54 protein-coding genes, 2 tRNA genes and 3 rRNA genes (1 of these 59 running past the window's edge) are annotated in these 57,671 nt (G+C 32.6%); 16 read left to right on the top strand and 43 right to left on the bottom strand.

From position 1 onward, the window contains the following. Positions 1-984: 984 nt before the first annotated feature. From rrf to KAR67_RS00025, 5 genes are all read right to left on the bottom strand, one after another. Positions 985-1,101 (bottom strand): 5S ribosomal RNA (gene rrf, locus KAR67_RS00005). A gap of 334 nt (positions 1,102-1,435) precedes the next feature. Next, positions 1,436-4,491, bottom strand: a 23S ribosomal RNA gene (locus tag KAR67_RS00010). Between the two features lie 608 nt (positions 4,492-5,099). Further along, positions 5,100-5,176: transfer RNA gene (locus KAR67_RS00015), tRNA-Ile, on the bottom strand. A gap of 8 nt (positions 5,177-5,184) precedes the next feature. Continuing rightward, a tRNA-Ala gene (locus KAR67_RS00020) sits at positions 5,185-5,260 on the bottom strand. A gap of 100 nt (positions 5,261-5,360) precedes the next feature. After that, a 16S ribosomal RNA gene (locus KAR67_RS00025) occupies positions 5,361-6,873 on the bottom strand. The 16S, 23S and 5S rRNA genes sit together here with 2 tRNA genes alongside, the layout of an rRNA operon. 540 nt (positions 6,874-7,413) lie before the next feature. On the opposite strand from KAR67_RS00025, the gene KAR67_RS00030 reads away from it, so the two are divergent. The 3 genes from KAR67_RS00030 to mog all read left to right on the top strand — a co-directional run bounded on the left by KAR67_RS00030 (position 7,414) and on the right by mog (position 10,095). Beyond that, complete coding sequence (locus tag KAR67_RS00030) at positions 7,414-8,184, top strand: basic amino acid ABC transporter substrate-binding protein (RefSeq protein ID WP_131235522.1); 771 nt, start codon at positions 7,414-7,416, stop codon at positions 8,182-8,184. A 366-nt stretch (positions 8,185-8,550) separates the two neighbouring features. After that, positions 8,551-9,534: a magnesium/cobalt transporter CorA gene (gene corA, locus KAR67_RS00035; RefSeq protein ID WP_162284548.1), complete on the top strand. Its 984-nt coding sequence runs from the start codon at positions 8,551-8,553 to the stop codon at positions 9,532-9,534. 18 nt (positions 9,535-9,552) lie between these two features. Beyond that, positions 9,553-10,095, top strand: a complete 543-nt coding sequence (mog, locus tag KAR67_RS00040; RefSeq protein ID WP_162284549.1) for a molybdopterin adenylyltransferase — start codon at positions 9,553-9,555, stop codon at positions 10,093-10,095. On the opposite strand, the gene KAR67_RS00045 is transcribed toward mog, so the two are convergent. Beyond that, positions 10,092-10,277 carry a hypothetical protein gene (locus KAR67_RS00045; RefSeq protein WP_002793299.1) on the bottom strand — a complete coding sequence of 62 codons (186 nt, stop codon included), beginning with the start codon at positions 10,275-10,277 and terminating at the stop codon, positions 10,092-10,094. The two genes, mog and KAR67_RS00045, sit on opposite strands and share 4 nt — an antisense overlap. Positions 10,278-10,407: 130 nt before the next feature. Here KAR67_RS00045 and KAR67_RS00050 point away from each other — a divergent pair, with 130 nt between their 5' ends. From KAR67_RS00050 to KAR67_RS00070, 5 genes are read left to right on the top strand one after another with little or no spacing between them, the layout of a single operon-like run. Continuing rightward, a complete protein-coding gene (locus KAR67_RS00050) occupies positions 10,408-11,595 on the top strand; it encodes a M48 family metallopeptidase (RefSeq protein WP_002796863.1) in 1,188 nt (395 codons plus the stop codon). After that, positions 11,592-12,392, top strand: a complete 801-nt coding sequence (locus tag KAR67_RS00055) for a HemK/PrmC family methyltransferase (protein WP_002781824.1) — start codon at positions 11,592-11,594, stop codon at positions 12,390-12,392. The genes KAR67_RS00050 and KAR67_RS00055 overlap by 4 nt, the downstream gene beginning before the upstream one ends. A gap of 41 nt (positions 12,393-12,433) precedes the next feature. Continuing rightward, positions 12,434-12,907 (top strand): DUF4149 domain-containing protein, encoded by a 474-nt coding sequence (locus KAR67_RS00060; protein WP_002787413.1) that lies wholly within the window; start codon positions 12,434-12,436, stop codon positions 12,905-12,907. Positions 12,908-12,940: 33 nt separating this feature from the next. After that, positions 12,941-13,690: a flagellin C gene (gene flaC, locus KAR67_RS00065; protein ID WP_002781826.1), complete on the top strand. Its 750-nt coding sequence runs from the start codon at positions 12,941-12,943 to the stop codon at positions 13,688-13,690. A gap of 36 nt (positions 13,691-13,726) precedes the next feature. Continuing rightward, on the top strand, positions 13,727-14,359 hold the full coding sequence (locus tag KAR67_RS00070; protein ID WP_131235524.1) for a YggS family pyridoxal phosphate-dependent enzyme: 633 nt from the start codon (positions 13,727-13,729) through the stop codon (positions 14,357-14,359). 16 nt (positions 14,360-14,375) lie between these two features. On the opposite strand, the gene dnaE is transcribed toward KAR67_RS00070, so the two are convergent. The 19 genes from dnaE to KAR67_RS00165 all read right to left on the bottom strand — a co-directional run bounded on the left by dnaE (position 14,376) and on the right by KAR67_RS00165 (position 31,189). Next, entirely contained in the window at positions 14,376-17,978 is a 3,603-nt protein-coding gene (gene dnaE, locus KAR67_RS00075) for a DNA polymerase III subunit alpha (RefSeq protein ID WP_002784209.1), read from the bottom strand. 199 nt (positions 17,979-18,177) lie between these two features. Then, positions 18,178-18,507: a Spx/MgsR family RNA polymerase-binding regulatory protein gene (locus KAR67_RS00080; RefSeq protein ID WP_002776527.1), complete on the bottom strand. Its 330-nt coding sequence runs from the start codon at positions 18,505-18,507 to the stop codon at positions 18,178-18,180. Next, positions 18,504-19,847, bottom strand: coding sequence for a 3-deoxy-7-phosphoheptulonate synthase class II (locus KAR67_RS00085; RefSeq protein WP_002776512.1), 1,344 nt, complete (start codon positions 19,845-19,847; stop codon positions 18,504-18,506). Before KAR67_RS00085 ends, KAR67_RS00080 begins: the two co-directional genes overlap by 4 nt. Before the next feature lie 23 nt (positions 19,848-19,870). Beyond that, the gene (gene uraH, locus KAR67_RS00090; RefSeq protein ID WP_002776509.1) at positions 19,871-20,284 is read right to left on the bottom strand and encodes a hydroxyisourate hydrolase; all 414 of its coding nucleotides are present in this window, start codon (positions 20,282-20,284) and stop codon (positions 19,871-19,873) included. 151 nt (positions 20,285-20,435) lie between these two features. Continuing rightward, positions 20,436-20,792, bottom strand: a complete 357-nt coding sequence (gene rplS, locus KAR67_RS00095; RefSeq protein WP_002776507.1) for a 50S ribosomal protein L19 — start codon at positions 20,790-20,792, stop codon at positions 20,436-20,438. Between the two features lie 10 nt (positions 20,793-20,802). After that, the gene (gene trmD / locus KAR67_RS00100; protein ID WP_002776505.1) at positions 20,803-21,507 is read right to left on the bottom strand and encodes a tRNA (guanosine(37)-N1)-methyltransferase TrmD; all 705 of its coding nucleotides are present in this window, start codon (positions 21,505-21,507) and stop codon (positions 20,803-20,805) included. Continuing rightward, on the bottom strand, positions 21,504-22,043 hold the full coding sequence (rimM, locus tag KAR67_RS00105) for a ribosome maturation factor RimM (RefSeq protein WP_002776503.1): 540 nt from the start codon (positions 22,041-22,043) through the stop codon (positions 21,504-21,506). The genes trmD and rimM overlap by 4 nt, the downstream gene beginning before the upstream one ends. Next, positions 22,036-22,278, bottom strand: a complete 243-nt coding sequence (locus tag KAR67_RS00110; RefSeq protein WP_002776501.1) for a KH domain-containing protein — start codon at positions 22,276-22,278, stop codon at positions 22,036-22,038. Before KAR67_RS00110 ends, rimM begins: the two co-directional genes overlap by 8 nt. Before the next feature lie 5 nt (positions 22,279-22,283). Next, complete coding sequence (gene rpsP, locus KAR67_RS00115) at positions 22,284-22,511, bottom strand: 30S ribosomal protein S16 (protein ID WP_002776499.1); 228 nt, start codon at positions 22,509-22,511, stop codon at positions 22,284-22,286. Between the two features lie 67 nt (positions 22,512-22,578). Then, positions 22,579-23,916, bottom strand: coding sequence for a signal recognition particle protein (gene ffh / locus KAR67_RS00120; RefSeq protein WP_002842816.1), 1,338 nt, complete (start codon positions 23,914-23,916; stop codon positions 22,579-22,581). 67 nt (positions 23,917-23,983) lie between these two features. Then, entirely contained in the window at positions 23,984-24,736 is a 753-nt protein-coding gene (locus tag KAR67_RS00125) for an RluA family pseudouridine synthase (protein ID WP_002781565.1), read from the bottom strand. Continuing rightward, positions 24,717-25,874, bottom strand: coding sequence for a lipid IV(A) 3-deoxy-D-manno-octulosonic acid transferase (gene waaA, locus KAR67_RS00130; RefSeq protein ID WP_002781567.1), 1,158 nt, complete (start codon positions 25,872-25,874; stop codon positions 24,717-24,719). Before waaA ends, KAR67_RS00125 begins: the two co-directional genes overlap by 20 nt. Beyond that, entirely contained in the window at positions 25,871-26,587 is a 717-nt protein-coding gene (locus tag KAR67_RS00135) for a zinc ribbon domain-containing protein (protein ID WP_002776489.1), read from the bottom strand. Before KAR67_RS00135 ends, waaA begins: the two co-directional genes overlap by 4 nt. Positions 26,588-26,596: 9 nt before the next feature. Continuing rightward, complete coding sequence (locus KAR67_RS00140; protein ID WP_131235526.1) at positions 26,597-27,322, bottom strand: Nif3-like dinuclear metal center hexameric protein; 726 nt, start codon at positions 27,320-27,322, stop codon at positions 26,597-26,599. Continuing rightward, entirely contained in the window at positions 27,309-28,172 is an 864-nt protein-coding gene (glyQ, locus tag KAR67_RS00145) for a glycine--tRNA ligase subunit alpha (protein WP_002776485.1), read from the bottom strand. The genes KAR67_RS00140 and glyQ overlap by 14 nt, the downstream gene beginning before the upstream one ends. A 1-nt stretch (position 28,173) precedes the next feature. Further along, positions 28,174-28,728, bottom strand: coding sequence for a DUF3972 domain-containing protein (locus KAR67_RS00150; RefSeq protein WP_002776483.1), 555 nt, complete (start codon positions 28,726-28,728; stop codon positions 28,174-28,176). 12 nt (positions 28,729-28,740) lie between these two features. Beyond that, positions 28,741-29,235: a 5-(carboxyamino)imidazole ribonucleotide mutase gene (gene purE, locus KAR67_RS00155; protein WP_002784218.1), complete on the bottom strand. Its 495-nt coding sequence runs from the start codon at positions 29,233-29,235 to the stop codon at positions 28,741-28,743. Beyond that, on the bottom strand, positions 29,232-30,488 hold the full coding sequence (locus tag KAR67_RS00160; protein WP_002776479.1) for a peptidase U32 family protein: 1,257 nt from the start codon (positions 30,486-30,488) through the stop codon (positions 29,232-29,234). The genes purE and KAR67_RS00160 overlap by 4 nt, the downstream gene beginning before the upstream one ends. Next, positions 30,485-31,189: a chemotaxis protein gene (locus KAR67_RS00165; protein WP_002776477.1), complete on the bottom strand. Its 705-nt coding sequence runs from the start codon at positions 31,187-31,189 to the stop codon at positions 30,485-30,487. The genes KAR67_RS00160 and KAR67_RS00165 overlap by 4 nt, the downstream gene beginning before the upstream one ends. 198 nt (positions 31,190-31,387) lie before the next feature. On the opposite strand from KAR67_RS00165, the gene glnA reads away from it, so the two are divergent. Beyond that, positions 31,388-32,818, top strand: a complete 1,431-nt coding sequence (glnA, locus tag KAR67_RS00170; RefSeq protein ID WP_002776475.1) for a type I glutamate--ammonia ligase — start codon at positions 31,388-31,390, stop codon at positions 32,816-32,818. A 243-nt stretch (positions 32,819-33,061) separates the two neighbouring features. Here the strand turns inward: glnA and flgG are convergent, their stop codons facing one another. The 5 genes from flgG to KAR67_RS00195 form a co-directional block, all read right to left on the bottom strand. Continuing rightward, the gene (flgG, locus tag KAR67_RS00175; protein WP_002776471.1) at positions 33,062-33,853 is read right to left on the bottom strand and encodes a flagellar basal-body rod protein FlgG; all 792 of its coding nucleotides are present in this window, start codon (positions 33,851-33,853) and stop codon (positions 33,062-33,064) included. A 30-nt stretch (positions 33,854-33,883) separates the two neighbouring features. Continuing rightward, positions 33,884-34,696, bottom strand: coding sequence for a flagellar hook-basal body protein (locus KAR67_RS00180; protein ID WP_002776464.1), 813 nt, complete (start codon positions 34,694-34,696; stop codon positions 33,884-33,886). 322 nt (positions 34,697-35,018) lie between these two features. Continuing rightward, positions 35,019-36,131 carry a cell division protein FtsZ gene (gene ftsZ / locus KAR67_RS00185; RefSeq protein ID WP_002781577.1) on the bottom strand — a complete coding sequence of 371 codons (1,113 nt, stop codon included), beginning with the start codon at positions 36,129-36,131 and terminating at the stop codon, positions 35,019-35,021. Positions 36,132-36,147: 16 nt separating this feature from the next. Beyond that, complete coding sequence (gene ftsA, locus KAR67_RS00190) at positions 36,148-37,536, bottom strand: cell division protein FtsA (protein ID WP_072212064.1); 1,389 nt, start codon at positions 37,534-37,536, stop codon at positions 36,148-36,150. Then, complete coding sequence (locus KAR67_RS00195; RefSeq protein ID WP_131235527.1) at positions 37,533-39,020, bottom strand: peptidylprolyl isomerase; 1,488 nt, start codon at positions 39,018-39,020, stop codon at positions 37,533-37,535. The genes ftsA and KAR67_RS00195 overlap by 4 nt, the downstream gene beginning before the upstream one ends. Positions 39,021-39,172: 152 nt before the next feature. Here KAR67_RS00195 and rsmH point away from each other — a divergent pair, with 152 nt between their 5' ends. Further along, positions 39,173-40,108: a 16S rRNA (cytosine(1402)-N(4))-methyltransferase RsmH gene (gene rsmH / locus KAR67_RS00200; protein WP_002781583.1), complete on the top strand. Its 936-nt coding sequence runs from the start codon at positions 39,173-39,175 to the stop codon at positions 40,106-40,108. After that, on the top strand, positions 40,108-40,995 hold the full coding sequence (locus tag KAR67_RS00205) for a hypothetical protein (protein WP_002789913.1): 888 nt from the start codon (positions 40,108-40,110) through the stop codon (positions 40,993-40,995). Before rsmH ends, KAR67_RS00205 begins: the two co-directional genes overlap by 1 nt. Here KAR67_RS00205 and KAR67_RS00210 read toward each other — a convergent pair. The 3 genes from KAR67_RS00210 to pta form a co-directional block, all read right to left on the bottom strand. After that, positions 40,983-41,474, bottom strand: coding sequence for a hypothetical protein (locus tag KAR67_RS00210; protein WP_002776453.1), 492 nt, complete (start codon positions 41,472-41,474; stop codon positions 40,983-40,985). The genes KAR67_RS00205 and KAR67_RS00210 overlap by 13 nt on opposite strands. 73 nt (positions 41,475-41,547) lie before the next feature. Beyond that, positions 41,548-42,738 carry an acetate kinase gene (locus KAR67_RS00215; RefSeq protein WP_002781587.1) on the bottom strand — a complete coding sequence of 397 codons (1,191 nt, stop codon included), beginning with the start codon at positions 42,736-42,738 and terminating at the stop codon, positions 41,548-41,550. 13 nt (positions 42,739-42,751) lie between these two features. Further along, positions 42,752-44,257, bottom strand: a complete 1,506-nt coding sequence (gene pta, locus KAR67_RS00220) for a phosphate acetyltransferase (protein ID WP_072214017.1) — start codon at positions 44,255-44,257, stop codon at positions 42,752-42,754. 101 nt (positions 44,258-44,358) lie between these two features. Between pta and flgH the strand changes: the two genes are divergently transcribed. Next, positions 44,359-45,057: a flagellar basal body L-ring protein FlgH gene (gene flgH / locus KAR67_RS00225; protein ID WP_002823649.1), complete on the top strand. Its 699-nt coding sequence runs from the start codon at positions 44,359-44,361 to the stop codon at positions 45,055-45,057. An 83-nt stretch (positions 45,058-45,140) separates the two neighbouring features. On the opposite strand, the gene ispG is transcribed toward flgH, so the two are convergent. Genes ispG through KAR67_RS00250 form a run of 5 tightly spaced genes read right to left on the bottom strand, consistent with a single transcriptional unit; the run spans position 45,141 to position 49,017 of the window. Continuing rightward, on the bottom strand, positions 45,141-46,214 hold the full coding sequence (gene ispG / locus KAR67_RS00230; protein ID WP_002776443.1) for a flavodoxin-dependent (E)-4-hydroxy-3-methylbut-2-enyl-diphosphate synthase: 1,074 nt from the start codon (positions 46,212-46,214) through the stop codon (positions 45,141-45,143). A gap of 59 nt (positions 46,215-46,273) precedes the next feature. Further along, positions 46,274-48,112 carry a primosomal protein N' gene (locus KAR67_RS00235; protein ID WP_002838282.1) on the bottom strand — a complete coding sequence of 613 codons (1,839 nt, stop codon included), beginning with the start codon at positions 48,110-48,112 and terminating at the stop codon, positions 46,274-46,276. After that, a complete protein-coding gene (locus tag KAR67_RS00240) occupies positions 48,109-48,555 on the bottom strand; it encodes a type II secretion system protein (RefSeq protein WP_052786221.1) in 447 nt (148 codons plus the stop codon). The genes KAR67_RS00235 and KAR67_RS00240 overlap by 4 nt, the downstream gene beginning before the upstream one ends. Beyond that, positions 48,552-48,797, bottom strand: a complete 246-nt coding sequence (locus KAR67_RS00245; protein WP_002776428.1) for a hypothetical protein — start codon at positions 48,795-48,797, stop codon at positions 48,552-48,554. Before KAR67_RS00245 ends, KAR67_RS00240 begins: the two co-directional genes overlap by 4 nt. Beyond that, the gene (locus KAR67_RS00250) at positions 48,787-49,017 is read right to left on the bottom strand and encodes a hypothetical protein (RefSeq protein ID WP_002776426.1); all 231 of its coding nucleotides are present in this window, start codon (positions 49,015-49,017) and stop codon (positions 48,787-48,789) included. The genes KAR67_RS00245 and KAR67_RS00250 overlap by 11 nt, the downstream gene beginning before the upstream one ends. Positions 49,018-49,170: 153 nt before the next feature. Between KAR67_RS00250 and uvrB the strand changes: the two genes are divergently transcribed. Next, the gene (uvrB, locus tag KAR67_RS00255) at positions 49,171-51,144 is read left to right on the top strand and encodes an excinuclease ABC subunit UvrB (RefSeq protein WP_131235528.1); all 1,974 of its coding nucleotides are present in this window, start codon (positions 49,171-49,173) and stop codon (positions 51,142-51,144) included. Positions 51,145-51,178: 34 nt separating this feature from the next. Here the strand turns inward: uvrB and KAR67_RS00260 are convergent, their stop codons facing one another. The 5 genes from KAR67_RS00260 to KAR67_RS00280 all read right to left on the bottom strand — a co-directional run bounded on the left by KAR67_RS00260 (position 51,179) and on the right by KAR67_RS00280 (position 55,411). Beyond that, on the bottom strand, positions 51,179-52,603 hold the full coding sequence (locus KAR67_RS00260; protein WP_002776421.1) for an anaerobic C4-dicarboxylate transporter: 1,425 nt from the start codon (positions 52,601-52,603) through the stop codon (positions 51,179-51,181). Between the two features lie 187 nt (positions 52,604-52,790). Beyond that, entirely contained in the window at positions 52,791-54,041 is a 1,251-nt protein-coding gene (locus KAR67_RS00265) for an RNA polymerase factor sigma-54 (protein WP_002781614.1), read from the bottom strand. Next, positions 54,041-54,769 (bottom strand): LPS export ABC transporter ATP-binding protein, encoded by a 729-nt coding sequence (lptB, locus tag KAR67_RS00270; RefSeq protein WP_002776419.1) that lies wholly within the window; start codon positions 54,767-54,769, stop codon positions 54,041-54,043. Before lptB ends, KAR67_RS00265 begins: the two co-directional genes overlap by 1 nt. Next, on the bottom strand, positions 54,762-55,169 hold the full coding sequence (tsaE, locus tag KAR67_RS00275) for a tRNA (adenosine(37)-N6)-threonylcarbamoyltransferase complex ATPase subunit type 1 TsaE (protein WP_002776418.1): 408 nt from the start codon (positions 55,167-55,169) through the stop codon (positions 54,762-54,764). The genes lptB and tsaE overlap by 8 nt, the downstream gene beginning before the upstream one ends. Beyond that, positions 55,166-55,411 carry an RNA-binding S4 domain-containing protein gene (locus KAR67_RS00280; protein WP_002776417.1) on the bottom strand — a complete coding sequence of 82 codons (246 nt, stop codon included), beginning with the start codon at positions 55,409-55,411 and terminating at the stop codon, positions 55,166-55,168. The genes tsaE and KAR67_RS00280 overlap by 4 nt, the downstream gene beginning before the upstream one ends. 139 nt (positions 55,412-55,550) lie before the next feature. Between KAR67_RS00280 and KAR67_RS00285 the strand changes: the two genes are divergently transcribed. The 3 genes in view from KAR67_RS00285 to hslV are tightly spaced (at most 15 nt apart) and all read left to right on the top strand, a layout consistent with a single transcriptional unit that may run on beyond the window. Further along, the gene (locus KAR67_RS00285) at positions 55,551-56,771 is read left to right on the top strand and encodes an argininosuccinate synthase (protein WP_002806695.1); all 1,221 of its coding nucleotides are present in this window, start codon (positions 55,551-55,553) and stop codon (positions 56,769-56,771) included. A gap of 15 nt (positions 56,772-56,786) precedes the next feature. Next, on the top strand, positions 56,787-57,230 hold the full coding sequence (gene rplI, locus KAR67_RS00290) for a 50S ribosomal protein L9 (RefSeq protein WP_002784246.1): 444 nt from the start codon (positions 56,787-56,789) through the stop codon (positions 57,228-57,230). Further along, positions 57,230-57,671 carry the 5' portion of an ATP-dependent protease subunit HslV gene (gene hslV / locus KAR67_RS00295; protein ID WP_002776411.1) on the top strand. Its footprint extends 101 nt past the window's final position, so 442 of the gene's 543 nt are visible here — the first part of the coding sequence; its start codon is at positions 57,230-57,232; the stop codon falls past the right edge of the window. The genes rplI and hslV overlap by 1 nt, the downstream gene beginning before the upstream one ends.

Raw genomic sequence — 57,671 nt, forward strand, 5'->3', positions numbered from 1 at the left:
CTAATCCCACCCAAACCCAAACAAGCCATAAATTACACACACTTTTTTACAAACATCAATTAAATAGCAAGACTATCGATGATAAAATTTATCTCAAGTATAACATTCATTCTCGCCAACAAGAATAAACAATCATAGTCTATCCACCCTAACCCAACATTAACCCCTAACCCAACCAAGAAGTGTATACCTCCCAACCATAAAACCTCAATAAACACTATAAAATAAACTTGAGTGATTAAAAATCCAACCCAATTATTGAACAAACCCAAGCTACATAATAAAATATAAACTAGACATATAAAGAACAATTGACACATAAAAATAGATTGAATAAATAAACCTATACAAGTAAACATAAAGATTAATTATTGATACAAAAGATTTAATAAATAAAAAGAATAATTGAGATATAAAAACATATAAACTAAACAACTCAAACAACCATTAAATCAACCCAAACTAATAAACAACCATAGCTTAAGCTGACAACCCAACCAATCAATTTAAATATAAAACTACAAATTAAATCAACCCAAGCTAATTAAACTTCAAACTAATTAATCAAACAAACCAATGAATATAACCTATAACTGATTAAATTAAATAAATTAATAAACTAATCAAGCAATGACTAATAAAGTATTTAAAACCAACAAAAGCATAAATCAATTAAACTAATGATTGAATATAAAAATAATAAGTTGTAGATAAGTAAAAGCATTATACAAAGCATTCTAAGCTGATTAAATACAATTAGAACAAAAGCATAAATCAATCCAAGCCAATTAAACATAAACATAAAAGAACAATGAATACAAAAACATATTTAATTAGCATAAAAACAAATTCAATCAATAAAAAAATAATTAATACAATAATAGATTTAATAAACATAAAAAAATAATTAAATATAAAAACAACGATTGATATATAAAAACTAAGATTTTAAATCTATAAGAATAAGATAAAGTAGAATTAACAAGTCCGCAATGAGCTACTTTCCCCCTGCCAGTAAGGCGTAGTATCATCACCCACGATGTGCTTAGCTTCTTGGTTCGGGATGGAGCAAGGCGTTTCCACATCTGTATGATCACGGACATTGTTATTTAAATATTCTTTGAAAGATTTAACTTAAGAATAAAGCTTTTATTTTTTATTCTATTGTTTTATTTTTTTGCTTTTCTTCTATTCTTTTTTATTTTTCTTTTTTTGTTTTTTAATTTTTACTTTTATCTTTTAAATCTTATCTTTCATCTTATCAATGAATCAAATCTTTACTCTCTTTGATAAGTTTTTATTTTAGAATACTTAAAAAACAATGTTAAGAGCAAGTTCTAATACAAACTCTACTTGAAAGATTTCTATTAAACTCTAAATATTATCTATATTCAAAGTCTTCTTAAAAACCTTAACAAGGAAGTGATGCTTTATTAAAGATAAGCCAAACGCTCTATTAGTACTGGTCAGCTAAAGGACTTTCATCCATTACACACCCAGCCTATCAAACTAGTAGTCTTCTAGAGAGCTTAGAGAAGATTCATCTTAGAGTTGGCTTCACGCTTAGATGCTTTCAGCGTTTATCCTTTCCAAACTTAGCTACGCTGCGATGCTCTTGGCAGAACAACAGCTACACCAGTGGTTTGTTCAACCCGGTCCTCTCGTACTAGGGTCAAATCTCTTCAATCTTCTTACGCCCACGGCAGATAGGGACCGAACTGTCTCACGACGTTCTGAACCCAGCTCGCGTACCGCTTTAAATGGCGAACAGCCATACCCTTGGGACCTGCTCCAGCCCCAGGATGCGATGAGCCGACATCGAGGTGCCAAACCTCCCCGTCGATGTGAGCTCTTGGGGGAGATCAGCCTGTTATCCCCGGGGTACCTTTTATCCTTTGAGCGATGGCCCTTCCACACAGAACCACCGGATCACTAAGACCGACTTTCGTCTCTGCTTGACTTGTATGTCTTGCAGTTAAGCTGGCTTATACCTTTATACTCTACGAACGATTTCCAACCGTTCTGAGCCAACCTTTGTAAGCCTCCGTTATTATTTGGGAGGCGACCGCCCCAGTCAAACTACCCACCAGACATTGTCCCACTTGAGGATAACTCAAGCTGGTTAGCTACCCAAATAAGAAAGAGTGGTATCTCAACAATGGCTCATATACAACTGGCGTCATATACTCAAAGCCTCCCACCTATCCTGCACATTCTTATCCAAATAGCAGTGTCAAGCTGTAGTAAAGGTCCACGGGGTCTTTCCGTCTTGCCGCGGGTAGGAGGAATTTTCACCTCCACTACAATTTCACTGGATCCCTCTTTGAGACAGCTCCCATCTCGTTACGCCATTCATGCAGGTCGGTATTTAACCGACAAGGAATTTCGCTACCTTAGGACCGTTATAGTTACGGCCGCCGTTTACTCGGGCTTCGATCAAGAGCTTCGCTAATGCTAACCCCATCAATTAACCTTCGAGCACCGGGCAGGCGTCACACCCTATACATCCTCTTACGAGTTAGCAGAGTGCTGTGTTTTTGGTAAACAGTCGGGAGGGACTCTTTGTTGTAAGTTTCTTCGCTTTCGGAGTAAATCCTAATACGAAGCGAACCACACCTTATACCGAAGATACGGTGCTATTTTGCAGAGTTCCTTAAAGAGAGTTCTTCCACGCGCCTTAGAATACTCATCCCACCCACCTGTGTCGGTTTACGGTACGGGCAACATTAGCTAAACTTAGAAACTTTTCTTGGCTCGACGGCATCAGGGGTTCTTCTATCCATCCGAAGACTTCAAAAAGCCTTTCAGTTCTCGGAGTATTGTTATACGGATTTGCCTGTATAACCTCCTACGACCTTAGACTAGCACTTCCATCCGCTAGCCCCCTTAGCCCTAAGCGTCCTTCCATCGCACACTAATGTTGGTATTGGAATATTAACCAATTTGCCATCGTCTACCCCTTTCGGACTCGACTTAGGACCCGACTAACCCTACGATGACGAGCATCGCGTAGGAAACCTTGGGTTTACGGCGTTAATGATTCTCACATTAATTATCGCTACTCATGCCTGCATGCTCACTTCTATTCGCTCCAGCACTCCTTACCGGTATACCTTCGACGCAAATAGAACGCTCTCCTACCACTTGCACACAACTTAAACTACTTAACTTTAGTCTAAGAATATTTTTACTGATTTTACTAAGTTTTATTTCTATCTTTACTCTATAAAAATCAGTAAAAATATAACTAAACATATAACTTAGTTTCTCATATTCTAAACTTAAATAATCTAAGTTGTGCGCAAGTCTACAGCTTCGGTACTTACTTTAGCCCCGTTATATTTTCCGCGCAAAATCACTAGACCAGTGAGCTATTACGCTTTCTTTAAAGGATGGCTGCTTCTAAGCCAACCTCCTGGTTGTTTAAGTAACTTCACATCGTTTTCCACTTAAGTAAGATTTAGGGACCTTAGCTGGTAGTCTGGGTTGTTTCCCTCTTGACGACGGATTTTATCACTCGCCGCCTGACTGCTGTGATTACATATAAGGTATTCGGAGTTTGATAGGGTTTGGTACATTGGTGTATGCCCTAGCCCATTCAGTGCTCTACCCCCTTATATTACGACACAACGCTATACCTAAATATATTTCGGAGAGAACCAGCTATCACGAAGTTTGATTGGCCTTTCACCCCTATCCACAAGTCATCCCGGGGCTTTTCAACGCCTATGGGTTCAGTCCTCCACTAGTTCTTACACTAGCTTCAACTTGCTCATGGATAGATCACTTCGTTTCGGGTCTGCAGCATCTGACTAAGCGCCCTATTCAGACTCGCTTTCGCTACGGCTTCGCGTTTGCTTAACCTTGCCAGACACCACAACTCGCAGGCTCATTATGCAAAAGGCAGTCCATCACCCTGTATTGCTACATAGGGCTCTGAATGATTGTAAGCAAATGGTTTCAGGTTCTATTTCACTCTGATCACCTCAGTTCTTTTCACCTTTCCCTCACGGTACTTGTGCACTATCGATCTGGTATTAGTATTTAGGGTTGGATCGTGGTCGACCCAGCTTCAGACAGGATTTCTCGTGTCCCGCCCTACTCAGGATACTGCTAGCTAAGGTTTGTTTTTCGCATACGGGACTATCACCCTCTATGGCTATACTTTCCAGAATGTTCTGCTAAACTCACCTCTTGCACATTGCAGTCCTACAACCCCCAGTGCAAGCACTGGGTTTGCCCTCTTGCGCTTTCGCTCGCCGCTACTGACGCAATCTCTATTGATTTCTTTTCCTGAGGGTACTAAGATGTTTCAATTCCCCTCGTTCGCTCCTATATAGGTAATGTATATCTCTATACATTGGGTTGCCCCATTCGGAAATCTACGGATCAAAGCTTCTTGACAGCTCCCCGTAGCTTATCGCAGTCTAGTACGTCCTTCATCGCCTTTACCAGTCAAGGCATCCACCATTCGCTCTTAGTAGCTTACCTTTTTTACCTTCTTTAGCGTCAAGGCAAAGCCTTGACTAAGAAGCAAGCTAAAGACCTACCCCGCCAACCTAAAAGATATTAGGCTGATAAAGTAAGTTAAAGACTAATAGTCTTTCTTGCTTCTTCTGCTAAGAATATGCATAAAAGTTAGATATAATCTAACTTCTACCTTTTATTATTGATTCTAAAACGCATCACTTCCTTGTTAAAGTTTTTACGATAAGACTTCATTATCTTAAGACGGAAAGCATTCAAACACTTAATATAAATACTAAAAATATCTAAACTAAGTCGTGAGTTTGAAACTTATCTTTAATTTAAAATTTTAGATCTAATATTCTCTTTATTATAAAAAATAAAGATAGTTAAAAGATATAAATAAAACCAAAGAAAAGATAATTGAGTTTTATCCTTTAACAAGTCCTGTAAAATTGTTTTTATTAAAACTTGCTTGTGACTCTTAACAATGATAATTATAAAGAACATTTAGGTTTAAAACCTAAAGGAAGTATATGGTATATAAAGTATATTTATAAATATATACTTGCTTTAGATTTTAAAGCTTGATTTCAAATCTTGTTTTTATCTTTTTAAGATTGATACTTCTATGGTGGGCCTAACAAGACTTGAACTTGTGACCTCACCCTTATCAGGGGTGCACTCTAACCAGCTGAGCTATAGGCCCTTAATAAATGGTGGAGAATAGCGGGATCGAACCGCTGACCTCCTGCGTGCAAAGCAGGCGCTCTCCCAGCTGAGCTAATTCCCCATAAACAATTAGCTTTATCATCAATCTTTGAAATCTAAACAAGAATCAATTGAGTTTATAATGAAGTAATAGTTGTGAGACTTATTACTTTGTACTCTAGAAAGGAGGTGATCCAACCGCAGGTTCTCCTACGGTTACCTTGTTACGACTTCACCCCAGTCGCTGATTCCACTGTGGACGGTAACTAGTTTAGTATTCCGGCTTCGAGTGAAATCAACTCCCATGGTGTGACGGGCGGTGAGTACAAGACCCGGGAACGTATTCACCGTAGCATGGCTGATCTACGATTACTAGCGATTCCGGCTTCATGCTCTCGAGTTGCAGAGAACAATCCGAACTGGGACATATTTTATAGATTTGCTCCACCTCGCGGTATTGCGTCTCATTGTATATGCCATTGTAGCACGTGTGTCGCCCTGGGCATAAGGGCCATGATGACTTGACGTCGTCCACACCTTCCTCCTCCTTACGAAGGCAGTCTATTTAGAGTGCTCGGCCGAACCGTTAGCAACTAAATACGTGGGTTGCGCTCGTTGCGGGACTTAACCCAACATCTCACGACACGAGCTGACGACAGCCGTGCAGCACCTGTCTCTAAGTTCTAGCAAGCTAGCACCCTCTTATCTCTAAAAGGTTCTTAGGATATCAAGCCCAGGTAAGGTTCTTCGCGTATCTTCGAATTAAACCACATGCTCCACCGCTTGTGCGGGTCCCCGTCTATTCCTTTGAGTTTTAATCTTGCGACCGTACTCCCCAGGCGGTACACTTAATGCGTTAGCTGCATTACTGAGATGACTAGCACCCCAACAACTAGTGTACATCGTTTAGGGCGTGGACTACCAGGGTATCTAATCCTGTTTGCTCCCCACGCTTTCGCGCCTTAGCGTCAGTTGAGTTCCAGCAGATCGCCTTCGCAATGGGTATTCTTGGTGATATCTACGGATTTTACCCCTACACCACCAATTCCATCTGCCTCTCCCTCACTCTAGACTATCAGTTTCCCAAGCAGTTTAATGGTTAAGCCATTAGATTTCACAAGAGACTTGATAATCCGCCTACGCGCCCTTTACGCCCAGTGATTCCGAGTAACGCTTGCACCCTCCGTATTACCGCGGCTGCTGGCACGGAGTTAGCCGGTGCTTATTCCTTAGGTACCGTCAGAATTCTTCCCTAAGAAAAGGAGTTTACGCTCCGAAAAGTGTCATCCTCCACGCGGCGTTGCTGCGTCAGGGTTTCCCCCATTGCGCAATATTCCCTACTGCTGCCTCCCGTAGGAGTCTGGACCGTGTCTCAGTTCCAGTGTGACTGATCATCCTCTCAGACCAGTTAAGCGTCATAGCCTTGGTAAGCCATTACCTTACCAACTAGCTGATACTATATAGTCTCATCCTACACCGAAAAACTTTCCCTACTCAACTTGTGTTAAGCAGGAGTATAGAGTATTAGCAGTCGTTTCCAACTGTTGTCCTCTTGTGTAGGGCAGATTAACTATACCTTACTCACCCGTGCGCCACTAATCCACTTCTAGCAAGCTAGAAGCTTCATCGTTCGACTTGCATGTATTAGGCACGCCGCCAGCGTTCACTCTGAGCCAGGATCAAACTCTCCATAAAAATTATAGATAGTTTAATCTTTTTCTTCAAAGAAAAAGTAATGAAGATTAAAAAGAAAAACTTTTAATCTTTAAATATTTAGATTGAATAGATTTTACATAATTACTTATGCCTAAATCCTTCTGGCTCAATCGATCACTTATTTAGATTTCAAAGATTGACTAATAAGATTTGAAATAACAATATTAATTTTAAAGAACAAAAACAAAAAATCATTTATTATATGTAAATAAAGTTTAGTAATAATAAAGTTTTATAAACTTAGATTGCTTTAGCTAGGATTAAAGATTAATTTAAAACTAGAAACATAGGGTTTATAAAATCTTAATTTAACTTTAGTTAACTTTAGACTATAATTTAAAGATCTTAAGTCCTTTTCTGAAAAAGGAAATGAAAGTATAACCAATTAAGCTTAAAGGAGGATTAAATAAATTATTTTTTTAATTAATTTTGGCAAAAAATTAAAAACTGGATTTTTTTGCCAATTGGCTAGCTAACTTTGATATAATCATAGAGAAAATTTTACTATAAAGGAAAACAATGAAAAAGTTTTTAACCGCTTTCTTAGTTGCCTTCACGGGCTTATTTTTGGTAGCTTGCCAAAACACTAAAACAGAAAATAATGCAAGCAATGAAGCTAATACTACACTCACTTTAAAGGTTGGAACTGCTCCAAATTATAAACCTTTTAATTTTAAGCAAGATTCTAAACTTACGGGTTTTGATACTGATTTGATTGAAGAAATTGCTAAAAAAAATGGTATTGAAATTGTTTGGGTTGAAACCAATTTTGATGGATTGATTCCTGCTCTCAAATCAGGTAAGATTGATATGATTGCTTCAGCTATGAGTGCTACAGATGAGAGAAGACAAAGTGTAGATTTTACAAAGCCTTATTATATGAGTAAAAATCTTTATATCAAGCTCAAAAGCAATGAAACCCTTCAAACAAAAACCGATTTAGAAGGTAAAAAAGTAGGAGTTCAATTAGGAACTTTACAAGAAAACACAGCAAAAGCTATTAAGGATATACAAATTCAAAGCAACAAGGATTTAAATATAGCTGTTTTAGCATTAAAAAATAATAAAATTGATGCTATTGTTGCTGATGAGGATACTGCTAAAGGTTTTTTAGCTGAAAATCCTGATTTAGTAAGCTTCTATCAAGAAACAGATGGTGGTGAGGGCTTTAGTTTCGCTTTTGATAAGGATAAACAAAAGGAAGTTATAGAAATATTTAACAAAGGCATAGATGAAGCAAAGACTAGTGGATTTTATGATGATCTTATAAAAAAATATGAACTAGAGTAAGCGTGAAATTTCACGCTTCTATCTAGAAGTTTAAAATCTCCTATTTTCTCTCTTCTGAAACTTTTAAAAGTTTTTCATTATTATTGCATATAAGAGCCTTGCTAACACACTCTAATAAAATCGCTAAAAAATTTACTCACTTTTTATAATCTTTACCTACATATTCTTTAAGTCAAAATTTAGCACCACCACGCTAATATTCAAATATCATCTAAATCAAATAAATTTCATCTTTAAAATAACAAAACCGCAAGTCACAAATCTAAAAAAATTAGAAATTAAATTAAGTTCTAGAAACATTTTAGATACAAGTTGATTTTTAACTAATCAAAGTTATAATTTCAAAGTCAAAAATAAGGAACGACTATGCTTTACATTTACATAAAAACACAAAATGCCTTAGTGCAAAGAATTAATTTTAATCTTGACAATCAAGAATTACCACAAAATATCTTATGGATTGATTTACTTCATCCAAGTACTGCAGAAATCGCATTTATATCGAATGAATTTAATCTTGAATTTCCAACAAAGGAAGAAAGAGAGGAAATAGAACTTAGCGCAAAATATTGGGAAGATAATGCTACCATAACTATCAATGCTCATTTTTTAATTCGAGAATTTAAAAATAATGATGAAGAGCAAAATTCAATCAAGCTTCGCACGGAAATTGTCACTTTTGCAACAGCTAAAAATATTTTATTTACGATAAGATATAATGAATTTAGTACCTTTGAAGAAATTCAGGCAAGGATATTGGCAAGTCCAAAGAATTTTGAAGATGGTTTTGATATTATCGATAAAATGTTTGAAGTGCGTGTTGAAAAAGATGCGGATTTACTTGAATGGATAGATAAAGAAGCAAGACGCTTAAGAACAACCGTTTTAGAGAAAAAAGATGAATACAGTTATGATGAAATGCTAAAGGATATTTCAAGTTTACAAGAGCTTAATATGCGAGTTAGAGACTCTTTATTTGACAAGCGTCGTGCGATGACCTCATTACTTAAAAGTGATAAAATCGATAGAGATATAAAACAAAATTTAACCATAGTTTTAAAAGATTTGAATTCTTTAGTTGAATTTAGCGTTTCTCAACTTAATATCTTAGATAATATTCAAACTATTCTAGCAAGTCAAGTAAATATAGAACAAAATAAAATTATCAAACTTTTTACTGTCGCAACCGTTGCCATGATGCCTCCTACTCTCATAGGAACAATTTATGGCATGAACTTTAAATTTATGCCTGAACTCGAGCTTCACTATGCTTATCCTATAGTGCTTGCGGTGATGATAATTTCCATCATTGTACCTGTTATTGTTTTTAAGAAAAAAGGTTGGTTATAATACATTAAAGGAGAAAAAATGGATATCATTAAAATAGGAATTTTAACCTTAAGTGATAGAGCAAGTAGTGGAGTATATGAAGACAAAGCCACCGCTGAAGTTGAAAGAACTCTAAATTCATATATTAAAAATGAAATCATCTATTTTAAAGAGCTTATACCAGATGATTATGATTTAATTATTAAAAAATTACTTTATCTAGTAGATGAGAAAGAATGTGACTTAGTAATCACTAGTGGAGGAACAGGACCAGCACTTCGCGATGTAACCCCTGAAGCTACAGAAGTGGTATGTGATAAATTAATGCCGGGCTTTGGAGAGCTCATGCGTTTAGAAAGCTTAAAATTTGTACCCACAGCTATACTTTCAAGACAAACAGCAGGAATTCGCAATAAATCTTTCATCATCAATCTACCTGGCAATCCTAAAGCCATAGCAGAATGTCTAGAGCCTGTATTTCCTGCAATACCTTATTGTATTGATTTAATAGGTGGAGCTTATATAGAGGGAAATGATGAAGTAATTCAAGTTTTTAGACCTAAGAAAAAATGTCAAAATTAAAATTTATTAGCCTTAATAAGCCTGCTTAGTTGTCTAGCAAGTAGGCTTGCTGATGCCTCATCCTTGCTTATTTTTTGTATTTTATTTTTAAATTTATAAAGCCTATCATCTAAAACTGCATCATTAATTGAAATTTTAGCCCTTGTATTTTGTTTTTGAGTAATCTTTTTCTTAAAAAACATTTTTATCCTTTTTTTGTAAATATACATTATTTTAATTAAAAAAAATATTATTTTTAATATTTATATGATTATTAACTTTATTTCATGATTTTAAGTTAGAATTCGCAAAAAAATAAATCAAGGAAAATAAATGACTTTAATTGCAATTTTATGTCTTTATACAGCACTTTTGTCTTGGATTTCTTGTAATCAAATTCGCTTTTTAGAAAAAGAAAAAAATAAACAAGCACAAATTTTAAGTGAGGAAGATTATCAAAACGCAGCCGATATTGCTATAGAAAATGAAAAATTCAAGCTTTTTTCAAATTTTTATATGCTGATTGTTAATATCGCATGGATAGGTTTTGGATTTCTTTACTTAAAAGAACTATTAATCAGCGAAAACTCTCGCCTTGAAAATACTCTATTTTTACTTGCTTTTTTAATTATCACAAGTATTTTAAATTTGCCTCTAAGCATTTATGAAAGCTTTGTTAAAGATAAGGCTCATGGTTTTTCAAATATGACTTTAAAACTTTTTATCAAAGACACTATAAAAAGCCTTATTTTAACTTTGATTTTTGGATTTTTAATCCTTTATGCCCTACTTTTTTGCTATGATTTTTTTGGTACTTTTTGGTGGCTTGCGGCCTTTATTTTTGCTTTTTGTGTGATAGTGATCATAAATGTTATTTATCCTACTCTAATCGCTCCTATATTTAACAAAATGGAAAAATTAGAAGATGAAAATTTGCTAAGTAAAATCAATGATCTAATGAAACAATGTGGCTTTAATGCGAATGGGGTTTATGTGATTGATGCTAGTAAAAGAGATAAGCGTTTAAATGCTTATTTTGGTGGGCTTTTTAAAAGCAAAAGAGTGGTGCTTTTTGACACACTTTTAAAAGCCTTAAGCGAAAGAGAGCTTCTAGCAGTTTTAGGGCACGAACTTGGACATTTTGTTCACAAAGATATAATAAAAGCCCTAATCAATGGGGCAATCACTATGTTTTTACTTTTCTTTATTTTTGCCCATTTGCCTGATTTTGTATATCAAGAAAGCCATCTAGAAGGAGTTAATGGGGGTGTTTTTGCTCTTTTGTTTATATTTGCAAATATTTTTAGTTTTATCATCTCTCCTTTAATAAATGCCTTAAGTAGAAAAAATGAATTTGCAGCAGATCAACACGGAGCTAAAGTTACAAGCAAAGAAGATATGAAGAATGCACTCTTAGCTCTAGCAAGAGAAAATAAAGCTTTTATTAAAACAAGCAAGATTTATACCTTTTTTTATCTTAGTCATCCAAGCATTAGTGATAGAATCAAGGCTCTTTCTTGACCATAAAAAACGCTCTTATAGAAGCTAAAACTAGACTTGAAAAACACGAAAATGAAGCCTTATTTATACTTTGTGAATATCTAAAAAAAGATAGGACTTGGATTTTTTTAAATCAAGATCTAGAATTTGATTCCAAGCCCTATTTTGAACTTATCAAACGCTTTCAATCAGGGGAACCTTTTGAATACATCTTTGAAAAAGCAGATTTTTGGGGCTTGGAATTTAAAGTAAAAAAAGGGGTTTTAATCCCACGCTATGATAGCGAAATTTTACTTTCACAAGTTCTTAAAATTTGCAAAAATAATAATTTTCAAAATATATTAGAAATAGGCTTTGGAAGCGGAATTTTAAGTATAGTTTTAGCTAAAGAATTGGGAATAAAAATTACAGCTTGTGATATCAACCCCAAAGCTTTACAATTAGCCTTAGAAAATGCTAAATTACACAAAGTTGAACATTTAATCGACTTTAAACTTTGTGATTTTAAACAAATAAAAGAAAATTATGATTTTATTTTTTCAAATCCTCCCTATATCCAAAATTCATACCCCATAGATCTTTGGGTACAAAACGAACCAAAAGAAGCCCTATTTGGAGGAGAAAAAGGATATGAAATTTTAGAAGAAATTATAACTTTCTCCTTTGAAAGAAAGGTTAAATTTTTAGCATGCGAATTTGGCTATGATCAAAAAGTAATTTTAAAACAAATTTTATATCAAAAAAATTTTCAAGCTGAATTTTTTCAAGATGAACAAGGATATGATCGTGCTTTTGTCGCTCAATTTGCTAAAAAATAAGCTTTGTATGATATGATAAGTTAAAAAATTAAGGAGAAAAATTGAAAGCAATCAATCTATTTTTACTTGCAGCTATGATTGGCATAGAGCTTATACTTGGCATAGTTGTTGCACCAGTAATTTTTTACCCAGCTAACCTTATAGGCGAGGGAGTTTTAAGTCATTTTCAAAGTGGCTTAATGATGACTCAAATTTTCATTAAAATGGGATATTTGTTAATTTTTGTTTCTATTATTAATTTATTATTTGAAATCTATTCTTTTGCAAAAGAAGATATGAAATTTCAGATTAAATTCTCAAAATTAATGCTTACTATACTCATTTTAATTTTGAGCTTAGTGTTTGTTTTGTATTTTACAAATACCATTATTGAACTTCAAAATTTGGGCGAACAAGCTACAAAAAGCCAAGAATTTCTTAGTATACATAATGCAAGCGAAGTGGTTATAAAAATTATTTTATTAATGCAAGTTTTTCTATATTTCTTAAGCTTTAAAATAGCAAAAAAATGCTAAAATCCAATAAAAATTTATAAGGAGGAGTAGGCTATGATGATCTCTGATGCAAGCATGATGCAACAAAATTATTATTTAAATAATGCTCAAAAAGCTAGTGAAAAAGCTTTAGAAAACATTGCAGCTGTCCGTGCGATAAGTGGGATTGATAGTGCTAATTTAGCTATTGCTGATTCTTTAAGATCTCAATCAAGCACTATAGATCAAGGTGTCGCAAATGCCTATGATGCTATTGGTGTTTTACAAATTGCAGATGCAAGCCTGACAAATATTTCTCAAAGTGCTGATAGACTTAATGAACTCTCCGTAAAGATGAATAATGCAGCATTAAGTGATTCTCAAAAAAGCATGCTAAGAACAGAAGCAACACGCATACAAGAGTCCATCAATGATTCTTTTAATAATGCTACCTATAATGGAAAAAATGTATTCCAAACTATGAATTTTGTAGTAGGAAGTGGAACTGAAACGACCAATTTAAATCCATTGACAACTAGTGGTCTTAGCATAGATAATCAAGACAATATTACAAATTTTATGGATCAACTTGGTGCTTTAAGAAGTGAAATAGGATCGGGTATCAATGCCATCACTTCTAATATCAATGCTAGTGTGCAAAATAGCATCAATACTAAAGCAGCTGAAAATAATTTGCTGAATAATGATATGGCAAAAAATGTCAATGATTTTAATAGCAATTACCTAAAAGAAAATGCAGCTGCTTTCGTCGCTGCACAATCTAACATGCAACTTCAAAGCAAAATTGCTAGCTTATTACAATGATAAAAGCCCTAATCTAGGGCTTCTCTTTTTATAAAAATGACTTTAGAACAAATTTTAGAAAAAACCAAAAATATCCGTCTTGTAGCAGCAAGCAAATATGTTGATGCAAATATTATCGAAAAACTTTTTACTCAAGGAATTACAGAATTTGGAGAAAATCAAGTTCAAGCCCTAGTACAAAAAAAAGAAATTCTTGATAAAAAAGATTTAAATATAAAATGGCATTTTATAGGAACGCTACAAAGCAATAAAATCAATCTTTTAATCAAGCAAAAACCAATACTCTGGCATTCTTGTAATGGATTAAAAATAGCAAAAGCCATGGATAAAAGACTAAATTATAAACTAGATACCTTACTAGAAATCAATAGTGCCAATGAACTCAGCAAAAGCGGACTTAATCCGGATCAAGCTATAGAAGAATATTTACAAATTCAAGAAGAATGTCCTAATTTAAATCTTTGTGGAGTTATGAGCATAGGTTCACACAGCGAAGATCAAAGAGAAATTGAAAAAAGTTTTGAAACAACCTATAAAATCTATGAAAAACTTCAAAAACACGGAGCTAAAATTTGCTCCATGGGGATGAGTAATGACTTTAAAATCGCCATTAAGTGTGGATCTAATATGGTAAGGCTTGGAAGTATTTTATTTAAAAATTTAAAATAAAATCTCCCCTAATCCTTTACCCTGCATATTTATTGATAATTTTTTCACTAACACTATCAGAAATAACAAAATCAGTATGATAAAGCAAGCAAGAACCAGTGCTAACGATCTTTAAGACAAGCTTTTTATTGCCTTTTTCATTTGGATTATGTGCACTTCTTGCTATTTCGTGAATTTCATAAACAAGCTCTCGATTTAATCTTGAAAGATCAAGTTCTATAATATTGTTTTCAAATTCTTTAGGCTCTGCTATAAAATCTTTATTTTCTTGAGTATTTTTCTTGGCGTTAAATTTTTTTACCGCCTTAATCTCTCCTTCTTGAAGCTCCTCTAGAGTTTTAATTGATCTTAAAGCCAAACTATCTAATTTGCCCTCCTCTGCTTTATAGCTTAATAAAAATCCATAAGCCTCATTTTTAGAGGCTTCATTTTTTAAAATATTTTCAATCTCTTCTATATTAGACTCAAAAACCGTCACTTCAAAAGTAGAATAAAAATCCAATATCTCAAGCCTGCCATAACGCTTATTATTTTTACTCATCATAGATTTAAAGCTTTCAATCTTTCCTATACTTAAAATTTCTCCACTGCCTTTAAGTGTTGAAAAATCTATACTTTTTACATAATCTATTTCCTTAAATTTATCATAAAAACGATCGAGTGGGTGTCCTGAAACATAAATTCCCAAAATCTCTTTTTCAAATTCAAGTTTTTCCATAACCTCAAATTCTTCATTCTTAGCCACTATATTAACTTGCAAACCAACAGTTAATTCATCTTCTCCAAAAAGAGAACTTGCTGCATTTTTTCTTGCATCGGCCATTTTTTTAGAGCCTTCGGTTAAATTGTCCATATTATCAAACAAGCACTTTCTCGTATAGCCAAATTCATCAAAAGCACCCGCTTTGATAAGACTTTCTAGGGTTCTTTTGTTGATCTTTGTAGGCTCTATCCTGCTTAAAAAATCATCAATATTTTTAAATTCGCCTCGCTCTCTTGCTTCGAGTAAATTTTCAACTGCAGGAATTCCCACACTTTTAATAGCTCCAAGTCCATAAACAATAGCATCTTTACCATCTTCTTGCTCTACTGCACTAAATTCGCGTATGGCTTTATTAACAGAAGGTGGAAGAAGTTTGATATTCATTTTTTTCATTTCATCGATATAAACAGCGATTTTATCGACATTATTTTCTTCACTTGTTAGCAATGCTGCCATAAATTCACTAGGATAGTAGGTTTTTAAGTACGCTGTTTGAAAAGTGATCAAGGCATAAGCCGCAGAGTGAGATTTGTTAAAACCATATCCTGCAAATTTAACAATCAATTCCCAAAGCTCTTCGGCTTTTACTCTATCATAACCCTGCTTTTCAGCACCATCAGCAAATTCACTTTTTAATTTTTTCATTTTTTCAGGATCTTTTTTGCCCATAGCGCGGCGCACCACATCAGCACCACCTAGTGAAAATCCTCCTATAATCTGAACAATTTGCATAACTTGCTCTTGATAGACAATAATCCCGTATGTAGGCTCTAATACACTTTCAAGAGTATCAAATGGATATTCTATCTTTTTAAGCCCATGTTTCCTATCTATAAAATCATCAAGCATTCCTGATTCCATAGGACCTGGGCGATAAAGAGCAAGAACCGCGATAATATCTTCAAAACGCTCAGGCTTTAATCTTGCATTTAAGTTTTGCATTCCGCCTGATTCTATTTGAAATATTCCTAAGGTATTCCCACTCTGTATGGTTTTATAAACTTTAGCATCGTTTACATCGATAGCTTCCCAGATTATGTCTTTATTGTAACGCTTTTTAATGAGTTTAATAGCATTGTTGATCAAAGTTAAAGTTTTTAAACCCAAGAAATCAAATTTGATTAAGTCTACATCCTCTAAATGATCTTTAGAGTATTGTGTAACTAAATGTCTTTCATCGTTTTTACTCTGTCTAAAAAGAGGAGTTTTTTTCCATAAACTTTCATTAGAAATCACAACACCTGCTGCGTGCATACCTGCATTTCTATTGAGTCCTTCAAGAGCCTTAGCATACTCCCAAACTTCAGGACCCTTTGGATGACGCTCTATAAATTCTTTAATCTTTGGTTCTTTTTCGTAAGCTGCATCAAGAGTGATTTTAAGTTCTTCAGGTATAAGCTTGGCAAGTTCATCTGCATCAGGAATACTCATATCACAAACCCTTGCCACATCACGAATCACTCCACGAGCCAAAAGCTTACCAAAAGTAATAACCTGTGCAACCTTATCGGCTCCGTATTTATCAATCACATAATCAATCACTTCTGCGCGTCTATCTTGACAAAAATCCACATCAATATCGGGCATCGATACGCGTTCTGGATTTAAAAAACGCTCAAAAAGCAAACTATAAGGAATAGGATCTAAATCCGTGATTTTTAAAGAATAAGCGACCAAACTACCCGCAGCTGAACCCCTTCCAGGACCTACAGGAATTCCTTTATCTTTAGCCACTTTGATAAAATCATGAACGATTAGCATATAGCCTGAAAATTTCATTTTTTTTATGATATTGATTTCGACTTCGAGCCTTGTTTTATATTCTTCATGCTTGCTTATATCAACGAATTTTAGCCTTTCCTCAAGTCCTTTTTTGCAAAGCTCATCAAAAACCACATCATCATTATCAAAACTAAATTCTTTACCCTCTTCGGGCAAGCTTATATTATATTCTTTTGCATATTCTCTTGTGAATTTAAAATTTGGCGGAGTGGGATTTCCTAAATTTAGCTCTAAATTACATTTATTAGCAATTTCTTGAGTATTTTCAATAGCTTCAGGTATATCAGCAAAAAGCTCGCTCATTTGCGCTGGAGATTTGACATAAAATTCATGAACACTATGGCGTAAACGATCAGGATCATTCAGCTTTTTGCCCATAGCAATACACATAAATACTTCATGGGCAGCCGCTCTTTCCTTAAAAGTATAATGGGTATCATTTGTAGCAATAATTTTAATATTCAATTCTTTTGAGAGTCTTATAATATCATCGTCTATGGCTCTTTGATCTCCTATACCATGACGCATAATTTCAAAATAAAAATCATCGCCAAAAACTTTTTTATACCATAAAGCCGCTTCCTTAGCCGCTTCATAACCCTTGGCTCCAAAACGAACATTTCTTTCACTATGAATATTTAAATGCCAATTTACCTCACCTTGCAAGCAAGCCGAAGAACAGATAAGCCCTTCGCTATGCTCTTCCAAAAGCTTTTTATTGATGCGTGGATAATAATACAAACCCTTGATATAGCTTTGAGAACTTAGATACATTAAATTTTGATAACCAACCTCATTTTTTGCATATAAGCAAAGATGAAATCTTTGACGCGAGCTTTTATCTGAAATATCTTCATGATTATGCAAATACGCTTCAAGACCTATGATGGGTTTTAATCCCTCAGAACGCATAGTCTGATAAAAATCAATTGCTCCAAACATATTACCATGATCTGTCATGGCTACACTTGTAGCACCCTGCTCTTTAAGGGTTTTAGCTAATTCCTTAAGCTTATTGGCTCCATCAAGTAAAGAATATTCTGTATGCAAATGAAGATGGGTAAATTGGCTCATCGTCTTCCTTGAAAATATAAATACTAAAGATTTTGATAAAAATTATAAATTTTTATTGCTGAATTTGAAAGAATTTATCACTAAAAATTACCTGAAATTTATCATGATAATTTTATCACCATCAGCAAATATATTTTAAAAAATAAAATGGTAAAAGTTTTTAAGATTGAAAGAATGAATCATCTTTCAAGAGATAAAATCACAAAATTTGTTCATATTCTTTGCCAATATAAATTTGGTTATCCTTTTCTATAACAGGGCGTTTAATACAACTTGGATTTTCTAAAATAATATTTTTCAACTCAAGCTCGCTTAAGCTCTCTATCTTGTCTTTATTCAAACCGAGTTTTTTTGAAGTAGTGCCTGCAGTATTGATAATTTCACTAAATCTTTTATATTTAAGCCAGTTTTCAAGCACGCCCAAATCAATCTTTTTAATATCAATAAAATCAAATTCTAGAGCTTTTTTATCTAAAAACTCTAGAGCTTTTTTTACGGAATTACAGTTTTTAATCCCATAGACTTTCATTTTCTTGCCTTTTTAACCAAATCAGCAATCAAAAACGCAAGCTCAAGTGCCTGATCTGCATTAAGTCTTGGATCGCACTGTGTCTCATAGCGTTTTTCTAAACTTTGCGCAGTAACATTACTCGCACCACCCGTACATTCGGTTACATCCTGTCCTGTCATTTCAAGATGAACTCCACCTGCATATACACCTTCGCTCATAGCTATTTCAAAGAAATATCTTACTTCTTGCATGATTTTATCAAATTCACGCGTTTTAAAATCCCCTGCTTTTACCGTATTACCATGCATAGGATCTATACTATAAACTAAATTTAATCCCTCTTTTTTAAGTTTAGAGAAAATTTTAGGCAATTGAGTTGCTATTTTTTCAGCACCCATCCTAATGATGATATTTAATCTACCCTCTTCATTGTTTGGATTTAAAGCATTAGCTAAAGCGATCACATCATCAGCACTTGCATTTGGGCCTATTTTTACTCCTAAAGGATTTCTAACTCCACTTAAAAAGTGTACATGAGCTTCATCAAGACCCCTAGTTCTCTCACCTATCCAAAGCATATGAGCTGAACAATCATAAATTTCACCACTTAAGCTATCCACTCTAGTTAAAGCTTCCTCGTAAGGCAAAAGCAAAGCTTCATGAGAAGTATAGATATCAACTTCTTTTAAGCTTGGAGTATTATAGGTATTAATACCACAGGCCTCCATAAAATCTAAGGCCTGAGAAATTTTCTCACTGATATCGGTGTATTGTTGATGCAGCTCGCTTTTTTTCAAAAAACCTAAATTCCATCGATGCACCTCGTGTAAATTAGCTAATCCCCCTTTAGCAAAACCGCGCAATAAATTTAAAGTAGTAGCACTTTGATAGTAAGCTTCAAGCATTCTATTTGGATCAGGAATTCTAGCTTTTTCATTAAATTCAAAGCCATTAATAATATCACCTCTATAACTTGGAAGCTTTACTCCATTTATCTCTTCATAATCGCTACTTCTTGGCTTAGCAAATTGCCCCGCCATACGACCAATTTTAACAACGGGACAACCACCCGCAAAAGTTAAAACTATAGCCATTTGAAGTAAAATTTTAAACATATCTCGTATATTTACTGCTCCAAAATTTGCAAAACTTTCTGCACAATCTCCACCCTGAAGTAAAAAAGCTTCTTTTCGGCATACTCTTGCTAAAGCACTTTGAAGCTCTCTTACTTCACCTGCAAAAACCAAAGGAGGAAGTTTTTCAAGTTTATTTAAGACTTTATTTAGCTCCTCTTGATTAGAATAAATAGGCTGCTGCTTAATAGAAAAATTTTTCCAAGAATTTTTAGTCCAAGTCATCGTTATTTCCTAAAGATATAATTTTAACTTCCCCTATAGGTTGAGTAACCAAAAGGAGATAAGGTAATAGGTATATGATAATGTTTTTGATCTTTTAAAAGTTCAAAACTTACTTCTACAAAGGGGTAAAAACTATCAACTTTATGTGATATATAATAATCTTTGGTATAAAATTTGAGTTTATAAACTCCAAAAGAACGATTTTCTGTTTTTTCATAGGGAAGAAAATCTGCTATCCTACCATTCTTTTTTGTAAATTTTTCACTTATCTTGACCCATTGTCGATTTTGATCCAAGTTATAAAGCTCTACTTTTACATTAGATGCAGGTTGGCCAGAGTTAATGTCTAAAATATGGGTACTTAACTGATATTCAGTTGCATTTAGAAATATTGGTATGTTTATGAGAGCCAATAAAATTTTTTTTGTAGAAAGCATATTTTTCTCCCTTAATAATATTTTATATATCTAAATCATAACAAAATATTATTAACAATAATAACTAAATAATAAATTTTATAAATTAGTTAAAATATATTTATTTAAAAAACAGAAAGATGCTAAATCTGCAAAATAATAATTTTGCAGATTATTTTTTAAGTTCTTTAATACGTGCTGCTTTACCGCGTCTATCTCTAAGATAGAACAATCTAGCACGACGAACACGACCTTTTCTTACAACAGTAATACTCTCTAAACTTTCGCTATAAATTGGAAAAATTCTTTCTACGCCAACATTATTAGCACCCATTTTGCGAACGATAAAGGTTTCATCTACACCATTACCTCTTCTAGCTATACAAATTCCTTCAAAATTTTGAATTCTAGTTTTATCGCCCTCTTTGATGCGAATTGCAAGTCTTAAAGTATCGCCAGCACGAAATTCTGGAACATTTTTTCCCTCAATTTGTTTTGCTTCAAATTGTTCTATGTATTTATTTTTCATAAAAAATTCCTTATTTTTTGCGTTCATGCTCTAAAAATAAATCTGGACGAAAAAATTTCGTTTTGCAAGACGCTAAAGTAGTTTTTAAAGTCGCAATTTTAGCGTGATTACCCTTTAAAAACTCTGAAGGAGTATAAAATTTCTTAAAATTTTGTTCAAAAATAAAAGGTTTTGCAAATGAAGGAGCTTCTAATAAATCATTTTCGAAACTTTCCTCTTCCAGGCTGCAAGCATTACCCAAAACTCCATTGATATTTCTTGCAATAGCATCACAAAGAGTAAGCGCTGGAAGTTCTCCGCCCGTTAAAATAAAATCTCCTATGCTAAACACTTCATTAGCAAAAATTTCTATTACTCTTTCATCAATGCCTTCATATCTCCCACAAACAAAAACAATATTTTCTTTCTTGCTTAATCTTTTTGCATCTTTTTGATTGAAAGTTTTTCCACTTGGATTTAGAAAAATAAAATAAGGATCTTTTTCACTATCTTTGATAAATTTTAAAGTGTTATAAAGAGGTTTAATTTGCATTAACAAACCAGCTCCACCGCCAATTTTATAATCATCTACTTTATGATAAATATTATCTGTAAAATTTCTTGGGTTTAAAAAGTCGAGTTGAAAAAGCTCTTTTTGAATTGCTCGGGCAAGAATAGAATCTTTAAAATAAAATTCAAGCAAATTGGGAAATAAAGAAACAAAACTAAACTTCATGAATTTTCTAAGATTAAAAAAACATCTTTGGTGCAAAAAATAGAATATTTTTCTATATCAATTTTATTGACATATTTATCAATATAGGGAATAAAAAAAGTTTTAGCATAAGCTTTATCAATTAACTCTTGATCGCTTTGAATTTCAAATAAATAAGAATCTCCTACTTCAAGAATATCCACCACTTTCCCCAACCTTCGCTCATCATCGAATACTTCGCATTTTAAAATATCAAAATAAAAAAATTCATCCTTTTTCAATATGCAAGTTTGTCTTGTAGCTTCAATACTTTGATAAAGAATTAGATTAATAAGCTGTTTTGCAGCTTCAACATTCTCATAACCTTCAAACAAAACAGAAGAGTTAGCTAAATTGTAGTGTTTAATTTTCAACTGACTTTTGCCATTTTCAGTGAAAAAAGAAGCTCCTTTTTTAAATTGCTGGATAAAGTCACTTAGGTTGTAAAGTTTTAAATACCCTTTAAGTCCAACAGTTTTTCCAAGTTTGGCAACTTGAATAAAATTTCTTTCACTCAAGTGCTTTAACCGTTACACGATAACTCATTGAATCTTTGCTTTTACAAGCTGAGACAACTGTTTTTATTGCATTGATCATTTTTCCATTTTTGCCGATAAGCTTACCGGTATCAATTTTATCAGCATAAAGTATAATTTCAGCAAAATTTTCATCAAGCTTTATTTTTTCTGTTGCAATTTTATCCGGATAATCTGCTATGAGTTTAGCGTATTCTCTTAAAAAATTTTCTACCATGAAATTTATTTACTAGTAATAGAAGCTACTTTATCACTAAGTTTTGCACCAACGCTTTTCCAATAAGCTAGACGCTCAGAGTCAAATTTTACCACTTCAGGCTCAACCATAGGATTATAATATCCAATGCTTTCTATCCATCCGCCATCACGACGTTTTCTACTATCTGTTACTACTATACGATAAAATGGTCTTTTAGTTCTTCCCATTCTTGTAAGTCTAATTACTGTCATATACACTCCTTAAAAATAAAAATTTTTTAACTATAGATACTATTAAAAGTATTTATAGATAAAAAATCTAAAATTGTCTTCTAGCTTGATTCATCATTTGCATTAAACTATCCATACCCTTTTTTCCTGAAAATCTCTTAGCAAGTTTAGCAGCATTTGCAAATTGTTTTAAAAAGCGATTAACTTCAACTTGAGACAATCCAGCGCCTTCTGCTATACGACGCTTTCTAGCATTATTAAGTAAATCTGGATTTTCTCTTTCTTTTGGCGTCATAGATGAAATCATGGCTTTAATATGTATAATTTCTTTAGAATTATCCAAATCAAGATCTTTTACACTTGAAGCAACATTAGAAAGTCCAGGTATCATTCCTATAATAGACTTCATACTACCCAATTTTTTAACACTTTCCATTTGAGTTAAAAAATCATTGAAATTAAACTCGCCTTTTTTGATTTTTTGATTTAATTTCTTAGCCTCTTTTTCATCGATAAAGGCCGCAGTTTTTTCAGCTAAAGTTGCCAAATCGCCTTCACCCATTATACGATTAACTATTCTTTCAGGAATAAAAATTTCTAAATCCGCTATCTTTTCACCCACGCCTACAAATCTTAAAGGGATTCCAATTTGCTTCGTAATACCTAAAGCTATACCCCCTTTGGTATCTGCATCAAATTTAGATAAAATAACTCCTGTAATACCCAAAAGCTCATTGAAACTTGAGGCTGTTTTAACACCATCTTGTCCACTCATAGCATCAGCGACATAGAAAATTTCATCTGGATTTAAAACATTTTTTACCGCTTTTAATTCATTCATTAAAGCCTCATCAATAGCCAATCTTCCTGCAGTATCGACTAGCAATACATCTGCCATAGAATTTTTTGCTTTTTCTAAAGCTTGTTGTGCCACTTTAATCGGATCTTTTTCATTTTCGATATAAAAAAGATCTAACTCATTAGCTTCACAAAGCTGTTTAAGTTGCTCTACTGCAGCCAAACGCTGTAAATCACAAGCAGCTATTAAAACTTTTTTATTGCGAAGTTTTAGATAGTTGGCAAGCTTAACCGTACTTGTGGTTTTACCTCCACCTTGTAGACCCACCATTAAAACAACAGTTGGAGGCTTAGTAGCAAAAACAAAACCTTGATTTTTTCCATCAGCATTCAAAATATTTTCTAAATTGGTTTTAATAGCTTCTAAAAATTGCTTTTGTCCTATGCCATTTTTTTTAACATCTTCTTCAATAAGCAAAAGCAAATCTTTAACCACTTTATGGTGTACATCTGCTTTTAGTAAGGCTTTTTTTAAGGTATCTAAAGCATTTTTAAGCGCTTTTTCATCATCAACAAAACGAAGTTTATTAATCGCTGATTTAAAAGATTCGCTGACTAATTCAAACACTTTATTACCTTTCTATTATTTTTAAATTTTAAGTTGAGTATTATACAAAATCTTTTCTTAAATGGCTTTAAAAATCTAAATTTTTTATCTCAAAACCAAGCTTTGAAAAGCTAGAATCTAATTCTGCCTTAAATTGATAATTTAAAATTCGAATTTCATGACTATGCAAATACATCCTATCACTTGAAATTTTAGCATATTTTTCATCTCCTATAATTCCATGCTTGATAAATTTAGCATGCACTCTTATTTGATGGGTTCTGCCTGTTTTAATGATAATTTTAGCCAAAGTTTTTTTAGCTTGCATCATAATAGGAGTAAAAATACTGACCGCGCTTAAACCCTCTTTAGAAATTTTGCTCAAAGCTCCATTCTTAGTCTTTATGGTTAATATAGGCTCATCAATCTCAATTTCTTCTGCTAAAATTCCATCCAAAACAGCTATATAGCTTTTATAAACTCTTTGTTTTTTAAACTCTTCAATGCATATTTTTCGAAAATCTTCATTTTTACAAAGCAGTATAACACCACTAGTTTCTTTATCAAGACGGTTAAGTAACTTTGCATTGAATTTTTTTTCAAGTTCTTCACTGATATAAGCATAGGGTTTATTTATGGCTATGATATTTTCATCTTCAAAAATTACTTTAGGCTTGCTAGTTTTTACAATGCTAAATTTCGTCTTATCACTCATCAAAGCTCTTGCTACAACTACCTTTTTACCATGAGAAAAAACGCAACCCTTATCTATCAAATCTTTTGCTTCGCGGTTTGAAATATTTTCTTGCAAAGCTAAAAGTTTATATGCTTTTTCTTGCATCAATACCTTCCTGTATAGCTTGTATTATGGTTGATAAATCATTATTTTGTGCTATTTTTGCTTTTAAATTGTAATTATGAATTATACCATCAAGTTCTTTTAAGTCTTCACAAAAATAGACATTATCCACTTCTTGAAATAAACTTTTTTGATTATGTATATAAATCCCACTTATCAATACATTATTAAAATGAGCCACCTCTATGGGATTATGTCCTCCTATCCCCTCAAAAAAAGAACCTCCCAGTACAACTACATCTGAAATGGCGTAAAAATTTACAAGCTCACCCAAACAATCTAATAATAAAATATCTTGATTAAATTTTTTATCTTCATTTTGCAATAAACTAAATTTATCAAATTTTAAACCTTTATCGTGCAATAATTGTTCCACTTCTAAAAAACGCTCAGGATGCCTTGGAGCGATGATTAATTTCTCTTGTTTATCCATTTTATAATGCTTGAGTAAAAGTTCTTCTTCACCCTTATGAGTGCTTGCAAAAATAATCAATTTTTGCTTAGGTTTAAGGTATTTTTGTGTAGGAAATATTTGCAATTTGGATTTAATATTTGAAAAAATTTTAACATTTTTAGCACCCAAATCTTCTAATCTTATTTTATCCACCTCACTTTGTGCAAAAACTTCATCTATATAACAAAAAATTTTCTTATAAAAAAATCTAAATTTTTTATAGCTTGCATATGAATTATCTGAAATTCTAGCATTTAGCAAAATAACCTTACTTTTTTGAAGCTTTGCTATAAAAACGAGCATTAACCAATACTCGGCTTCAAAAATCACTAATACCTTGCTAGGTTTGAGCCAAAATGGAATCCAATTTTCAAAAGCAAGATAATTTACCTTATTGCAAATTTCTTTAGCATAATCATAACCCGTCTGTGTAATAGTCGTAATTCTTGAATCAAATCTTAAAACAAGCTCTTTGACACTTCTTGCTTCTCCATATGAGCAAACATGAAAATGCACATCCGATCTTTTTTGAGATATATTACGAAAGAGAAAAAATCTAGCCTTTAAGCTATATTTATATTTTGGCTTAAATAAAGAAAGTAAAAAAAGTGGGATAGCGCAGAGTAAAAAAGCTATCCACACTAAAATATAATAAAGAAAAATCAATTTTGATCTTCTTGCTCTTTATATAAAATTCTTCCACAATGAGGACAAGTTATAATCTCTTCACCCTTAATCACTGATAAATAAGTTTTATCATAAATTTTCATAAAGCAGCCATAACAAGCCTGTTTTTTAACGGGAACTACGGCTGTATTTTTAGCCCATTTTCTAATCTTTTCATAAAAGCTTAAAACTTTTTGATTCATCTCTGCAACTAATTTAGTCTTTTTAGTATAAACATTCATTCTTTCTTTCTCCAAGCCATCCATTTGAGAACTAATGCTTACTCTTATTTCATCTAAATTTTGCTCCTCTTTTGCTCTTTCTTCCAAAAGTTCTTTTTTGAAAAGCTCTTTATTTTCTAAAATTTTATCCAAACGAACAATCTCATCATTAGCCGCATCAAGCTGCTCTTTAGCGATATCTTCTTCGATTTTTAAAGCATTTGCTTCTTTTTCTGTCTTAACAGCTCCACTCTTTTTAGAAAGCTCTTTGATTTTAGCTGAAAACTCTGAAATATGAGCATTATTTTGAACTTTTTGATTTTCTACATCTTGAATTTCATTTTCTAAATTATTTAATTCAACATTAAATTTAGCAATCTTATTTTCAGCATCTTTTAAAGTCTTGCTAATACTTTCCATCTTCGGTTCAAAGCTGTCAATTTCTTGATCTATTTTTGATAAAAGCACTAATTGTTCGAGATATTTATTCATTTATTTTCCTTAAAAATATTGAAATGGATTTTTTGAAACTGTTATTATAACTTTTAGCGGCAAATTTTTCAAGTGTTTTGCTAAACATTGAGCAAAATAGCGTTCGCTCTCAAAATGTCCTAAATCAATCAAATTTAGATGATTGCTTATGGCTTCTAAGGCTTGATGGTATTTAAAATCGCCACTTAAATAGCAATCTGCCTTAACTTCATTTAACAAATCTCCCCCACTCCCTGTGCAAACAGCTAAGCGTTTCAAATATTCTTTTCCACAAAAACTTGTTCTTAGAATTTCTAAATTTAAACGCTTTTTAACCACAATACAAAGCTCTTCAAAACTCATATCTACATCTATATAAGCTAAAAATTTATTTTTAGAAGAAATTTCAAATCCCAAAATTTCTTCTATAAAATAAGTATTTAAATGGCTAATATCAAAATTAGTATGCATAGAAATTAAAGAAAGATTTTTTCTAAGCATTTCCTTAACAAAAGCTCTAGGATAGGCTGAATTTGCCAAATCCTTCAAGTCTTTAAAAATTAAAGGATGATGCGTGATAAATAAGGAATTTTCTTCTGCATTTTGGATCAACTGCTCATCTATATCAAGGCTTAGATAAACATTATGAATTTCATCGTTAAAATTCCCAAGTAAAAGACCGCTATTATCCCAAATTTCTTGAGTTTCAAAAGGGCTTAGCTTGTCTAAAAAATTATAAATTTCAATCAGTTTCATCTAAATTTTTCTTATAAATTTCAGCACAAGTTTTCGAAAGCTCGCGAATTTTTAGCATATAATCTTGTCTTTGTGCAACAGAAATAGCACCCCTTGCATCAAGCAAGTTAAAAGTATGAGCTGCAAGCATACAATAATCATAAGCAGGCAAAGCCAATCCCTGTTCTAAAATACTTTTACATTCTTTATAAGTATTTTCAAATTGCTGATTTAAAAAATCTACATTGCTGATTTCAAAATTATATTTACTAAATTCATACTCGCTGCGCTTATGCACATCTGCGTATTTAATTTTTTCCCCATTAAATTCGCTCCAAACAATATCATAAACATTATCTACATTTTGGAGATACATAGCAATTCTTTCAAGCCCATAAGTGATTTCAGCACTTACCAAATCTACTGCGATTCCACCAACTTGTTGAAAATAGGTAAATTGAGTTACTTCCATACCATCAAGCCAAACTTCCCAACCAAGACCCCAAGCGCCAAGACTTGGACTCTCCCAATTGTCTTCAACAAAACGCACATCATGGCTTTTAAGATCAAAACCTAAATTTTCAAGGCTTTTTAAATAAAGCTCTTGAATATTATCAGGACTTGGCTTCATTAGGACTTGAAATTGATAATAAGCCCCAAGACGATTAGGATTTTCTCCATATCTTCCATCTGTTGGACGACGAGAAGGAGCCACATAAGCTGTAGCCCAAGGTTTTTTACCTAGACTTCTTAAAAAAGTTGCTGGATGGAAAGTTCCAGCTCCTGCTGGCATATCGTAAGGCTGCATGATTGCACAACCTTGTTTTTGCCAAAACTCTTGTAAATTTAATATCATCTGAGAAAAAGTCATTTTAACCTTCTTTATTTTCATTTAATTTTTCATTTGCTGTACTAGAATTTTCATCTTTTTTCATTTCCAAATCAGGCTCAGTTCTTGCCCCAAAAATTTCAGCTGTCTTACTCCACATAAGCTTATATTTACGTTTTAAAAATTCTATTTCTTCTCGGGCGTGTTTTAATTCATGATTTAAAGTTTCAATAGTTTTTCTATCTTCATCATAAAGCTCTTGCATTGAATAAAGTGCATCTTTTAAAAATTTATTTTCATTTTTTAAAGCATCAAGAGTTTCATCCTTTGCATCTAAAACCTTCTCATGCAAATTTAAAATTGTTCCTATAGTCTTTTCTACAAAGCTTTCTCCTGCCAAAGTCATAGAATTTACCATAGCAGGCTTTGAGTTAGAAGCACTTGGAACAACGCTAAAAGTTCCTTGGTTTGCTTCGATATAAATTTTTCCCTCTTCTTCTTTGAAATTTAAAGCACCATTTGCCATCATTCCCTTTACAACATCTTCATTTAAATGCACAAGTTTACAAAATTCTTGGAGCTCTAAATAAGTTTGCATTTTCATCCTTTTTTACAATAAAACTTCTACACTCTTAGAATCACTGATTAAGTTTTCTTCTTGATTTTTTCTATCTTGCTTTAAAGCTTTTGCTAAAGTTTCATCATTAAGAGCAAGAATTTGCATAGCTAAATAAGCTGCATTTTTAGCTCCTGCTTTGCCAACTGCTAAAGTTCCCACAGGAATTCCACCTGGCATTTGCACGGTTGAAAATAAAGAATCCATACTCGCTAAAGCACTTCCAGGCATAGGTACTCCCAAAACAGGTTTGGTTGTATAAGCTGCAACTGCTCCTGCTAAATGCGCTGCCATCCCAGCAGCTGCGATAAAAACTTTAGCTCCTTTTTCTTCTGCTTCTTTAATATATTCCTTAGTTCGCTTTGGACTACGGTGAGCAGAACTGATAATGAGTTCATATTTTACACCAAATTTTTCAAGCGTTTTGGCACATTCGCTCATGATTTCATAATCACTCTTGCTTCCCATCATAATTGATACAAATTTCATCCAATTTCCTTTCTTAAAAAACTAAAACTGCTGATTTTATTTGGCATTTTGATTTCGTTTTCGTTTCCGCTATGAATTTCGTTGAATTCTTTATTGTTTTTAGAAATAAGTTTTTTAAATTCTACAAAATATTTATCTTCTTTTTTATAAATCTTACCCAATTTATTATCACAAGTCTCAATTTCATCACCTAAAGGCATTAAAATTTCATAAGCTTTGTTTAAAACAACCTTGCCCTTGCATTTAAAATACTCTCCATCCTCAACGATAGCATGTACTTGATGAGTACCCTCTTCTATGCTCGTATCGTGATTTTGTGTATCTGCTTTTTCTAAAGGGCGTGAGACAAGATAACCGTCTGTAAAACCGCGATTTTTAAGCGTAGCAATTTCTTTTTCATACTTACTTGCCTCAAATTTACCTTCTAAAACATCTTGTATGGCCATTTTGTAAGTTCTAGTTGTAAGTGCAACATAATACTCACTTTTAGTACGGCCCTCTATTTTAAATGCGCTTATGCAATCTTCTTTCATAATTTTTTCTATGTAAGAGCATAAATTTAAGTCTTTAGAGTTAAATACATGGGTACCATTTTCATCTTCTTCTAAACGAAAAAGTACTCCATTTTCAGGATTTTTTGCATAAAGTTCGTAATTAAATCTACAATCATTAGCACAAGAGCCACGATTACTCATTCTTCCGCTTTGAACCGAGCTGATCAAACAGCGACCCGAGTAAGCAAAACACATCGATCCATGCACAAAAGCTTCTAGCTCAATATCGCAATTTTCTTTTAAACTTTTAGCATCTTTAAGACTCAACTCTCTTGCGATAACTACTCGTTTTGCACCCATATTTTTATAAACTCTTGCGTCAAGATAGTTTAAAACATTAGCTTGAGTAGATACATGCAAGGCTATTTCAGGAGCTAACTCTCGAACCAAAGCCATTGCACCCACTGAAGCTACTATAAAAGCATCGGGTTTCATCTCTTTAAGCTTTAAAATATGTTTTTTTAAAGATTCTATTTGTCCACCCAAGTGAAAACCATTTAAAGTAACATAAACCTTTTTGCCTCTTTGGTGGGTATACTCAATAGCTTCTTCAAAACTCTCATAATTAAATTCTCTAGCAGTGCGAGAGCGCAAAGAAAAATTATTTACCCCTGCGTAAACTGCATCAGCTCCATAAGCTAAAGCGATTTTTAATTTTGCAAAATTTCCCGCAGGAGCTACAATCTCTGGAATAATCATTTTTGACCCAAACTTGCTATAAGCGCTTCTATATCATCATTGCTTACAATATCAGTAGTAGAATCACCTTCAATATGAACTGCAGAACTCACTCGTTTCTTATCATCAATCCTACCTTCAAACAAAGAACTCATATAGCGACTCAAGGCACGCATTACATTGATAACGCGCTCTATTTTTTGACGGTGAATATCTTGATATTGCATAGCATCCATTGCCATCATTACTTCATCTTGTCCACATTGCAACTTATCAATAATTTCTTGACTTGTTTTTTTCACTTTTGAATTTAACTGCAAAGCTTCATTAAAACTGACAACATTTGGAAATTTCTCATTTAGTTTTGAAAATATTTCAATATTTTTAGCTAATACTTTATCAATCTCACTAAACAAATTTTCAGAATCTGCAAAGAAATTATTGATACTTTCTAGCTTATCCATCATCTCAGTAGCTTTTAACTCACTGTCTTTAGTAACATCATCAAGTTGATGAACTACCTTATGTTCTTGATTTGGTGGTGGTGGTGGCCATACAACACTAGGATCTGGTTTATAATCAGACACCTTTACATCTTCTAGCATTAATCCTTCTTCAGATTCTATATTGTGAGACTCTGTTTCGCTTTTAATGTTAGACTCTGCATCCTCATCAAAATTTACATCACCATTCATCAAGGCGTCAAGTTCTTCTTGAGTCATTTTTTTCCTTTTTTAAACCTAGATTTTGTTTTAGTACTACGATTATAATCAAATTTATCTAAAATGAAAATATAAATTTAAATTTTCATAGTTTTGTAAGTAAATTTCAAAAAATGATTAAAAAAATATATTAATTAAACCTGAATTAAAAAAAATATGATACAATTTTCATAAATTATCTTAAAGAAGGAGTAAAAGATGGGCAAATTTGTTAACAATGTTAATGAATTCTTTGATTTTTGTAAACAAAACGAAGTTCTTTTTGTAGATTTTCGCTTTACTGATATGATAGGAACTTGGCATCATATCACCTATAATCTTCATGCAATTAGCGAAGAAACTTTTGAAGCAGGAATTCCATTTGATGGTAGTTCAATTCATGGATGGCAACCTATTGAAAAATCAGATATGATTTTAAAACCTGATGCGCAAAGTGCATTTTTAGATCCTTTTACAGCTGATCCTACTATTATAGTTTTTTGCGATGTTTATGACATTTATAAAGGACAAATGTATGAAAAATGTCCAAGAAGTATAGCAAAAAAAGCAATGGAACATCTTAAAAATAGTGGCATAGCTGATACTGCTTATTTTGGGCCTGAAAATGAATTTTTTGTTTTTGACAGTGTAAAAATTGTAGATACAACTCATTGTTCTAAATATGAAGTGGATACAGAAGAAGGAGAGTGGAATGATGATAAAGATTTCGCAGATAGCTACAATACAGGTCATCGTCCACGAAACAAAGGCGGATATTTTCCTGTTCAACCTATAGATTCTTTGGTAGATATTCGCTCTGAAATGGTTCAAACTCTTGAAAAAGTAGGACTTAAAACCTTTGTTCACCATCACGAAGTTGCACAAGGGCAAGCGGAAATTGGAGTAAATTTTGGCACACTTGTGGAGGCTGCAGATAATGTACAAATCTACAAATATATTGTCAAAATGGTAGCTCATTTAAATGGCAAAACTGCAACTTTTATGCCAAAGCCTCTTTATGGTGACAATGGAAATGGTATGCATGTTCATATGAGTCTATGGAAAGATGGTGTGAATTTATTCTATGACAAAGAAGGTTATGGAGGACTTAGCCAAACTGCTATTAATTACATAGGTGGGGTTTTAAAAAATGCTCGTTCTGTTGCAGCTTTTACTAATCCAAGCTCAAATTCATACAAAAGAATAGTTCCAGGTTTTGAAGCTCCTTGTATTTTAACTTATTCTTGCCAAAATAGAAGTGCAAGTTGTCGCGTGCCTTATGGTATAGGTAAGAATTCAGCTCGTGTTGAAATTCGTTTCCCTGATAGCACCGCTAATCCTTATCTAGCTTTTGTTAGTCTTTTAATGGCAGGACTTGATGGAATCAAAAACAAAACCATTCCTGTAGGACCTATGGATGAAAACTTATTTGATCTTACTTTAGATGAAATTCGTGAAAAAGGCATAGAGCAACTACCGCACACTCTAAGAGGAAGTCTTGAAGCTTTAATTCGTTACAACGCTTTCTTAAAACCTGTAATGAGCGATATTTTTATAGATGATTATCAACATTTGAAATTTGAAACTCAAGTTTGGCCTGTTGAAGCGCGTCCAACTGCATACGAATTTAAAACTTGCTATTCTTGCTAAATAAAAAGCAAAGCGTAAATTTTTAAACGCTTTGCTTTATTTATTGATAAATTTCTTAAATCCATATCTTTGATATTATATAAATTTATTTTCAAAAAAGAATTAAAAATTATTATTGCAGCAGAATATTATTTATTTTCATTTTTATACCATGATTTTAGTAAGTATATGAAATTTTAAGTGAATTAATATGAGAAAAATTTATGGCATAAAAATACCATAAATTTATATAATTAATTTAAATTATCTTTTTAATTGATTGACAATTCCAAGCATATCATCACTCGTCGTGATAGCTTTTGAACCTGCTTCGTAAGCTCTTTGTCCTGTGATAAGATCTGTCATCTCTTCAACAAGCTGCACGTTGCTTAACTCTATAAAGCCATGTCTTATTGTTCCAAGTCCATCTTGGGTTGCTATACCTGCTACAGGTGCACCGCTTGCCCCTGTTTCAAGATAAAGATTATCTCCCATAGAATGAAGTCCAGCTGGGTTGATAAATTGTACAAGCTCAACTTGACCGATTTGTGTTTCTTGTTGTTCTCCTGGAAGCATTACAGAAACTGTGCCATCAGTAGCCACATTAATCGCAGTTGCACCCTCTGGTATAGTCATTTCAGGTAAAAGTCTATAACCATCTGCATTAACGATATTTCCCTCATTATCTTTTGTAAATTGTCCATTTCTTGTATAAGCTATCGTGCCATCAGGAAGTTGAATTTGAAAAAAACCATTTCCCGCAATTGCCATATCAAGACTATCTGTGCTTGTAGCCTTTAAATTACCTTCAGTAAAAACCTTTGTCACTGCTGTTGGACGCACACCAATACCCACTTCTATGCCCGATGGAGAAAGTGTTGTGGCTGAAGTTGAAGTTCCTGCGTATTTCATAACTTGATACATTAGATCAGCAAATTCAGCACGACCCTTTTTAAAACCTGCTGTGTTAACATTTGCAATATTGTTTGAAGTAACATCAATTTGTGTTTGCTGCGCTACCATTCCCGTAGCAGCAGTATGAAGTGATCTCATCATTTTTTATCCTTTAATTTATTTTATATTATTTTATTTAACGGCTGCAAGTTTATTGATAGCTTCTTGGTTTAAGTCATCCATATGAGCTGTCATAACTTTTTGATACATTTCTACCATTCTATTTGCCTCTATAAGTCCTACCATTTCGGTTACTGGATTGACATTAGAGCCTTGAGAAAAACCTTGACGCACTGCATTAGAATTATCCAAATCTCTAATACGCGTTAAATCATCTATCCTATAAACATTATCCCCATCTTTTTGCAAAGCTCTTATATCATCTACTTGAGCGATAAATAATCTCGCATTTTGAACGCCATCTACCTCAATACTTCCGTTTTTATCTACATTGATATAAACCGCACCATTAGGAAGACGAATTCCTGCATTTTGAGGATTATTAAAATAATCACTGCTTAAAATTCTATATCCTTGTTTATTGACTAAATATCCCTCTTCGTTAAGTTGAAAATTTCCATCTTTACTTAATCTTATTTCACCATCCTTTGTTTGAACTAAATAAAAAGCATCCTCTCTAGTAATGGCCAAATCCAAAGGGTTATTAGTCGTTTTTAAAGAACCTAAACTAAAATCTGTATATCCTTGAGAAACTTGAGGAACGCCATCTATGGTAGTATTGACAAATCTTGATGCATCTCTTGTGTGATTTTCTATAGGCAACTCATCCTGAGTTTCTTTAAAAATCCTTTTAAAATCTGCAATTACTACATCATCTCTTTTGTAACCACTCGTGTTAATATTGGCAAGATTGTTTGTAATAACATCAAGTTTATTAAACTGAGTTACCATCCCACCCGTTGCTTGATAATATCCATTTTGCATATTTTTCACCTATAAATTTTGATATTTTTAATCTATAAAGCAAAGAGTGTTCCAACTTTTAAAAAGAATGAATTTTAGGGGATTAAGCAAGTAGAAATAAAATACTGAATGATAATTTGCATCATATTGTGTTTTTACAAGGAATTATACTAAAAAACCAAAAGTATCATTAAATCGCTTAAAAAGCAGCAACATTCATCTCTTTACCCAAGAAATAAGAGTTTTCTTTCTAGGAATATGGGTAAAAAATATTTTAAAATAAATAGTAAAAATTTTAAAAAAGCAAGACTTAAGTAAAAATCTTGCTTAAAAATATTCTATTTTAGTCCATTTGGCGGCGTAAGAAAGTAGGAGTTTCAATTTGAGCCATTATCTCTTCATCAAAACCACCACTTACTTTTCTAAGATTTAAATAAGGATTTTTCTTAGGAGTTTCAGCTTCTTCAGCGGCTTTTTTAGCTATGCTGTCTCTATCTTCAAATCCTGTGGCAATAATGGTCACTTCTACCCTATCTTCCATGCTATCATCTGTAGTAGAACCAAAAATAATCTTTGCATTTTCATCAACAATTTCTTCTATATTATTTGCAGCAGCAGAAATTTCAATTAAAGAGCAATTAGAACTTGTTTTAAAATGTAAAATAACCCCTTTAGCTCCTTTAATATCCATACCATCTAATAATGGAGATTCTATGGCATTAGAAAGAGCCTCTTCGATAGCATTTTCACCGCTAGCACTGCCTACGCCCATAAGCGCTAAACCACGATGGCTCATTATGGTTCTAACATCAGCAAAGTCAACATTGATATCACCATTGTCTAAAAGTATAGACACCATACCCTTAACAGCACGCGCCAAAATATCATCAACTAATTTAAAAGCATCTTTAATTCCTGCTTTTTTATCGATAATGCTTAAAAGCTTTTCGTTTTGAATTACAAGGATAGAATCACTTTCTTTTTTCAATTCAAGGAGTCCGTTTTCAGCAAGTTTTTTTCTTTGTTTCCCTTCAAAAGCAAAAGGCATAGTTACAACAGAAACAGTTAAAGCACCTATTTCTTTAGCTGCTTGTGCGATTACTGGAGTAGCACCCGTTCCTGTGCCACCACCAAAACCTGAAGCAATAAAAACGATATCACTTTGGCTAAGACTAGCTTTAATCTCTTCAAAGCTTTCTCTAGCACTCTCTGCTCCAACCTCTGGTAGCATGCCCGCACCCAAGCCTTTTGTTTTTTTCTCGCCAAGTTGAATTTTGGTTTTTGCTAATGAATTTGAAATAGCTTGTGCATCAGTATTAGCCGCGATTAAATCGAGGTCATTTAAGCCCATCTTGACCATATGATTAATCATATTTCCACCGCCACCACCGCAGCCTATAACTTTAATTTTAGCGCCTTTATTATGTTGCATCTCTTCTACTAAAAATTCGCTCATAAAAACTTTCTCCTTGTTAAAATTGATTCATTATTTTATGCCAAATATTTGAAAAAACACTAGGCTTTTTCTCTTTTGGCTCTTTAAAATCTAATTGTTCTTGTATTATTATTGTATCATTTTCTTGCAAATTTTCGCCAAAAAAATCAGATTTTGTTTCATTTTCCACTTCTTTTTGTGGAATTATTTCTTGTCTAATTTGGCGGTTATAATTTTCTATCTCCCCTTTATATCTTAACTTTTCATTTGAATCAAGTTCATAAGGCGTAAAATAACCCGCACCATATAAACAAAGTCCTATAGCACAAGTATTTTCAGGATCATTAAAAATTTCACTAAACCCAGTAATTAAATCTTTTCTAGCAGTAGCAAGTCTAACAGAACGATTATCAAAAGTTGCAGGAGCTAATTCATCAATACCTGCTAATTTAGTCATTCCGCCTGTTAATACAACGCCACCCCCTATGCTATTTGCATAACGATTGTCGCTTAAAATTTTGGCTAAAATCATTAAAGTTTCTTCAGCTCTTGCATAGATTACATTTGAGATGATATCTAAAGAAACTTCATTTACTTTTCTTTCATCTCCCATAGAAGGAATTTGTATCAATGCATTAGGTTGTTGAGAAAGGGCTGCATAATTTAATTTAATTTTCTCAGCTTCTTTTAAAGGAGTGTGTAAAGCCATCGATAAATCTTGAGTAATATTAATCGATCCAATTTGCAAGCAATCATTATAACGAATTGAATTTCCAGTATGAACAACCATATCGCAGATCGCTCCACCCATATCAATCAAAACAGCACCTAGTTCTTTTTCACTATCATCTAAACAAGCTATAGCTGAAGCATAGCCAGAAAGGACTATATTATCAACTCTTAAATCAGCCAACTCAACAGCTTTTTTTAAATTTTTAATATGAGATTCTTGAGAAATAACTATATGAGTCGAAACCTCCAAGCGATTTCCGCTCATACCCAAAGGATCATCTACATGTTCTAAATCATTTACCTTAAAATTATAAGGTAAAACATGAATAATTTCATAACCACTCGGAAGATTTGCAGTGTGTTTGGCTGTGCTTACCGCACGATGAATTTCTTTGATGCCTATTTCATGATTTGGTATATTTACTACACCTATACTATCAACACTTTTAGTATAAGCGCCCGAAATAGAAACCACTACTTTATCATAATGAACACCGCTCATCATCTCTGCATTTCTAACTGCTTCCTCGATCGATTTTGAAGCAAGCTCGATATTGGTAATAGCGCCTTTTTTTACACCATTGGTTTTTGCTTTTGCAAAACCAATAATTTTTAAACCTTCCTCATCTTTTTGAGCGACAATGGCACAAGTTTGTGTTGAACCTAAGTCAATTCCTAATATATTCAAAATTATTTACCTTTATAATAAATTTTTATTGGATATGTTTTTTTAAGCTCTTCGATTAACTCCTGCTTCATTTCATTAGCTTTTAAACTTTGTAAATTTTGATTAAGCATTATGCGATATTGCTGAAATTTTTCAGGATTCATATCAAGCTTTTGCTTATTAATTTTATAAAGTATAGCCTTATCTTCATTTAAAATAACATAAGAACGATTTTGATCAGAATTAAAAACATTCATTAGAAAATAACTAAATTCTGCTTCATTTAATATATTACTAATTTTAGCATCATTTCTTACAGTATCCCTGCTTACGAAACCTATATTAGTTCCGCTAAAATTTTCTAAATTTTGCTTAGCTTTTTCTTCTAAATTCTTTTTCACCTGTTCGCTGATATAAATAGGCATAAGCTCTTCTCTAGCCTCATCAAAAGTCTTAGTTCTTGCAGGATTGGTTTTGTTAAGCTTGATAATAATATAACCATTTTGATATTCACTCGGTCTTAACACATCTCCATTTTTTGCCCGAGATAAAGCCTCAAGTGGATAGTAAACATCTGAATCTGTGATATTTTCATCCTTTTGGAATTTATCTTTACCTTCTTTCAATTCCAAAAATTTAGCATTAGCTATGTTTTTAAGCTGTGCTAAAGCATAATCTTTAGCAACATCCTTTTTAGCAGCTTCAAAACTCATGATTTTGCCACTAAAATCTTTATATTTAAATTTATTATTTTCATTATTATAAAATTCTTCTAGCTTACCATCATCAATTTTTTGCATATCCACCGGTAGATAATAAGTAGAAATCTCATATACTTTTTTTGTCTTATAATCTTCTTTGTGTTCATTCCAAAGTTTTTTAAGCTCTTCTTCATTAACTTTTATATTTTCTTTATCTTGCTCTAGTTTTGCTATATTTAAAGAATCTTGCATAAAATAACTAGCTCCTAGCATTTTCAACTCTTCATCTGTTTGAGGGAGATTGAATATTTGTTCTAGTTTGCCGATAATAATTTCATTTGAAAGAGTTTTCTCATATTCTTTTGGAGTCATATTGTTTGCATTCAAAAGTTCATAATAAATTGTTTTATTAAAATCACCTGAAGGATCTTGAAAGGCTTTAGTTTCAGCAAGTGCTTGAATAACTTCATTTTCACTTGAACCTAATCCCAAATCTTTAGCAAAATTTAACAAAAGCTTATCTTCAACCAAAGAGCTTAATGCAGCATTTTCAATTCCCAATTGCTTAGCACTCTCCTCATTTAAGCCACCGTTGCTAATTTGATTGTAATAATTAAAAATCTGATTATATCTTACATTAAATTCATTATAATTGATTTTTTCATCTCCAACTACAGCAACACTCGAACTTCTATTAAGATTAAAATCATAAGCACCCCAACCTAAAAACCCAGCTCCAACAAAAGCTATGGTGCTAATCCATATAGTAACAACAAGATATTTTTTGTGATGTTGCATCCAAGTAAGCATATCATTCCTTGATAAAAATTAAACTACATATTTTATCGCAGAAGTGTTTAATTAGAGTTTAATTAGTGGTTTTTTGTTAAATATTTTCATTTTGATTTTAGTTAAAATTTCGTTATAATTATAGCTTATAAAAATTTTATAGGATATAGGATTTGAAAATTCCACACATTCCCGTTTTGCTCAATGAGGTAAATCAAGCATTTGAAAAACTAAACTCAGGATATTTTTTAGATTGTACTTTGGGTTTTGGTGGCCATAGCGAATCCTTACTTAAAGATCATCCAAACCTTAAACTTATAGCATGCGACCAAGACAAAGAAGCGCTTGAATTTTCTAAAAAGCGTCTTCATGATTTTAAAGATAGAACAGAATTTGTATTAAGTAATTTTAGTCAAATTTTAGACCAAATTTCACACGATAAACTGAACGATCTCAAAGGCATTTTAGCTGATATTGGAGTATCTTCTTATCAACTTGACAATAACAAACGAGGCTTTAATCTTCATTCTGATTTTTTAGACATGAGAATGAATCAAGATGCTAAAATTTCAGCTTTTGAGATTATTAATAATTATACCCAAGAGCAATTGAGTGATATTTTCAAAAAATATGGGGAATTAAATGATGGGTACTTTATCGCTCAAAAAATTTGCCAAGAAAGACAAAAAAATAAAATAAAAAGTGCTAAAGAACTTTACGAAATAATAGGAAAAACAAAACAAAATCACAGAAGTGTTTCTAAAGCAACCCTAGTTTTTCAAGCTATTAGAATAGAAGTCAATCAAGAACTTGAAGTTTTAAAAAATTTTTTAGAAAAATTAGAAAAAATTAAATTAAAAAATTGTATTCTAGCTATCATTTGCTTTCATTCTTTAGAAGATAGGATAGTAAAAAACTATTTTAAAAAATGGGCTAAAAATTGTATCTGTGATGAAAGAGCTTTTAGGTGCGAATGTGGAAACAATCATTCTTTAGGAGAAATTATAAGCAAAAAAGCTATAACTCCAAGCAAAGAAGAAATTATGATTAATTCTCGTTCAAGTTGTGCAAAAATGCGCCTGTTTCATTTTAAAAATATGGAAAAATAATGCTAGATGATGATTTTTTAAAAGAAAAGCAAAACATACGCCAGAAAATGCTTAAATTTTCTCGCGCTGTTAATCAAGGTAAGCCTTTAGATGATGATTTAAAAGAAGAAATCTCTAGTGATGATATTTTAAGACGCCGCTTTAAAAAACGCTCAAATCATTTCTTGGATGAAACAGAAGAAGACTATAAGTTAGAATATACAAAAAAATCAAATATATACTTAAAAGAAGATTTGATAAATGTTAAATTGGAAGAAAAGCAGTCTTTAGCTAAAAAAATTTTTTCCAAAATAAAAGAAAAAAACAAAAATCAAGAATCAAAAAAGAAAAAAACAAAAAAACTTTTTTCTTTTCTGAAAAAAAAAGAAATTCAAGGTATACAAAATAAAAACACACACAATACTCAAGAAAAACATTTGCATACAGACAAGCAAATAGAAATCAAAAAAATACAAAATAACAAGATTCAACCCACGCAAACTGACCCAAAACCCGATATAAAACAAAGTCTAGAAAATTTACAAAAAAAAATACAAACTCAAGAAGTAAAAATAGAGATTGAAAAATCCGAAATTCAACCCATTAAAACAGAACATGATGAAGATACACAAAAGGTTAAAAATGTATTACTAGAAGGATTTAGTAATGCTACTAAAGAAGATAAAAATCTCAATTTCAATCACTTACTTTTTGCCGTATTATTTGTCAGCTTTGCTCTTGTTTTATTTGTACCACAAATTTATATAAGAAATCAAATTTACTATCTTAGCCGAGAAATTGCCACTTTAAGAGTAGAAGAAAGCGTACTTGATGAAGAAAATAAAGATTTAAAAAGACGCTTAGAAATCATGCGCTTTCAAAATCAAATTTTAGATTATTTAGAATGAATGATTTTTTCTAAAACATATTGTTCTAAATTTGCCTTTGGAATTTCTTCTTTTAAGGCTTCTTTATAAAAATTTCCAGCCATAATAGAATATTTTTCATATGAAAAATAAGGAAAGTGCAAAGCCCATGCTTTTTGTATTAATTTTTTTGAAATCATTTTACGAGCATAAACCTTAAAAATATCATAAGAAATAAAAACACATGCGGTAACCGCTACAGCGCTGATAATACTGATATGAAAATCAAGGCGAGTAAAAAGATAATGCGTAATGAGTAATAATGGTAATAAAACCAAAGCACAAAAAATTCCAAAATATATATAAGAATTTAAAATTTTAAAATTAAAATTAAGCTTGGAAGGATCCACAAGCATTCCATCATTAAACAAAGCATTAGCCTCAAGCAAATCACGCAAAAGAACAGGTTGATCGGATATCTTAAAAAGAAAATTACAACTAAAATCTTTAAATTTTTTCATATTTTTACACTTTTAAATTTTTAGTTTAAAATACTATCTAAAGAAAATTAAATTTGGGTTAAAACAAAAGCTCTTAGCTTTTGTTTATCAACTCTTCTGTGATTCTGGCAATCTCAAGTTCTTCATCTGTAGGAACGATAAAAATCTTTACCTTAGAATTGGCAGTACTAATCATTCTTTCACAGCTTGCTTTTTTGTTGTTTAATTCTATATCAAGCTCAACACCAAGATGAGATAATCTTTCACAAACTTTTTGGCGAACTAAAGCAGCATTTTCACCTATACCGCCTGTAAAAATAATAGCGTCAGTTCTAGGTAAAACCGTAAAATAAGCCCCTATATATTTTAAAAGGCGATAACAAAACATATCAAAAGCTAAACGTGCCCTATCATCACCTTGCTCGATTTTTGCTCCTATATCTCTAAAATCGTTAGAACCGCAAATTCCATAAAGTCCGCTTTTTTTATTAAGCAAAGTATCAATTTCTTCTATTGTTAAACCCTTAAGATGGCTAATAAATGGCAAAATTGCAGGGTCTAAATCACCACAGCGAGTTCCCATAACAAGACCTTCAAGAGGAGTAAAACCCATGGAAGTGTCTATACTTTTACCTCCCTCAATAGCACAAACACTCGCACCATTTCCAAGATGTGCTGAAATTGCGTTTAAATCCTCTTTATTTTTTCCAAGTAATTGGGCTGCCCTAGCACTCACAAAAGCGTGAGAAGTACCATGGAAACCATATCTTCTTATATTGTGCTTATCATAAAAATCATAAGGCAAAGCATACATATAAGCAAAATCAGGCATAGTGCGATGAAAAGCTGTATCAAAAATAGCTGCATTAGCAACACTAGGTGCAGCTTTGATCATTGTTTTTATACCTGCTAAATGCGCAGGATTATGCAAAGGAGCAAAAATACTAACCCTATCTATCTCTTTAAGAACATAATCATCCACTAAACAATGCTCGCTTAAATTTCTTCCTCCATGCACTATGCGATGACCACAACCATCTAAAGCATTTAAATCTTCCAAAATTCCAGATTCTTTAAAAAGCTCGTTGACAATTTGCAATCCATGTTCGTGATTTTTTATAGGAAGTTCTCTTTCGAATGTTTCATCATTTAAGGCATTTTTTAGTATGACTTTTGATTTTTCTTCTCCAATTTTTTCTACCAAACCACTGGCTTTAACCACTTTATCATCAAAAAATTTAAATTTAATAGATGAAGAGCCTGAATTTAAAACTAAAATCTTCATTCACTTTCCTTTCTTATTGTGCTTGTATAGCACTTAAAATAACCGTATCTACTATATCATCAACCAAACATCCACGACTTAAATCATTTACAGGTTTTTTAAGTCCTTGCAAAATAGGACCGATTGCCAAAGCATTTGCTGTTCTTTGCACAGCCTTATAGCAAATATTTGCAGCGTCAAGATCAGGAAAGATATATACATTTACATTACCTGCTATCTTAGAATTTGGCATTTTTTTAGCAGCAGTTTTAGGATCATAAGCACAATCAAATTGCATAGGGCCATCGATATTTAATTCTGGATATTTTTCTTTAGCAATTCTTAAAGCTTCTTTAACAAGATCTACACTCTCACCCTTACCGCTATCTCCACTAGAATAAGAAAGCAAAGCTATCCTTGGCTCGATACCAAAAGACTTTGCAGTCATAGCACTTACATAAGCACTAGTGGCGAGTTGCTCGGCATTTGGATTTGGATTTACAGCACAGTCTGCAAAAGCTAAAACCTTATCATCAAGCCCCATAAAGAAAATTCCCGAAACAGAGTCAACACCCTCTTGAGTTTTGATAATCTGAAGCGCAGGACGAATAGTTTCAGCTGTCGTAGTAGATGCTCCACTTACCATAGCATCAGCTTTCCCACTATGTATCAACAAGGTTCCAAAATAAGTCCTATCTTTAACCAATTCTTTAGCCTCTTCAAGGCTCATTCCTTTAGATTTTCTTGCTTCATATAACAAAGTGGCAAATTCTTCGTTATATTCTGAATGAAGCGGATTGAGTATTTTTACTGCGGTTAAATCAAGTGCCAATTCATCGGCTTTTTGTTTGATATCTTGCTCATCACCCAATAAAATAAGATCCACTACACTACTTTTAAGTAAAATTTCAACTGCTTTTAAAATTCTTTCATCATTGCTTTCTGGTAAAACAACGGTTTTTTTATTTTTAACACTTTTTTTAATGAGTTCATATTTAAAACGATGCGGAGTCATAAAATCATAAGCTTGCAACTTATGCATTTCTTCAAAATTAAAATTTTCATTAATCAAAGCATAATCTCTACCATCTAAAGCTTCATCAAAATATTTTTGAGCTATTAATTTATCCTCATTATTAATAATAGCCGCTATAGGAGTGTTAAGATTTTTAGCCAATTTTATACTCAAATCAAAACCATCAAGTATTCCAAATTCGCAAAAACTATTAACAAGAACAAAATCATATTTACGATTTAATTCCTCATACTCTTCTAAGATAGTATTGAAAAAACTATGCGGATCTTTGCTAAATTCTTCCATAGCTTCTCTAAAAGTAAAACTATAAGCATTTTTCAAAGTTTGCTTAATATCAAATTCCTCAAGCCATCCTTGCAAAACAGGGATACGATGTACATAAATCACAGGACAGTAAATAGCTATATTTTTATATATCTTGCTATAGTTTTTCAATAATTTCGTGGTGACTAATGTATTTAACTCATCACTCCTAGATCTCATCAAATAAAGATTTGCCATTATTTTCTCCTTGGTTTTAAAAAGTGGAACACTCTTTGCTTTATACTTACTTGAAAAACTATTTTAACAAATAAAAATGAAATTTCATCATTTAAAGGACGAAAATGAAAAAAGTTTTATTCTATGTGTTACCTTTTGCATTTTTTGGATGTTCTGCAACAGTAGATCCGCAAATTTCTATGAAACCTCCTGCTTATGTAGAAGAGCTTGCACCTAAACAAAGCAACAATGTAGAAACTTCTCCTGGATCGCTTTTTGGAAAAGGCGATAATCCTTTATTCTCTGATAAAAAAGCAATGAATGTAAATGATTTAGTTACTGTGGTTATCCAAGAAAGCACTACTCAAAGCACTCAAGCCAATAAGGCCACAAGTAGAACCAATACTTCCAATTTAGGAGGAGGAGCTTTAACAGGTGGAAGTGGCTTACTTGGAACTGCGATCGATAAAGTAAATGCTTATTCTAATATAGGCTTTCAAACCAATAGTACTAACAACTACAAAGGAACAGGCACTCAAAGTCGCAATGAAAGTTTTAACACTACGATTTCAACTCGCGTGATTAAAATTTTGTCTAATGGTAATTATTTTATTGAGGGTTCAAGAGAGCTTTTGATCAATGGAGAAAAACAAATCATACAACTTAGCGGTGTGATTCGTCCTTATGATATCGGTCAAGATAATACTATAGATAGTAGATATATAGCAGATGCAAAAATTCTTTACAAAACTGAAGGTGAAGTGGATAGAAGCACTAGAAAACCTTGGGGAAGCAAAGTCATAGAAGCTATATGGCCTTTTTAAATAAACTTATAATTTAAGTCCTTAAAATAAGGACTTAAATTTTATTGCAATTTTATTTTAAATATCTATAATTAAAATAAAATCTATTCTTTTATCTCTCTACTCTTAACCTCATCTTCTACTTCAGCTAAAAATCTATCCACAAGCTCGTTTTCTTTGAGTTTTGCCACCACTTCTCCATGTCTTATAACAAGTCCTTGATTTTTTCCAAAAGCTATAGCCACATCAGCGCCCTTAGCCTCACCCAAAGCATTTACAACACAGCCCATAACACTGATATTTAAAGGCTCTTTGATATGTTTAGTCTTTTCTTCTACGATTTTAATAGCACTGATTAAATCACTTTGAATTCTTCCACAAGTTGGACATGAGATAATGTTTACTCCACTTTTTTGCACCCCGCTATCTTGTAAAATCGCTCTTGCGACTTTGATTTCTTCTTCAAGTTCGCCCGTCATTGAAACCCTCATGGTATCACCTATGCCTTTAAGAAGCAAATTTCCTAAAGCAATAGAACTTTTTATCGTGCTATGAAATTTAGTCCCTGCCTCTGTTACTCCCAAATGAAAAGGATAATCACAAAGTGGTCTTAATCTTTCATAAGCCTCTATGGTCTTTTGAGTATCAGAAGTTTTCATCGAAATTTTTATATCAAAAAAATCCAAATCCTCTAAAAGTTTAATGTTATACAATGCACTTTCTAACATCGCATCTACACCATATCCATATTTATCACTAAATTCTTTTTCTATAGAGCCGTGATTTACACCTATGCGTATAGGAATGCCTCGCTCTTTACAAGCTTTTACTACTTCTTTAACATTTTCTTTTGAGCCTATATTGCCAGGATTTATACGAACCCCATCAATAAATTCAGCACAAAATACAGCTAAATTGTGATTAAAATGTATATCTACAATTAAAGGCAAGGGACTTTTTGCTTTAATCTCCTTTAAAGCCCTTGCATCCGCCATATCCAAACACGCCAAACGCACGATATTAGCTCCTGCAAAATAAAGCCGATTGAGTTGCTCTAAAGAACCTTCAATATCTCTTGTTTTGGTAAAGAGCATAGATTGCACTGAAATAGGCGCATCGCCACCTATTAAAACATCACCCACTTTAATTTGTCTTGTTTTAAATCTTTTGTATTCCATTTTCAAGCTTCTTTTTATAAATAATTTTTAAAATTCTAGCTATTTTTTGCTTTAATTCCTCATAAAAAATCAATAGGATCTATATCTACGCTAACATTTTTAAAATTTAAGGCATATTCTTGTATCTTGATTAAAGGTTTGTAAAAATCGCTACGAAGCAATATATAAAAACGATATTGTCCTTTGAGCATTTCTATACTACAAGCTCCATAGCCTATAATTTCAACTTTTAAAATGTGGCTAATTTGATCAACTAATTTTTTGCACAAATTTTGAGCTTGCTTTTGTTCTTTATCCTCGATAACAATTCTCAAAAGGCGTTTAAAAGGAGGATAAAGATCTTTTCTATTTTCTAATTCATCTTGCAAAAAGCTATCATAATCCTCTATATATCTTTCAAAAAAATTCCTATTTTTAGTTTGCAAAAGCACCCTTCCCTCACCTTTGCGTCCTGCTCTTCCTGCCACTTGCATAGCCAAAGCCAAAGTTTCTTCGCTTGCCTTAAAATTGGGACGAAACAAATACTCATCAAGTCCTAAAATAACGCTTAAATCTACACTATGATAATCATGTCCTTTAGCAAGCATGGAAGTTCCTATAAGTATATCGATCTTATTTTCATTAAAATCTTTTAAAATAGCATTAAGCTTTCGAATACTCGTAATCTCATCACTATCAAATTTAGCTATCCTTGCTAAAGGCAAAGCCTCTTGCAAAAGTTCTTGTAATTCTGCTGTGCCCATCTTCCTAGCCTCTAGCATCACACCTTGACAGCTAGGACAATTTTGCTCTATTAAAGAAGTGTAATTGCAATAATGACATTTTAAAACATTTCTTTTTTTGTGCAAACTCATAGCAATAGAGCAAAAAGGACATTTTATAGTTTGCCCACAATCTTTACACACAATTTGTCTAAAATTGGCCTTAGTGGGCAAAAAAATGATAGCTTGTTTTTGATTTTCCAAGCTTTTTTGCAACTCGCCCAAAAGCATAGGAGTTACGCCCAATTCGTTTTCATCATATAAAAAGTGTTTTTTACTTTTAAAAAAAGTACCCTTAAGTCTAAAACTCTTTTGCTTGTAAAAACTCGTTAAAGAAGGAGTAGCAGAACCTAAAAGCACCTTAATGTCAAATTTTGAGCTTAAGAAAAGTGTTAAATCCCTAGCATTAATATAAGGTTGATTAGACGCTTTGTAAGAATTATCATGTTCTTCATCCACTATAACAAGCCCTAAATTTACAAAAGGCAAAAACAAAGCCGATCTTGCTCCTGCGACCAAAAGTGCTTCACCCTTACAAAAACGCTCTAAATTTTCTTGCTTTTTTTTCTTTGAAATTTTAGAATGCCATAGAAAAAATTTATCTTTAAAATACACTTCTAAACGCTTTTGCATCTGTGGAGTAAGAGAAATTTCTGGCATTAAAAGTAAAACTTGTTTTCCTTGCTCTAAATATTGTTTTATTAAGCAAATATAAATTTCAGTTTTTCCACTACCTGTATCTGCAAAAAGCAAAGAAGTGGGATTAGCTTTTATAAATTCCAAAGCTTCTTTTTGTTTTTGGCTTAATTTGGGTTCATTTTCTATTTTAATCAGATCACAAGTGTAAGTTTGATAAGTAGAAAAAAGTCCTAATACAAAACCTAGCTTTGAAGAATAATAATACGAAATAAATTTCGCCAATTCAAATTGTACACAGCTTAATGAAAAAGATGTAATTTCTTTAATCTCTTTTGTCTGAAATTCGGGCTTTTGGCATTCTTTCAATACTAAAGCTCTAAGATTTTTTTTATTTTTTAAATCAATAATCACCTCTCTTAAAGCTGGAATTTCTTCCTTGCTATGAAAGGTTAAATTTTGCAAATAAAATCCAAAAACCGCTAATTCATAATATCTCATAATAATTCTTTACAATATTTTTCACTCAAACATTCTAAAATAGCAAAATCAGCATTATAAAAAAAATCAACCCATTCTTTTGTATTTAAAAAAAATCTATATCGATTGGGTGCTGTTTTCATCCAAGCATTAAAACTAGAATAAATAGGTGTATGAAGCAAAGAATAGGTGCAATTTTGACTAGTTTGGCAGTAAAAAAGTTTTTCTTTTTGAGTGTTGATTTTTGCTTCATCAAGATTAGGAGAAAAAGAACTGATTTGTTTGAGTTCAACTTGAGTACGCATAAGGGATAGGGCTGAATTTAGTATTTCATAATCTATTTTCAATTTTAATAATTTCGCATCGTTTTTATTTTGATTGGCAAAAGAGAAGCTTAAACTTGCCAATATCCCCAAAATCAATATCACAAAAACAAGCTCTAAGAGAGTAAAAGCCTTTTTCATTTTACAGGGAGTTCTTCATTGATCGCTTTTATAAGTTTTTTAAGTTCTCTTTCTAAGATATAATTCTCATAGCTTTTTTTTACAAAAGCATCGACGAAACGCTTTAATTCTATTTTTTTAGTCCCACCAGAAATAAGAGCAATATCATCTTCTAAAAAATTTGCAAATTCTCCACTGCATTTAACAATGAAATCCTTTGCAGAAACATTGATAATAACTTGTTTTAAATTATCACTTGCCAAGTACAGCCTCTATTTTTTTGAAAATATCTTCACTTTCTATATTGCGAGACTTAAGCTCTTCTTCCAAACGCATGATTTGATTACTCTTTGCTTCATTTTGCGCTTTTACGCTTACAAGTTCGTTTCTTAAATTTTCATTTGCTTCGCACACTTCGTTGTATTTTTCAATCAACTCATTGACTTTATCTGACATTGTGTTAATAATTTTTTCATCAAACATAAATTTGCCTTCTGCTATAGAAATTTAAAATAAAAATATTTTTTGTAATTGTAGCAGAAAAAAATTTAAATTTAGGTTTTTTATAGTCAATTAATTTTTAATTAAAGCATTTTCTTTTAGAATTTTTCTAAAAAACTTTCAAAAAGTGGGAAAATGTTAGAACTTACAAGCGATTTTAAACCAAGTCCTGATCAAGAACAAGCAATACAAGGTATTGTCAAAAGCATAAAAAAAGGTAATAAATATCAAACCCTACTCGGCGTAACAGGAAGCGGAAAGACTTTTACCATGGCAAATGTCATAAAAGAACTCAATATGCCAACCCTTATCATGAGTCATAACAAAAGCCTTTGCGCCCAGCTTTATAGCGAATTTAAAGGTTTTTTTTCTAAGAACCATGTGGAATATTTTATTTCTTATTATGATTATTATCAGCCTGAAGCTTATATACCGCGCACCGATGTTTTTATAGAAAAAGATAGCTCCACAAATGAGGATCTAGAACGCTTAAGACTTAGCGCAACTGCTTCGCTTTTAAGCTATGAGGATGTGGTTTGTATCGCTAGTGTCTCGGCTAATTATGGACTTGGAAATCCAAATGAATACATAGGAATGGTTTTAATCTTTGAACTAGACATGCAAATTTCACAAAAAGAACTTTTAAAGAAACTTGTAGACATGGGTTATAAAAGAAATGATAATTTCTTTGATCGTGCTGATTTTCGCGTACAAGGTGATATTATAGATATTTATCCTGCTTATTACGAAGATGAAGTAGTAAGACTTGAATTTTTTGGTGATGAACTGGATGCAATGTATCATTATAATGTTTTAGAAAATAAAAAAGGCAAAGATTTAAAACGCTTCATACTTTATCCTACAAGTCAATTTAGTGTAGGAGAAACTAGATTAAAGCAAGCTATTAAAGATATAAAGATAGAACTTAATGAGCGTTTGGCGCAATTTGAACATGAAAACAAGCTTGTAGAATACCAACGCCTTAAACAACGCGTTGAATTTGATCTTGAAATGCTTACAAGCACAGGAATGTGTAAAGGCGTTGAAAACTATGCTAGACATTTAACAGGGCTTAAAGAAGGCGATACGCCTTATACACTTTTTGATTATTTTGCGATTAAAAATAGGAAATTTCTTGTTATAGTCGATGAAAGCCATGTTTCTTTACCACAATTTAGAGGTATGTTTGCAGGAGATAGAAGCAGAAAACAAACCTTGGTAGATTATGGTTTTCGTCTTCCATCAGCTCTTGATAATCGTCCTTTAATGTTTGATGAATTTATCCATAAAGATTGTCAGTTTCTTTTTGTTTCAGCCACCCCTGCCCCGCTTGAGCTTGAACTTAGCAAGGAAAATATCTTTCATCAAATTATGCGTCCAACAGGATTACTTGATCCTTTGATAGAACTTAAAGATAGCGATAATCAAGTTGAAATTTTATTTGATGAAGCCAAAAAAGTTATACAAAGAAACGAACGCGTTTTAGTTACTGTGTTGACTAAAAAACTAGCTGAAGAGCTTACAAGGTATTATTTAGAACTTGGTATTAAAGTAAAATACATGCATTCAGATATTGATGCAATAGAACGCAATGAAATCATAAGAGGCTTAAGAAGCGGTGCTTTTGATATGTTAATAGGTATAAATTTACTTAGAGAAGGACTTGATTTACCTGAGGTTTCGCTTATTGCCATTATGGACGCAGATAAGGAGGGTTTTTTAAGAAGCACTACAAGTTTAATCCAAACCATGGGAAGAGCAGCTAGAAATGTCAATGGTAAGGTTTTGCTTTTTTGCAAAAAAATCACAAAATCCATGCAAGAAGCTATGGATACCACCAATGAACGCCGCAAACTTCAAATGGCTTATAATAAAAAATACAATATCACGCCAACTTCAGTCAAGCGACACATCGAAGAGAGTTTGAAAAATGAAGAGGATTTAGGCGAAATTTATCGCAAAGGTAAAAAAATTGAAAAAATGCCTGCTAATGAAAGAGCTAAAATCGTAAAAGAGCTTCGTAAACAAATGCTTGAAGCTGCTAAAGCGCTCGAATTTGAAAAAGCAGCGACTTTAAGAGATGAGATCAATAAATTAAAAGATTTATAGTATTTTTATTTTGCAGGAAAAATCCTGCAAAATATTAAAGATATCCTGCTGCTAAAGCTAAGAAATATCCCGCAACACAAGAACTAATCACACCTATAAGACCTGGTAAAATAAAACTATGATTGATAACAAATTTACCTATATGAGTCGTACCCGATCTATCAAATTGTATAGTCGCTAAGTCACTTGGATAAGTTGGTAAAATATAATACCCATAGCAAGCTGCCGCAAAAGCCACAATCACACCTGGTTCAACACCTATTCCTAAGGCCAAAGGAACAAAAGCTGCAATAGCTGCTGCTTGAGAGTTTACAAATTTTGAAATAAGTAAAAGCATGATTGCATAAGTCCAAGGATAATCTACAACTACATCTCCAAGAGCTTTTTTCATCATAGGAGTATGAACAGCAAACATAGTATCAGCCATCCAAGAAATTCCAAAAACTGCAACAAGAGCTATCATACCGGATTTAAAAATCTCATTTGAGCCGATTTTTTTTACATCTGTTTTAGTAAAGATAATAATCAAAGAACCTGCTAAAAGCATGAACATTTGAATCACTGAAACCATAGATAAAATATCCATTTTAGGATTGCCTAAAGCATCTACTTGAGGAATACCATTTTTTACAACTTGTCCCCAATTTGGGCGTAAAGAATCAAATATACCTAATAAAGCCACTAAAGCAATAGCTCCTAAGAAAATCCACATTGCAATCCAATTGCTTTTTGGAAGTTGAACACCTAAAAGTGTTTTAGAATCACCATAAACATATTTTTTAAATTCAGGATCTTTAAGTTTTTCTTGAAAAACCTCATCTTTATCCAAATCTTTTCCTCTAAACCAAGAAAAAATTCCCACACATAAAACACCAAAAAGCGTACTAGGTATAGTAATTTGAAGAAGATTGATATAGCCATCAAAACCTGCTAATTTATGTTCTGCATTTAAAAGCAAAGCTGTTAAACTCACAACTGCAACAGAAACAGGACTTGCAATAATACCCATTTGTGAAGATATAGAAGCTGCTGCCATAGGGCGTTCTGGACGAATTCCATTTTTAATCGCTATGTCATAAATAATAGGCATAATAGTATAAACCACATGTCCTGTCCCACAAAGTATGGTTAAAAAGCAAGTTACAAAGGGAGCTAAAATGGTTAAGAATTTAGGATTGCGTCTTAAAATTCTTTCAGCTATTTGAAGCATTACATCAAGACCGCCACTTGCTTGTAAAGTCGCACTTGCAACAACCACAGCTAAGATAGTAAGCATTACATCTATAGCGGGCTTTCCAGGTTTTATATGAAAAGCAAAAACAAGCATTAAAATACCTATACCACCGAGTAAGCCAAGAGCTATACCACCTTTTTTTGCACCGTAAAAAAGACAAATTAAAACAATGATGATTTGTATCAAAAACTGAATACTCTCATCTAGACTGGTTAAAAAGTCCATTTTAACTCCTTTTATGGAATAAATTTAAAAATTATTGTGATTATAGCACAATTTTAAATAAAAAAAACATATAGTTAAAATAATATACCAATAAATATTAAAATATACATTAAAATAACATTCATACAAATTCAGTGTATTTTTATATTTTTGATTTGCAAGATTAAAGAAATGATAAATTTAAGCATTATCCTTCAAGTTCGTATAATTTTTTTCTATCCGTTGAACTTGGTATATTTAAGTGTTTGCGATATTTAGTAATAGTGCGTCGTCCTATATCGACTTTAAATTCTTTTTTAATCAACTCTAGGATTTTACTATCACTTAAAGGTTTTGAGCGATTTTCATTTTTAACCAAATTTGCAACAAAATCCTTAACGCCCACATTTGAAGTCTCGCCCTCTTCATCAAGCGCAAAAGCAAAAAAATCACGCAAAGGGATAAGCCCTCTATCACAACTTAGGTATTTATTTGCCACTGCTCTTGAAATAGTTGAAGCATTGCGCTCTAAATCAAGAGCTAAGTCTTTAAAAGTCATAGGTTTAATATCCTTACCCATGAAAAAATCGTATTGGTATTCTACTATCATGAGTCCTATTTTATAAAGCGTTGCTTTTCTCATCATTAAAGCATCAACTAAATTTTTTGCTTCTTTGATGTAGTGATTTAAGTATTCGTGAGTTAAACCATCAGTTTCAATGGAAATTTCAGGATAATAATCATCATTGATTTTTACCTTGATTTCATTATTTTCCCTATAAACAAAGATATCGGGTATAATAACGCGAGAATCTTCAAAATACTCCAAAAAAGGCGGTATGCTAAAACGCTTAAAAATCGCTAATGCTTCCTTATATAAAGGCTCTTTAGTGTAATTTTGTATATTTTCAAAATCCTGAATAAGCATTTTACAAAAATCATAAAGCTCTGCATCAAGTTCTATATTTTCTAGCGCAAATAAAAAAGCTTCTTTATAATCTTTTGCTCCCACTCCCACAGGATCAAGAAATTTAAATCTTGCTCTTATGCGCTCTAATTCATTTATATCATAATCTTTTAAAATTTCTTCATCGTATTCAAAATATCCCTCATGATTTAAACATTCTACGATTTTGCCTGCAAGTTCTTGAGATTTACTTGTAGGAAAAAGAGGGGGTATAATCTGTTCATTAAGAAGTTCATATACGCTTTTTGTAGCAAGACCTTTATTATCCACAAATGCCGAATTTGCGTTGCGTTTATAAAAAGAATCAAAATAATTTTTATTATGCTCGTGTGTTTGAATGGGTTCTTGAACGCTTAAAAAAGGGTTTTCTTCTGCGAATTTGTCTAAATTTTCTTTTAAATCTTCTATATTTGCTTGTAATATAGGCAACCACGAACGCAGAGTTTGAGAAATCTTAGTTTTAGGAGCCTGGGTAGTCTTTTGCCTTAACATCAATCAAGGAGTTTAAACTCCGCTCCTAAATAATATTTTTTAACATCTTTATTATTTGCTATTTCTTCAGCATTTCCGCTTGCAAGTAAAGAGCCTGATCTTATTACATAAGCTCTATCGCAAATTGCTAAAGTTTCGCGAACATTATGATCAGTAATTAAAATTCCAATATCAAGCTTTTTAAGCTCATTGATAAGACTTTGAATTTCAGCCACTGCAATAGGATCCACCCCCGCAAAAGGCTCATCAAGAAGCAAAAATTTAGGCTCACACATCAAAGATCTTGCAATTTCACATCGTCTTCTTTCTCCACCGCTTAAGCTTAAGCCTTTTCTTAAGCGAATAGGTTCTATACTTAAAAGCTCGAGCATTTGCTCCACTTTTTCATGTAAAATTTTCTTATCCTTGTAAAAAATTTGAGCAGCTAAAAGCAAATTATCTTCAACGCTTAAATCCTTAAAAATACTGCTTTCTTGAGGTAAGTAACCTATGCCTAGCCTTGCTCGTTTATTTAAAGGCTCTTTAGTAATATCCAAACCATCTAAAAGCACTTTTCCACTACTTGGAGATATTAGTCCACATATCATATAAAATGTAGTTGTTTTTCCTGCTCCATTAGGCCCTAAAAGTCCCACAACCTCACCACTATTTAATTCTAAGGATATGCCTTGGATAATCTTTGTTTTTTTAATAATTTTTTCTAAATTTACAATTTCTAGTTTACTCATGAATTACATACTTTCTTTTATCATCTTCTACACTGATTTTTATTTCCAAGCTAGGAATTCCAAGTTTTAGCAAAGCTTTTTTTAAATTCTCATCTCCCCATTCAACCAAATGTAAACCCTCTTCAAAAAAATTCTCAAACAAACCATTTTTTAAAAGTCCTTCTAAACCCTCTTGATATATATCATAATGATAAATACATATATCTTGATTTTCATATTTTTGCATGATAGAAAAGGTGGGAGAATCTACTTTCTCATCTAAATTTAAAAAACTAACCCAAGCTTGCACTAGGCTTGTTTTACCACTAGCTAATTCTCCTTGTAATAAAACAACACCTTGTTTTGGTAAAGTTTGAAGCATGGTATTGAGTTCATTTTTAGCTAGAATAAATTCTTTCATAACTTCACCACATATTCACTTTGTGCATTTTTTGGAATATTTTTAGTAGTAGGCAAAGCTAAAACCTTATATTCTTGCGTATAATCAGTAAAATGCAAACTGATAATATCTCCTACCTTAACCTCTTTGCTCGCCTTTACTATCACTCCATTAATCCCCACTACACCACTTCTACACATATCTTCAGAAATAGCTCTTCTTTTAGTAATATTAACCGCATTTAAAAATTTATCTACTCTCATAATGGAATTTTACCAAAAAAATTAAATTTTTGAAACCCATTTTGCTTTGACTAACTTTTCTTCATCAATTTAAAAACTTTTCTTTAATGAATTTTAGATACAATTTGACAATTAAATCAATATTGGCAAAGGATACTCTATGAAAAATGAAGTAAAAAAAGTCGTTTTGGCATATTCTGGCGGACTTGATACAAGTATTATTTTAAAATGGCTTCAAGATGAATACAAATGCGAAGTAGTAACTTTTACAGCAGATATTGGACAGGGCGAAGAGCTCGAACCTGCTAGAAAAAAAGCTCTTTCATTAGGGATTAAAGAAGAAAATGTTTTCATTAAAGATTTAAGAGAAGAATTTGTTAAAGATTATGTATTTCCTATGTTTAGAGCCAATACTATTTATGAGGGTGAATACTTACTTGGAACTAGCATAGCAAGACCTTTGATTGCAAAAACTCAAGCACAAATTGCCCTGCAAACAGGAGCTGATGCGGTAAGTCATGGGGCTACGGGAAAAGGAAATGATCAGGTGCGTTTTGAATTAGGTTATTTAGCCTTTAATCCTGACTTAAAAATCATTGCTCCTTGGCGTGAATGGGATTTAAATAGCCGCGAAAAACTCTTAGCTTATGCGCAAAAACATGGTATTGATATTTCTAAGAAAAAAGGGAAATCTCCTTATTCTATGGATGCAAATTTGCTTCATATTTCTTATGAAGGACTTGTTTTAGAAGATCCTGCACACGCACCTGAAGAGGATATGTGGAGATGGAGTAAAAGTCCAAAAGAAGCACCGAATGAAAGTGAGATTATAGAACTTGATTTTCAAAAGGGAGATTTAGTTGCCATCAATGGAGAGCATTTAAGCCCTGCCGGGCTTTTAAGCAAGCTTAATGAGCTTGGTGCAAAACATGGCATAGGACGCCTTGATATAGTAGAAAATCGCTATGTAGGAATGAAAAGTCGTGGCTGCTATGAAACACCAGGAGGAACTATACTCTTAAAAGCACACCGTGCAATTGAAAGCATCACACTAGATAGAGAAGCTGCGCATTTAAAAGATGAACTTATGCCAAAATATGCAAGTTTGATTTATAATGGTTATTGGTTCTCGCCTGAAAGAATGATGCTTCAAGCTCTAATCGACGAATCTCAAAAACATGCCAATGGTAGAGTAAAACTTGAACTTTACAAAGGTAATGTAATGGTTATAGGCCGAGAAAGTGCTAATGATAGTTTATTTAATGCAGCTTATTGTACCTTTGAAGAAGATGAAGTGTATAATCAAAAAGACGCAGCAGGTTTTATCAAACTGAATGCTTTGCGTTTTATTATTGCAGGAAAAAATGGAAGAAAATTTTAAACAAGGATTAAAAAAATGAAAGTATTATTAATCAAAGATGTTAAAGCTCTTGGAAAAGCAGGTGAAATCAAAGAAGTAAAAGATGGCTATGGTCAAAATTTTCTCATTGCTAAAGGCTTTGCTAAGGCAGCAACAAACGAAGTTTTAAGAAAATATGAAAGTGACAAGAAAAAAGAAGCAGAGAATTTACGCTTCGAACTTGCAAGCTTAGAAAAGCTAAAAGAAGAGCTTAGTAAAGTTACACTTGAAATTTCAAAGCCTGTAGGAGCTAATGGAAGCTTGTTTGGCGGGGTAACTAAAGATGAAATCGCCCATGCTTTAAAAGAGCAAACCCATATAGAAATCGATAAAAAAAGCTTGGAGTGTGATACCCTAAAAAGCCTTGGCACTCATGAAGTCAGCGTTAAGTTAGGTCATGCTATCCACGCAAAATTTAATATAAACATAAAGGCTGAATAATGTTTCATGCAACAACTATTTTAGCTTACAAAGGCAAAAACAAATCCGTAATCGGTGGAGATGGCCAAGTAAGCTTTGGCAATACTGTTTTAAAAGGCAATGCAGTAAAAATAAGAAAACTCAACAACGGCAAAGTTTTAGCAGGTTTTGCAGGATCAACAGCTGATGCTTTTAATCTTTTTGATATGTTTGAAAATCTACTTCAAAGCTCTAAGGGTGATCTTTTAAAAGCAGCGATTGATTTTTCTAAAGAATGGCGAAAGGATAAATATCTAAGAAAACTCGAAGCTATGATGCTAGTACTTGATAGAAATCATATTTTCTTACTTTCAGGCACAGGCGATGTAGTCGAGCCTGAAGATGGACAAATTGCTGCCATAGGAAGCGGTGGAAATTACGCGCTTTCAGCAGCTAGAGCTTTGGCAAAACATGCAAATTTGG

The sequence above is a fragment of the Campylobacter sp. JH32 genome (assembly GCF_017846535.1).
Taxonomy (GTDB): Bacteria; Campylobacterota; Campylobacteria; order Campylobacterales; family Campylobacteraceae; genus Campylobacter_D; species Campylobacter_D coli.

Coding starts and splice junctions, on each gene's coding strand:
- KAR67_RS00205 (WP_002789913.1), top strand. CDS start 40,108: ATGCTAGATGATGATTTTTTAAAAGAAAAGCAAAACATACGCCAGAAA.
- KAR67_RS00250 (WP_002776426.1), bottom strand. CDS start 49,017: ATGTTTGATGAAAAAATTATTAACACAATGTCAGATAAAGTCAATGAG.
- rplI (WP_002784246.1), top strand. CDS start 56,787: ATGAAAGTATTATTAATCAAAGATGTTAAAGCTCTTGGAAAAGCAGGT.
- KAR67_RS00280 (WP_002776417.1), bottom strand. CDS start 55,411: ATGAGAGTAGATAAATTTTTAAATGCGGTTAATATTACTAAAAGAAGA.
- glyQ (WP_002776485.1), bottom strand. CDS start 28,172: ATGACTTTTTCTCAGATGATATTAAATTTACAAGAGTTTTGGCAAAAA.
- uraH (WP_002776509.1), bottom strand. CDS start 20,284: ATGCTTTCTACAAAAAAAATTTTATTGGCTCTCATAAACATACCAATA.
- dnaE (WP_002784209.1), bottom strand. CDS start 17,978: ATGAGCCAATTTACCCATCTTCATTTGCATACAGAATATTCTTTACTT.
- flgG (WP_002776471.1), bottom strand. CDS start 33,853: ATGATGAGATCACTTCATACTGCTGCTACGGGAATGGTAGCGCAGCAA.
- KAR67_RS00165 (WP_002776477.1), bottom strand. CDS start 31,189: ATGACTCAAGAAGAACTTGACGCCTTGATGAATGGTGATGTAAATTTT.
- KAR67_RS00215 (WP_002781587.1), bottom strand. CDS start 42,738: ATGAAGATTTTAGTTTTAAATTCAGGCTCTTCATCTATTAAATTTAAA.
- KAR67_RS00235 (WP_002838282.1), bottom strand. CDS start 48,112: ATGAGATATTATGAATTAGCGGTTTTTGGATTTTATTTGCAAAATTTA.
- KAR67_RS00240 (WP_052786221.1), bottom strand. CDS start 48,555: ATGAAAAAGGCTTTTACTCTCTTAGAGCTTGTTTTTGTGATATTGATT.
- KAR67_RS00080 (WP_002776527.1), bottom strand. CDS start 18,507: ATGAAAGTCTATGGGATTAAAAACTGTAATTCCGTAAAAAAAGCTCTA.
- KAR67_RS00135 (WP_002776489.1), bottom strand. CDS start 26,587: ATGAATAAATATCTCGAACAATTAGTGCTTTTATCAAAAATAGATCAA.
- KAR67_RS00260 (WP_002776421.1), bottom strand. CDS start 52,603: ATGGACTTTTTAACCAGTCTAGATGAGAGTATTCAGTTTTTGATACAA.
- flaC (WP_002781826.1), top strand. CDS start 12,941: ATGATGATCTCTGATGCAAGCATGATGCAACAAAATTATTATTTAAAT.
- glnA (WP_002776475.1), top strand. CDS start 31,388: ATGGGCAAATTTGTTAACAATGTTAATGAATTCTTTGATTTTTGTAAA.
- ispG (WP_002776443.1), bottom strand. CDS start 46,214: ATGGAATACAAAAGATTTAAAACAAGACAAATTAAAGTGGGTGATGTT.
- flgH (WP_002823649.1), top strand. CDS start 44,359: ATGAAAAAAGTTTTATTCTATGTGTTACCTTTTGCATTTTTTGGATGT.
- rpsP (WP_002776499.1), bottom strand. CDS start 22,511: ATGACAGTAATTAGACTTACAAGAATGGGAAGAACTAAAAGACCATTT.
- KAR67_RS00045 (WP_002793299.1), bottom strand. CDS start 10,277: ATGTTTTTTAAGAAAAAGATTACTCAAAAACAAAATACAAGGGCTAAA.
- KAR67_RS00085 (WP_002776512.1), bottom strand. CDS start 19,847: ATGACTTGGACTAAAAATTCTTGGAAAAATTTTTCTATTAAGCAGCAG.
- lptB (WP_002776419.1), bottom strand. CDS start 54,769: ATGAGTAAACTAGAAATTGTAAATTTAGAAAAAATTATTAAAAAAACA.
- rplS (WP_002776507.1), bottom strand. CDS start 20,792: ATGAAAAATAAATACATAGAACAATTTGAAGCAAAACAAATTGAGGGA.
- KAR67_RS00210 (WP_002776453.1), bottom strand. CDS start 41,474: ATGAAAAAATTTAAAGATTTTAGTTGTAATTTTCTTTTTAAGATATCC.
- KAR67_RS00195 (WP_131235527.1), bottom strand. CDS start 39,020: ATGCTTACTTGGATGCAACATCACAAAAAATATCTTGTTGTTACTATA.
- corA (WP_162284548.1), top strand. CDS start 8,551: ATGCTTTACATTTACATAAAAACACAAAATGCCTTAGTGCAAAGAATT.
- purE (WP_002784218.1), bottom strand. CDS start 29,235: ATGAAATTTGTATCAATTATGATGGGAAGCAAGAGTGATTATGAAATC.
- mog (WP_162284549.1), top strand. CDS start 9,553: ATGGATATCATTAAAATAGGAATTTTAACCTTAAGTGATAGAGCAAGT.
- KAR67_RS00070 (WP_131235524.1), top strand. CDS start 13,727: ATGACTTTAGAACAAATTTTAGAAAAAACCAAAAATATCCGTCTTGTA.
- KAR67_RS00125 (WP_002781565.1), bottom strand. CDS start 24,736: ATGCAAGAAAAAGCATATAAACTTTTAGCTTTGCAAGAAAATATTTCA.
- KAR67_RS00140 (WP_131235526.1), bottom strand. CDS start 27,322: ATGAAACTGATTGAAATTTATAATTTTTTAGACAAGCTAAGCCCTTTT.
- KAR67_RS00150 (WP_002776483.1), bottom strand. CDS start 28,728: ATGCAAACTTATTTAGAGCTCCAAGAATTTTGTAAACTTGTGCATTTA.
- ftsZ (WP_002781577.1), bottom strand. CDS start 36,131: ATGAGCGAATTTTTAGTAGAAGAGATGCAACATAATAAAGGCGCTAAA.
- trmD (WP_002776505.1), bottom strand. CDS start 21,507: ATGAAGTTTAGTTTTGTTTCTTTATTTCCCAATTTGCTTGAATTTTAT.
- KAR67_RS00180 (WP_002776464.1), bottom strand. CDS start 34,696: ATGCAAAATGGATATTATCAAGCAACGGGTGGGATGGTAACTCAGTTT.
- KAR67_RS00050 (WP_002796863.1), top strand. CDS start 10,408: ATGACTTTAATTGCAATTTTATGTCTTTATACAGCACTTTTGTCTTGG.
- KAR67_RS00030 (WP_131235522.1), top strand. CDS start 7,414: ATGAAAAAGTTTTTAACCGCTTTCTTAGTTGCCTTCACGGGCTTATTT.
- KAR67_RS00285 (WP_002806695.1), top strand. CDS start 55,551: ATGAAAAATGAAGTAAAAAAAGTCGTTTTGGCATATTCTGGCGGACTT.
- KAR67_RS00265 (WP_002781614.1), bottom strand. CDS start 54,041: ATGTTAAGGCAAAAGACTACCCAGGCTCCTAAAACTAAGATTTCTCAA.
- uvrB (WP_131235528.1), top strand. CDS start 49,171: ATGTTAGAACTTACAAGCGATTTTAAACCAAGTCCTGATCAAGAACAA.
- tsaE (WP_002776418.1), bottom strand. CDS start 55,169: ATGAAAGAATTTATTCTAGCTAAAAATGAACTCAATACCATGCTTCAA.
- KAR67_RS00160 (WP_002776479.1), bottom strand. CDS start 30,488: ATGATTATTCCAGAGATTGTAGCTCCTGCGGGAAATTTTGCAAAATTA.
- KAR67_RS00110 (WP_002776501.1), bottom strand. CDS start 22,278: ATGGTAGAAAATTTTTTAAGAGAATACGCTAAACTCATAGCAGATTAT.